Here is a 55967-nt window from a genome sequence, read left to right on the forward strand (position 1 = left end):
TCGGCGTGATCGTCGTGAACCAGGCGATGATCGCGCGCGAGCGGCGTCGGGTGGCCGACATGAAGGCGGCGTTCGCGGCGGCCTGACCCTCCTCTTTCCTATCCATCGACAACAAGACCGGCGCGCCGCACGATGCGGCGCGCCACCGAAACCGCACATTGACAGGCACACGACAAGGAGAATCCGCAATGAAGAAGAAACTGATCTGCCTGCTGGTGGCCGGCGCGTTGCCGGGCATCGCGCTGGCCGGCTCGACATCCGCCGAGATCAAGGCGCTGCAGGCACAGGTTGCGGCGCTGCAGAAGCAGATGAAGGCGATGCAGGCGCAGCTCGCCGCGAAGCCGGGCGGCGCCGCGCTCGCGCAGGCCGGCACGAGTGCCGCGGCGAAGCCGGCCGTCACGGCCGCCGATCCGTCCTCGCCGGACTACGGCAAGGCGCAGGCCACGCTGACCAACGACGAAGTCAGCGACATGAAGCAGCAAATCGCGAACCAGCAGCTGAAGGTCGACTCGCTGACGGACGCGGCCAACACCGGGCCGCTCGCGGGCCTGTCGGTGACGGGCTATATCGACCCGACCTACATCTACAACCGCGCGGCCGGCACGTCGTCGTTCCTGTTCGCGAACCACGAGAACGCGTACAACTATTTCAACAGCACGTTCGGCGACCTCTACCTCGACATCAAGAAGACCTTCGGCGTCGGCCCGATGGCGCCGTCGGCCGAGATCACGCTGATGCCGAACCGCGGCAACGGCATCACGCTGCTGCAGAACTCGCGCGGCTCGATCACCGACAACCTGCTGAACACCGCGGTCGTCAACGTGCCGATCACCGCCGAGACGACGCTCGTCGCCGGCCTGATTCCGAGCTTCGGCGGCTACGAGGTGCAGCAGTCGAACCAGATGCTCACGCTCACGCACAACCTGCTGTACGACTTCTCGGATCCGGGCAGCTACGTCGGTGCGGGCGCGAACTACACGAAGGGCAACTGGGCGTGGAAGTTCTTCGTCGGCAACGAGCAGTACCGCACGTACGGCTCGGTCACGCAGACGGGCACAAACGCGCTCGGCGATCCGATCACGACCAGCAACAAGGTGCCGACCTTCACCGCGCGCGCCGACTACACGTGGTCCAGCGCGCTCGACCTCGGCGCGTCGTTCAACATCGGCCGGCAGACGCTGTCGAGCGCGATCGACGACCAGGGCAACGTGCACTACGGCCCGGGCGGCGCGGCGCCGAACGCATACGGCACGTTCTTTTTCGCGGAAGCCGACGCCACCTATACGCTCGCCGACATTCAGTACAACGCAGAGCTCGACTACGGCCAGCAGCAGCATGCGGCATACAACGGCGGGCTTGCGCAGTGGTACGGCCTGTCGCTGCTCGCGCATCGCAAGTTCAACGCACCGGTGGTCGGCCGCATGGGCGTGACGCTGCGCTACGATGCGCTGGTCAACAGCAAGAACGGCGGCGGCGGTGGCGGCATCGCACTGAACGGCAACGGGATGGATCCGTACAACGGCTTCGGCGTCGACGCGGACTGTCTCGCGACGTCGAAAGCGAACGGCGGCCTGGGCTTCGACTGCAAGGGTGCGATCCGTCAGGACGTCGCGCTCGACCTGCTGTTCTATCCGACCCAGCAGATCACGGTGAAGGTCGAATACCGGCACGATTGGGCGAACAACAAGGTGTTCCTGCGCAACGACGGTTCGTACAGCAAGTCCAACGACCTGCTCGCGACGCAGTTCATCTATTCGTTCTGATGCTGGCCGCGCGGGACGCAGTGCCGCACGCACGGCGTCCCGCGCCGTTTCATCCGGCCGGTTGGCGGTGCATCGCGCACCGGCGCCGGCCGTCTTCGAGGGAGTCGTTTTGATGACGCAGTCTTTCACCCGCCGCGCAGATGCGCTCGTGCGCGACTCGTACTACGAAGCAACGGCCACGCGCCCGCCGGTCGACGACCCGGCAGCCGGCGCTCCGGCGCTCGACGATACGATCGACGTCGACGTGTGCGTGATCGGCGCGGGCTTCGCGGGCCTGTCGACGGCGCTCGAGTGCCGCTCGCGCGGGCTGTCCGTCGCCGTGATCGACGCGCACCGTCCCGGCTGGGGCGCATCGGGCCGCAACGGCGGCCAGGCGATCACGGGATTCGCGAAGGACGAGGTGATCGAACGGCAGCTCGGCGCGAACGGCGCGCGCGCCGCGTGGGCGCTGTCGCTCGACGGCGTCGCGCTGATCGCCGAGCGCATCGCGCGCTACGGCATCGACTGCGACTTCACGCGCGGCTACCTGACGGTGGCGACCAAGCCGCGCCGCATCGACGATCTACGCACCTGGATGGACGCGGCGACGTCGCGCTGGGGCCATCCGTCGCTGTCGTGGCTCGACACCGCCGAGATCCGCGCGCGCATCGCGTCGACGCGCTATCTGGCGGGTGTCTACGATCCGCTGTCGGGTCACCTGCATCCGCTCAGGTATTGCCTCGGCCTCGCCGACGCCGCGCGCCGCGAAGGCATCGCGCTCTACGCTCACACGCCCGCGCTCGACATCGTGCGCGGCACGCGCCCCGTCGTGCGCACGCCGTCCGGCGAAGTGCGCTGCCGCTTCGTCGTATCGTGCTGCAACGCGGGTCCGGGCGGCGTGCTGCCTGCCACGACCGCCGCGCGCATCGCGCCGATCGCGTCGTACATCATCGCGACCGAACCGCTCGGCCGCGCACGCGCCGACGCGCTGATCGCACAGCGCGAAGCGGTGTGCGACAACAACTTCTTTCTCGACTACTTCCGGCTGTCGGCCGATCACCGGATGCTGTTCGGCGGCCGCGCAAATTCCGCCGGCGCGTCGCCCGACACGCTCGCCGAAACGATCCGGCAGCGCATGGTCGGCGTGTTTCCACAACTCGCCGACGTACGTGTCGACCACGCATGGGGCGGCTTCGTCGACGTCACGCGCAATCGCGCGCCGGACTTCGGCGCGCTCGACGCCAACTTCTTCTACGTCCAGGGCTTCAGCGGACACGGCGTCGCGCTGACCGGCATCGCCGGCCGCGCGGTCGCCGCCGCGATCGCGGGCGACACCCACGCATTCGACCTGTTCGCCCGGCTGCGCCACCGGCGCTTTCCAGGCGGCGACGCGTGGCGACAGCCCGCGCTTGAACTCGGGATGCTGTATCACCGCGTGCGCGAGCTGTTCTAGGGTCTGTCTACATATGGAACGCACATGCGATTTCGGGCATTCCCGTGACATGAATTTTTTTAATTCGGGGTTGCCACGAGAATGGCCGCTCGCGAGGCGCACGACGCCGCGAATACTGACGTATTCGCAAGGAGTGCAACGCGGCGAGCGACCGTTCCCTTGGCAACGCATGCGCGTTCAATATGTAGACAGACCCTAGCCCTCTTTCTCCGCTCTCCTCACCATGCAGACATTCGCCAACCAGCCGCACGTCGCGTCGTACTACGCGGCGACCGTCAACGATACGACCCGCCATGCACCGCTCGCCGGCGCGACCGATGCCGACGTGTGCGTGATCGGCGCGGGCCTCACGGGCCTGTCGGCCGCGCTCAACCTCGCCGAGCGCGGCCATTCGGTTACCGTGCTCGAAGCGTCGCGGGTCGGATGGGCCGCGAGCGGGCGCAACGGCGGCCAGCTGATAGGCGGCTTCGCATGCGATATCGACACTTTCGGTCACTTCATGCCGGAAGGCGACGTGAAGCGGATCTGGGACATGGGGCTCGAAACGCTGTCGCTGGTGAAGTCGCGCATCGCGCGGCACGACATCGACTGCGCGCTCGTGCCCGGCTACCTGACCGCCGCGAACACCGAGCGCGACGCCGATTCGCTCAAGCGCTGGCGAGACGAGGCCGCGAAGCGCTTCGGCTACGACCGGTTCCATTTCGTCGAAGCCGACGCGCTCGGCGACTACGTGCAGTCGGCGCGCTATCGCGGCGGCCTGTACGACCCCGACAGCGGCCACCTGCATCCGCTGAACTACACCCTCGGCCTCGCCCGCGCGGCGGCCGACGCCGGCGTGCGCATCCACGAGGAAAGCTGCGTGACGCGCGTGCGCGACGTCGCGGGCGGCCACGTCGTCGAGACCGATCGAGGACACGTGCGCGCACGCTTCGTCGTGCTCGCGTGCAACACCTACGTCGGCACCCTCGCACCCGCGTTGTCGAAGAAGATCATGCCGGTCGGCACCTACGTGATCGCGACCGAGCCGCTCGGCGAAGCGCGCGCCGCCGCGCTGATGCCGGCGCGCGCGGCGGTCTGCGACAGCCGCTTCGTGCTCGATTATTTCAGGCCTGCGCCCGACACGCGGCTCGTGTGGGGCGGCAAGGTCAGCTATTCGACGCTGCCGCCGCGCAATCTCGCCGAAGCGATGCGGCAGGACATGCTGAAGACCTTCCCGCAGCTCGCGGACGTGAAGGTCGATTACGCATGGGGCGGCTTCGTCGACATCACGATGAACCGCGCGCCGCACTTCGGGCGCGTCGCACCGACGATGTATTTCGCGCAGGGATTCTCGGGGCACGGCGTCAACACGACCGCACTCGCGGGCAAGCTGATCGCAGAGGCGATCGACGGGCAGGCAAGCCGCTTCGACCTGTTCGGCAGGATCCGGCATCGCGATTTTCCGGGCGGCGCGGCGCTGCGCACGCCGGCGCTGGTGCTCGCGATGAGCTGGTACCGGCTGCTCGACGCGTTCGGCGTGCATTGAGCGTGACGAGTCGATTCAAAAATAAGAAATGGCCGCGCGAATGCGCGACCATTCGGCCAGATCTCACGATTTCAGCGTCACACCGGCGCGACAGGCCATGACGGCCCCCTGCACGGCGCGCACGACATACGTCAGTCCGTTCCGTACTTCGGCGAATGCGGACCGTACAGCAACCCGTTGGGCGGCCCAGCCGACAGCAACCGGCTACTGGTGAATGCGGCGACATTGTGGCTCTGATCCATCAGCGTGTTCGCGATCTGCTTGACCGCTGCCGTCACGAGCATGCCGATCAGGCCACCGCCGCTGTTGCCGCCTTCGTCGCTGCTCGCGCTCGCCTGGCCCTGCCACAGCATGTCGCCGCTACGCAGATCGACAAGCTTCGCCGATACGGACACGACCGTTGCGCTTGCAAGAATTCGGTACACGGTGCCGTACTGCGACACCTTCGAGTACAACGCGGCATCCGCACCGAAAATCTCGCGCAGCTTGGCAGGCGACGTCTGCTGGATCTCGGCCGCGTTGGTCAGGCCGTTCTGCTTGAACGTCTCGTCCATCACGGCAACCGGCACCACGTAGTAGCCGGATTCGGCCAGCGGAAGCGTCATCTGCGACAACACCCCGTAGGTCGCAGTGACGTCGGACGTCTCGTTGACCGGCGGCAGCACCAGGATCGAGCGCGGCTGAGCCTTCTTGAACGCCGTGTAGTCGGGTCGTTTCACCGGCTGCGCGCACGCGCTCAGCAGCGCGACGATCGACAGCACGGACATCAGCTTGAATGAGAGTGTATTGAACATGGCAGGCGCGTCACGGTTTGGCGGTGGTCTGGGCGGGGTCCTTCTGACCAGCGATCGCCTGCGCAGCCGGCTTCTGATCCGCGGTCTTCGGTGCGCTGGTCTTTTTCTTCAGCAGGAAATCCATGTAAGTTGCGGATTCCGGAAACAGCTGCTTCTCGGCTTGCAGTTCCTGTTCGGCCTGCTGCTCGTTTCCGACGCTCGCGTACAGCATCCCCAGATGCGCATGGAAGCCCGGCGGCGGCGTATGGCCCTTCGCACGGATTTCCTGCAGCGCCTTTTCGAGTGCGTCGATCTGTTCCTGCGGCGAGCTCTGCCCCTTGAAGTATGCGTACACCTGCGGCTGATAGCCGGTCCACTGGTAAAGCGGTGGCGTGGAGCTCGCGCAGCCGGCGAGCAGCAAAGCGGCGGCCGTCGCCGGCAGCCAGTTACCCCGTTTCATGGTCTATTCTCTTTTAATGTCGTGGTAAATCGTTCCAGCGCGGCGCCGGCCCGGCGCGCGCTGTAGCATGTCTCTCGACGGTTACTGCGGTGCCTTCAGCGTACCGGCATCGACCTGGTCGACGAGATGGTTCACGGCCTCCTGGATCGCGAGGTCCAGCACCTTGCCGTTGAGCGTCGAGTCGTAGCCAGCAGTGCCGCCGAATCCGATCACCTCGCGATTCGACAGGCTGAACTCGCCCGCACCCTGGCTCGAAGCGACAACCTCCGACGTCGTCGTATCGACGATGTTCAGGCTGACCTTCGCGTACGCAACCTGCGTCTTGCCGCGACCAAGAATGCCGAACAGTTGGTGATCGCCGACGTCCTTGCGACCGAACTCGGTCACGTCGCCTGTCACGACGTAGTTCGCGCCCTTCACGGCCTGCGCCTTCTTCATGAAGCCGGCTTCCTGCTTGATCTCGTCGAGGTTTTCGCGATCGAGCACGTTGAAGCGGCGGCTTTGCTGCAGACGCGTGACGAGAATCGTCTTCGCCTGCCCGCCGAGACGGTCGATGCCATCCGAGAAGATGCCGCGCATGTAGCTCGAACGATTGTCGAACTTGCCAACCGCAATCGCGACGGGCTTGCCCGCGTATGGCTTCTGCGCACTGCTCACGGCCGGCACGTCGAGCGTGCGCGACGACTCGGTCGCGCAACCGGACAGCGCTGCGACGAGCGCTGCCGCCACGAGCACGGTGCGTCGTGTCTGAATGTTCACTACTGGTCTCCTTGCGTGAAAAATGCCCGAAACGGGCGTGCCGGCTCACCGACGAACCGGCGGTCGATGCAGCGATCGAAACGGCTGGGCGCGAATGCGCGCATGTGCGCGCTCATCGCCGGGATGGCGATAGCGGTATTCGGAGGGAAAGTGCGCGCAACAGACGTGTTGCGGCAAGACGCTTAGGCGCGGCACGGCAAGCGACAGCCCCGCGTGCGTCGGTTACCCCATTATTGTGATTACTGCGCTGTTGATCGCGCATGATCGGCCCCGTATATGATTTTGGCCGATCATACCAAGCCTGATTATCGACACGGGATTTCTTGAGAAGAATTGACGATTTTTGCGAATATCCGCACATCGGTGATACGCCACGCGCAAACCGATCATATGCAAGAAAACGCGCCGGCCATACGCGCCGGCGCGCCGTGCCGCGCTAGTCCGCCACCTTCTGCCGCATCGTCACGAACTCCTCGGCCGCGGTCGGGTGAATGCCGATCGTGTCGTCGAACTGCGCCTTCGTCGCGCCTGCACGAATCGCGATCGCGATGCCCTGGATGATCTCGCCCGCATCGCGGCCGACCATGTGCGCACCGATCACGCGCTGGCTGTCGCGCGCGACGACGAGCTTCATCAGCGTACGCTCGTCGCGGCCCGACAGCGTGTGGCGCAGCGCCTTGAACGAGGTGCGGTAGATGTCGAGCTCGCCGTGCACGCGACGCGCATCGGCCTCGGTCAGACCGACCGTCGCGACCTCGGGCTGGCTGAACACGGCCGACGGTACATCGTCGTGATCGGCCGCGACCCGCGAGCCGCCAAACAGCGTCCGCGCGAGCAGCGCGCCGTCGCGCGTCGCCACCGGCGTGAGTTGCGGCCGCGACGTCACGTCGCCGATCGCATGGATCGACGCGACCGACGTCGCCGAATACGCATCGACCGCGATCGCGCCGCGCGCATCGAGCAGCACGCCCGCGCGTCCGAGCCCGAGCCCGTCGACGTTCGGCACCCGGCCGGTCGCATAGAGCACCGCGTCGTACGGCCCGTGCCGCGCATCGCCGACGTGCACGGAAAGTGTGCCGTCGTCCGCGCGTGCGATCGATTCGACCACCGCGCGCGCATGGATCGCGACGCCCTGCTTCGTCATCTCGTCGGTCAGAAATTGACGCACGTCGTCGTCGAAGCCGCGCAGGATCTTTTCACCGCGATAGAAGAGATCGACATGGCTGCCGAAGCCGTTGAAGATGCCCGCGAACTCGACCGCGATATAGCCGCCGCCGACCACCGCGATGCGTGCGGGCAGCTTCGCCAGCGACAGCGCCTCGCGCGACGTGATCACGTGCTCGATGCCGGGCCGCGGCGGCAGCGACGGGCGCGAGCCGGTCGCGATCGCGATATGGCGCGCGCGGATCGTGCGATCGCCGACGGCGACCGTATGCCCGTCGACGAGCGTCGCGCGCCCCGCGTGCATGTCGACCCCGGATTGCCGCAGCAGGTTGATGTAGATGTCGCTGAGCCGGTTGATCTCGCGATCCTTCGCGGCGATCAGCGCGGGCCAGTCGAGCGTGCCGGCGCCGAAGGTCCAGCCGAAGCCCTTCGCGTCCTCGAGCTCGTGCGGATAATGCGATGCGTAGACGAGCAGCTTCTTCGGAATGCAGCCGCGCAGCACACAGGTGCCCCCGATCTGCTCCTCTTCCGCTATGCCGACGCGCGCGCCGTATGACGCCGACATCCGGGCAAGCCTCACGCCGCCGGAGCCGGCCCCGATGACGAACAGGTCGTAGTCGAAATCCATCGCAAGCCCTCATCGCAGTTCGGATGAGGGCACGATAGCAAGATTCCGGAATTCGTGCGGAACGTGGCGCGGCACGGCGCGCGTTCCATAAAAAACGGCGAGAGACGTCGCCTCTCGCCGGTCAAACCAGCTGCCGGGTGTGCCATGCGTCACCGATCGACCACATGCCCGGCCTGCCGGCCGCGCAGCACCGGTCCGCCCGGGCGCGCGAGAGGCGCACCCGCGGCGGATCCCGCCGCCATGCTCATGCCTGCGACGTATCGCTGCCGTCCGTCGCCTGCGTATCGTCCGCGGCCTGTTCAGGCTGCTCTTCCTTCTTTTCGACCAGGCCTTCGAGTGCTTCGGCACCCTTGAAGCCGGCAACCGCTGCCGCCGCCTTGGTCAGCAGGCCCGCATCCGGATCCAGCTTTTCCGCGCCTTCGACGGCCGCCACTGCGCCTGCGATTTCACCCACGGTGTTCAGGATACCCATCGTCATCCCCTTTCAAGAAAATCGTGAGCGCATCGTCCCACGAAAAAAACCGGCAGACCGTGTTTGTCATCACCGGATACACAAGTTACGCACCAGGCCGGCCGCACGCGACGCGCGCTCCGGAACGACGCCCGTGCGTGCGTTGCGGCACGCGGCGGACCATGTACGCAGCGTAGCGGAAACACTTCGCGCGCACTGTCAAAGTATGTTCCGGAATGCCGACGGATGCCTTACGGGCCGGCCTTTTCCGATGGAGCGATCGCTGAATGGTCGTCCACGCGCATGAAGCTCGCGTGACGAAAAAAAGAGGCTCCCGCAGGAGCCTCTTCGAGGTGCGCCGGGGCGACGCCCGCGCAGGAATTCCGACGTTCGTCAGAAGATATTGCGCAGGCCGATCGCGATGCCGGTCTGGTTGCTGCGACCCGGCAGTTCGACGTTCGCCGCGCCGTTCGTCTTGTTGAAGTCGACGGTGCCGTAGACTTCCGTGCGCTTGCTCAGCGCGTATTCGGCGATGCCGACGATCGCGTAGCGGTTGCCGCTCGCGAGCGTGCCGTTCGCGGTCATCGCGTTGCGCATGTGGTCGTAGTAGAACGCGCCCGTCAGCGTCAGCGGCGTGCTGACCTGCCAGCTCACGCCCGCGAACGGACCGTCGTCGATCCGGCCCGTGCCCTTCGCGACCGGAATCGACTGCTGCGCGAGCAGGCTGTCGACGAAACCGGTGTCGTCCTTCGAGCGCAGGTAGCCCGCATAGACCTTCGCCTTGCTGAACGCGTACACGACGTTCGCGTGGTAGATCGTCTGCTTGCGCGCGGAGTTGTCGCTGTTCTGCTGCGCGCCGGCCGCGATGCTGAGCGGCCCCGTCACGTACGACACCGACACGCCCCACGCATTGCCCTTGCCGAGCGAGCCCGGGATCTGGCCCGAGAAGCCGCCCGCGCCGGTCGATTCGTAGTTCGTGCCAGTCGAGTACATCGCCTTCGCGGTCAGGCCCGCGAACTTGCCGGTGTACTTGATCTGGTTGTCCGCATACAGACCGCCGCCCAGCGCGACCGGCAGCCATGCGTTTTCGAGGTAGTTGCCGACCGTCAGCGGATCGTAGGTGTCCGACAGCAGGTCGAACAGCGGCGTCTTCTGGCGGCCGAGCGTCACCGTGCCGTACGGGCTCTGCAGGCCGACGTACGCCGCGCGGTTGAACAGGCGGCCGCTATCGGCGAATGCGCCGTTCTGCAGATTCACGCCGCTCTCGAGGTTGAACAGGGCCTTCAGGCCGCCGCCGAGGTCTTCCGTGCCGTAGATGCCGAAGCGGCTGTTGGTGATCGCGCCGTTGGTCATCGACAGCAGGCCGTCGTTCTTGGCGTTTGCGTTGGTCAGGTAACGGATGCTGGCGTCGGCGACGCCCCACAGCGTGACCGAGCTTTGTGCGGCTGCGTACTGGCTGGCGAAGGCCAGGGCCGCGCCCCCTGCGATGGCTGCGAGTCGAGTGGTCTGCTTCATGAGCTTTCCTTTTTGTAGGTGTCTCCATTCATGGCCGGCCGCGTGCGCAGCCGGGTGGCGATCGCGGACGCTCATGGCGCGCGCGATGTGGGCTGAATCATAAGACGAGTGCCCGCGCTGAAAGAAATTGAAATGTCCGGTAATGCGCGATTGTCGCCCTGGAACAACGGTTCCCGCGCCGCACACGCGTCTCGCGCGGATGAAGCGGCGCGCGGCGGCGGCGAAATGAGGGTCTGCGCTGTAAGGATCGGCCCGGAGCCGGTGATGAAAACGGCGGGGTTGTATCCGGGCATGGAGCGATCGGGAGATGACCGGCGCCGCGGCTGATTGCACGATATCGGGCACGGCGCGTCGCGGGGGCGAAGCGGCTGGACGAAGCGGCAAGACGGCGGAGCGCGTCACCGGCGAATCCATCGCGCGGCTCACCGGCGGCCGGCCGCGCATGGCGGCCCGGCCGCACGTCGTCAGGCTGCTTGCTGCGTCCCGCCGCCGGCGTTGCCGTCACCGCCTTTAGCGCCGCTGCCGTCTCCGCTGCTACTGCCGCCACCGTCATCGCCCGCGCGCCGCCGCGCCCGCCGCACGATTTCCGCGAACGCGCCGACGAGCAGCAACACGGCGCCCCACAACGCGACTTCCGGCACGAGCCGCGTTACGAGGCCGCCGAGCACCGCACCGGCCAGGAAGCAGAAGCTGATCGTCGCGAGCAGCGCCGAGTCGTGCAGCGCGCCCGCGTCGTAGCGCGGGATCAGTCCGACGAACAGTTTCTGCGCGGCGCGCCGGAGGTTGCCGGTCGTCATCACCGACGTGTACGACAGTTCTTCGAGATGGGTGAACGACAGCGTCTGCAACGTCGCGACGAACGAGATGCCCGGAATCAGCCACGCGCTCGATGCGCCGACGAGCCCGCTCGCGGCAAGGCCGAGAAACGCGATCTCGACGAGCAGGCTCGCGAACGCCGTGTGCCGCATCCAGCCGCGCTGCGCGGCAAGACCAAGCAGGTGCGCGACGAACACCGCGACCACGAAGCCGCCGAGCGGCGGCACATGATGGAGTGCGGCCGCCCATTCGCCGGCCGACAGGTTGATGCCGAGCAGTGCGACGTTGCCGGTCATCGTGTTCGCGAACACGTGCCCGTGGCCGACGTACGTGTACGCATCGAGATAGCCGCCGGACAGCGTCAGCAGCGCGGCGACAGTGAGGTTGCGGCTCGCGCCGTCGAGATCCATCGATCCTCCCGTGTGGCGCGCCGCCCGGCCGCGCGCGGCCGGCGGCGCGTGATTCACCGATTCCGTCATCGATCCCGGCCGGCGCCGGGCGTTGCCCGCCCCGCGCGGCCACTGCGCAGTCCCGCGCGCCGCGCCAATATAATGCCTGGCGTCGGGCGCGCATCGGCCGCACGCGTGCCGGCTGCGCCGGCATCCGGCCGGCGCAGCCGGAAGACCGGCCGAGTATACCGGCCGGCCGCAAGCAGCCTCTGCCGCGCCCTCTCAACCCGCCGTCGAATGACATGACACCCGCGAAGTTTTTCCTGCGCTTCACCGTGATCCCGTTCGTCGCGATCGTGCTGGTAGCCGTCTGGGCGTTCAACCGCGAATCGGGCGAGATCGATGCGCGCCAGTATGCGGCGCTGGTGGCGGCCTATCCGTCGTTCACGCCGAAGCTCAAGCACGAAGTGGCGCACGCATTGCGCGGCAGCGACAGGCTGGGCAAGGCCGACTACGACGCGATCATGCGCGATGCGCTCGAAGCCGGTTACATCGTGGACTGGCCGACGCCGACGAACGACATCAGCGCCGAGCGCGGCCGGCTGCTCGGCCTCGTGAACAGCGACCAGCCGGCGGCGCCGTAGTGGCCGTCGTGCCCGGCACCGGCCGCCCCGGCGCTCACTGTCCGATGCCGGTGAGCCCGACCAGCGCGCCGGCCGCGAGCAGCCACAGCGGATGGATGCGCGTGCGCCACGCGAGCATCGCACACGCAGCCGTGATGCCCCACTGGATCGCCGTGCGGTTCGACGCTTCCGAAATCAGCACCGCGCTGGCCGCGACGAGCCCGGCCGTCACCGGCATCATCCCCTGCTGCACGTAGCGGCGCCACGGCCGGTCGCGAAAGCGCTCCCACGCATGCAGCGCAAGCACGGTGACGAGCGACGACGGCCCGAACTTCGCGATCGACGCGACGAGCAGCCCGGCCCAGCCGGCCACGTGCCAGCCGACCAGCGACACGATCATCATGTTCGGCCCCGGCGCCGCCTGCGCGAGCGCGAACAGCGCGGTGAATTCGTGCGCGCTCATCCAGTGATGCACGTCGACCACCTGCCGCTGCATCTCCGGCAGGATCGTGTTGCCGCCGCCGAACGCAAGCAGCGACAGCTGGCTGAAAATCGTCGCGATGGCGATCAGCGTGTCGTTCACGAGCGGCCTCCGTCGCGTGCGGCGGCGCGCTGCGGCGCCGGCGTGTCGCGGCGTCGCGACGCGAGCCAGATGCTTGCAGGCGTCAGCACCAGCATCGCGGCCAGCAGCGGAATGCGCAGCACCGCGATCGCGACGAACGACAGCGCCGCGATGCCGGCCGCCGCGCGCGCGTGGCGCAGCGGCTTCAGGACCTTCACGGCCATCGCGACGAGCAGGCCCGCGGCCGCGGCGGCGAGCCCGCCGAACAGGTGCTGCACGCGCGGATCGCCCTGCGTCTTCGCGTACAGCACGCCGAGCGCGACGACGACGAGCGTCGGCCCCGCGATCAGCCCGAGAATGCCGGCGAACGCGCCCGCGACGCCGCGAAAGCGCATGCCGACGGCGACCGACAGGTTGATCACGTTGCCGCCCGGCAGGAACTGGCACAAGCCGAGCAGATCGGTGAATTCGTCGGCGGAAAGCCACTTGCGCTGCTCGACGAGCGTGCGCCGCGCGAACGGCAGCGCGCCGCCGAACGACATCAGGCCGAGCGACAGGAAACCGGAAAACAGCTCGGCGAGGCCGACCTGGCGAGGCGATGCGGCAGGCGGAGGAGAAACGGATTGCATGGGGATCCTCATCAAACGGTGCCCCGAGGTTACCGCCGTTCAGGATCCCGGCAAAACGATTTTATCGGCGCACCCTTGTGATCTAGAATCACAAGCATGGCACGCGATCTCCCACCCTTTTCCGCGCTTCGGGCCTTTGAAGCAGCGGCACGACACGAGAGCTTCAGCGCTGCCGGCGACGAGCTGCATGTGACTCATGGTGCCATCAGCCGGCAAATCGCCGGGTTCGAGGCATGGCTCGGCAAGCCGGTGTTCCATCGCTACGGCAAGCGCGTGAAGCTCACCGACGAGGGCCGCCGCTATCTCGACACCGTGCGCGCCGCGTTCGACAGCATCGCGCTCGCCACCGAGCAGCTGCGCAATACGGGCGCGGCGCGCGTGCTGCGCATCAATGCGCTGCCGACCTTCGCGATGAAATGGCTGCTGCCGCGCCTGTCGCGGTTCCAGCGCGACGTGCCGAACGTCGAGCTGAAGCTGTCCACGTCGAATGCGCCGCTCGACGCGCTCGACGGCTTCGACGTCGCGATCCGCCGCGGCCCCGGCCACTGGCCGAACTGCACGAGCGGTCACTTTCTCGACGAAAGCGTGATCCCGGTCTGCAGCCCCGCGCTGCTCAGGCGCGCGCCGATTACCCGCGCGGACGATCTCGCGCGGCACGTGCTGCTGCATTCGGATACGCGCCCGGAAGGCTGGCGCGACTGGTTCGCGGCGGCTGGCGCGACGATGAAGGGGCGCAAGCGGCAGTCGTTCGACCACTTCTATCTGGCGCTGCAGGCGGCCGTCGACGGGCTGGGCGTCGCGCTCGGCCCGCTGCCGCTGATCGACGACGAGCTCGCGAGCGGGCGGCTGGTGATGCCGCTCGACGGGCCGCGCATCGCGACGCGCAGCTACTGGTGGATCGCGCCGCGCGCGCCGGCCGACGATCCGCTCGTCGCGCAGTTCTGCGCGTGGCTGCAGGCGCAGTCGAATACCTGCGCATAAGCGCCGCGTACGACCGCGGGCGGCGTTGCACCGCCCGCTTTCGTTCAGACCACGGGGCCCGGTTCCTGCTCCTTGCGCAGGATCGCGTACAGGATGATCGCGCCGAACGTCGCGGTGCCGATCCCGCCGAGCCCGAAGCCGCCGATCTTCAGCGAGAAGTCGCCCGCGCCGAGCACGAGCGTGACGGCCGCGACGATGAGGTTGCGGTTGTCGGAGAAGTCGACCTTGTTGACGACCCAGATCCGCGCCCCCGTCACCGCGATCAGCCCGAACACGACGATCGACACGCCCCCGAGCACCGGGCCCGGAATCGTCTGGATCACCGCGCCGAACTTCGGCGAGAAGCCGAGCCCGATCGCGATCAGCGCGGCGATCGCGAACACCAGTGTCGAATAGATCCGCGTGACGGCCATCACGCCGATGTTCTCCGCGTAGGTCGTCACGCCCGTGCCGCCGACGCTGCCCGACACGATCGTCGCGAGCCCGTCGCCGATGAACGCGCGGCCGACGTAGCGGTCGAGGTTGGTCCCCGTCATCGCGCTGACCGCCTTGATGTGGCCGAGGTTCTCCGCGACCAGGATCACCGCGATCGGCGCAAGCATCAGCATCGCGTGCGGATCGAAGACCGGCGTGCGGAAGCTCGGCACGCCGAACCACGCGGCATGCGCGACGATCGCGAAATCGATCGGCTTGCCGAGGCCCATCCCGTTGGTCGCGACCGCATAGATCACGTACGCGATCACGAGCCCGACGAGGATCAGCAGGCGCTGCATCATCCCGCGCGCGAACACCGCGACGCCGCCCACGCACAGCACCGTGACGAGCGCCATCACCGACTCGAAGGTCGATGCCGACACGCCCTTGACCGCGATCGGCGCGAGGTTCAGCCCGATCACCGCGACCACCGCGCCGGTAACGACGGGCGGCATCAGCGTCTCGATCCAGCGCGTGCCGATCGCCTGCACCAGCGCGCCGAGCGCGACGTACACGACGCCGCACGCGATGATCCCGCCGAGCGCGACCGGGATGTTCGGATTCGGGCCGCTGCCGCCGTAGCCGGTCACCGCGATCACCAGGCCGATGAACGCGAAGCTCGAGCCGAGGTAGCTCGGCACGCGGCCGCCGACCAGCACGAAGAACAGCAGCGTGCCGATGCCCGACATGAAGATGCACAGGTTCGGGTCGAAGCCCATCAGCAACGGCGCGAGTACGGTCGAGCCGAACATCGCGACGACGTGCTGCACGCCCATCGCGACCATCTGCGGCCACGCCAGGCGCTCGTCAGTGCCGACCACGCGCGATGCCGCGCCGGTCGATTGCACCCGCCAGCGCGGGAAGTAGGAATCGGACATGGGGAAAAGGGCTCCTGTCGATCGCCGGCTGCGGACGGTGCGCCGGTCTGGAATCTGGCGCGAGTTTACGGAGCGGAAATGGGGCTGGCAAGCGCGAACCCGTCGACGCAACGGTCGTACCTGCCGGAGCATGCGTGGCGGGCGGGGCCGCGGGCTTGCGCCGGTGACCAGCGGCTGCCGATGGCTGCCGGCCGATGCGCCGCGCAACGTAAGCGTGCACTCACATCGAGCCGGTCGCCGCGGGCATCAAGAATTGATGTACTGGAACAGCGACAGGTTCTGCAGTTGCGCGTAGGCCTTTTGCGCGCCCGACAGCGCGTTCTGCATCTGCAGGAACTGGCTGATCGTCGACACCATGTTGGTGCTCGTCAGATCCGACAGGTCGTTGGTGACCTGCAGCGAATTGTTCTGGTTCACCGCCTGCATCGCCTGGATTTCCTGCTCGCGGCCGCCGACCGACGCCTGCACGGTGAGAATGTTCGTCATCGTGTTGTTCAGCTTCGTCGTGCCGGTCGTCATCGTGTTCGAGAGCGCGGCCGCCGCGGACGTATCGCTGCCGACCGGCGTCTTCAGCGCGGCGATCATCGTGTCGAGCGTGGCGAACACGTCGGTGCCGGCCTGCGGCGCGGGCGTGACGGTGAACGTGTCGCCCACTGCCGGCGTACCCGACACCGGCACCGTCAGGCCGTTGCCGAGCGCGATCGCGCCGCCTTCCGAATACGGTTGCGGCTGGGTCTCGCTCGACGGCCCGATCGTGTTGTCGGTCACCGTATAGGTCGGCGCATCCGCCGTGCCGCCGAACGTGATCGTGAACGCGTGACCGTTGGTCGCCGCCGCCGGGTTCGTGATCGACACCGCGCCGATCGTGCCGGTGCCGGTATTGCCCGTGCCCGTCGCGCCCGTGCCGGCGGCCGGCACCGGCTGGCTGCCGAGCATCGGCACCGACATGAACACGCTGGCACCGCTGTCGCTCTGCGAAATCGAGCGCGTGTCGGCGATCTGCACCTCGCGCGTGCCGCTGTCGCCGCTGTACACCGCGCCGCCGCCCGGCGCGTTCGAGAACGGCGCCGACGTCGACTGCGTGCCCGCGAACAGATAGTTGCCCGCGCCGTCCGCGGTATTCGCGAGCGTCATCAGCTGGTCGCGATAGCCTTGCAGCTGCGTCGCAAGCGCCGATCGGTCGCTGTCGGACAGCGAGCCGTCGCCGGCCTGCATGACGACCGTATGCATGCTGTTCAGCAGGTTGTTCACGCTCGTCAGCGTCTGGTCTTCCTTCTGGAGCGACGACAGCGCGACGTTCTGGTTCGTGGCGTACTGCGACAGCGTCGCCGAGCTCATCGACAGCTGCACCGCCTGCGCGGCGCCGAGCGGGTTGTCGGCCGGCGTGGACAGGCTCACGCCGCTCGAAATCTGCTGGTACAGCTGCGCGAGCTGCGCCTGCTGGTCGCTCATCTGCGCGACGTTGAGCTGGTAAAACTGGGAAGTGGAAATCCGCATCGCTTCGATCCCCGGAATCAGTTGAACAGGCCGAGCACGGTCTGGAACAGCGTCGCGGCCGTCTGGATGACCTTCGCGTTGGCCTGGTAGAGCTGCTGGTACTGCATCAGGTTCGCCGCTTCCTCGTTCTGGTTCACGCCCGACACCGACTGCTGCGCGGTCGTGATCTGGCCGACGAGCGAAGTCTGCGCGGCACTCGACGACTTCAGCTGGCTCGCCGAGTTGCCGATGCCGTTCACGTAGCCGGCGTATGCGCCGGTCAGCGTGGTCGAGCCGTTGCCGAACGATTTCGTGCTGACGATCTGCGACAGCGCAAGCGCGTTGGAACCGTCGTTCGTGCCGCCCGCGTAAGGCCCGATCTTGAACGAATCGCCGTCCGCCGGCGTGCCCGCCAGCGACACGGTCACGCCGTTCATCGCGCCCTGCGCGGTGCCCGACATCGTCAGCGTCGCGCCCACGGACGGGTCGTACGGCACCTGCGTCGTCCCGTCGGCAATCGCCACCGTCTGGGGCGGCGTGCTCCCGATCGTCACCGTGGTGCCGGCCGGGAAGCCCGACAGCGACTTGCTCGCCGCGTCGTAGGTCAGCGTGGTCGACGGCACCTGGTAGCCGGCGCTCACCCCGCCCTGCGTGATAGTGGCGCTGCCCGAGTTCGTCGTGGCGGCCGACGCCACCACCGGCGACGCGGCCGCGATCGCCGAGCCGCTCGACGTCGCGAGGGCGAAGCCGTCCAGCGCGCCGCGCGTCGGCAGCACGGTGAACTGGTCGCCGGCATTCATCTGCGTGCCGTTCGCGAACGAGAAGTCCAGGCCGCCGATCGATGCCGGCATCGACGTCGACTGGCCGACCACCGTGCCGCTCGCGCGATCGGTCAGCGTGTAGTTCGTGCCGTCGTACGACAGCGTGTAGTCGCTCGTGGTCGGTTGCGACGCATTGGCGAACGACACGCTCAGCGACGCATTGCCCGTATTGCCCTGGTTCGCGTAGACGGCCGGGTCCGGGATCGTGAACAGCTTGCCGCCCGGCATGCCCGACAGGTCGACGCCGAGCGCGTTCTGCCCGTTGACCTGCGCGGCGAAGCTGGTGGCGATCGCGCCGAGCTGCGCCTGCGCCGGGTCGAGCGTCTGGTTGCGGAACGCGAGCAGGCCGCCGAGCGTGCCGCCCGACAACGACGAATCGGGCAGCGTCTGGTTCGGGCCCTGCGGATTCGCGCCGGCGATGCCCTGCGACACGACGGTCAGCTCGCTCGGATCGGACGACGACGTCACGGTCGCGAGCTGATAGCTCTTGTCGGCGACGACGAGCGGCTGGCCGCCCGCGAGGAACACGCTGTAGCCGCTGTCGTTGCGCACCACCTGCACGCCGGCGAGGCTCGACAGGTTCGACAGCGCGAGATCGCGCTGGTCCATCAACTGGTTCGGCGGCTGCCCCTGGCTGTTCGCGGCCGTGATCTGCTGGTTCAGCTGCGCGATCTGCGCGGTGTACGTGTTGATCTGCGACACCGTGCTGGTGAGCTGCGTATTCACGCTCTGGCGCAGCGCGTCGTACTGCTGGCCGGCCGCCGTGATCTGGTCGGCCAGCGTCTGCGCGTTGCTCATCGCGGTCTGCCGCACCGACGGGTCGGACGCATTGTTCGCGACGCCCTGCAGCCCGGTGAAGTAGTTGGTGATCGCGGTCGAGATCCCCGCCGTCGGGCTGCCGACGTAGTTGTTCAGCTGCGCGACGAGCGAGTACCAGGTCGACAGCGCGCCGCTTTGCGACTGTGCGCTGTTCAGCTGGTCGTTCAGGTACTGGCTGTACTGCCGCTGCACGGTGACGGTGTTCACGCCCTGCGGCAGGTAGCCGCTCGACGTGTACTGGCCGCTCGCCTCGGCATACACCGGGCGCTCGACCGAATAGCCCGGCGTCGCGGCATTGCTGATGTTCTGGCCGGTCGTCGTGAGGCCCCAGAGTGCGGCATTCAGGCCGCTGACGCCGAGGTTCAAGAGAGAGTTGGACATGCGCGATCCTGATGGGCCGGCCGGGCTGCGGCCGCCGGGTTGCGTGACTCCCGGTATAACGGCCGCCGAGCGGAAAAATTGAGGAAAAAATGCACGCGCGACGCGCAGGCGCGCGTCGCGTTCGGGAAGACGGGCGGCCCCTGGAAGCGCCCGGCGTGAAAGCGGCCCGCGCGGGGGGCCGGCAGTGCGCGCGTCAGGCCCGCGCGAGCGAGCGGCGCTTCATTTCGAGCTGCGTGATCAGGCGCTGCAGCGTGTTCTCCGCGCTGCCCGGCAACGACATGAAGCGAAAGCCGAGCTGGTAGCGCCGCGAGCCGTTCGGCATCTGGGTCGAACGCTGCGACACGAGGCACAGGTCGAGCGACAGCCTGCCGTGACCGGTCAATTCGAGCTCGACCTCCGGCAGCAGCGTGCCGACCTCAAGCGCCTCGACGCGCTCGTCGGCCGTGCGCAGGCCGACGCCGCCGAGCGACAGGTTGTGCACCTCGAACACGAAGCCCTCGCCGTCCGGCAGCTTGCCGCGGCACAGGAACGGATCGATCACCGGCGCATCGACACGAAAATACTCGCGGCGCTGGATGCACACGAGCAAGTCGGGGAAATCGGCGACGAACGCGGGCAGCCCCTCGTAGCGCGTCTCGCGCGGCGTGCCCGTGGTGAATTCGACACGCACGCCGTCCGGCGCCGCCGAGAACGTGCAGTGCGACGCGGCGAGAATGCCGGCGTTCTGCTCGGACAGCGCGCCCCAGTCGAACGTGAACGTGCGCGCGCCGACATCGACTTCGAGCAGGCGCGTGACAAGCTGGCCGCCCGGATACTGGACGGTCAGGAAATCGCCGCGGTTCACGAGGTTGCGCAGCTGCACGCCGATCTCCAGCGGATTGCGGCGGGCGTAATCGGGCCCGGAGTGGCCTGCATCCTGACTCGGAGCAGACGACGTTTCGATATTCATGGCTAGCCGGTTTTCTTGTCTTGGGCGCCCGGGGCAACCGGTACGCAGTAAAGTCGGGCCAGAACATGGGCCCGGTTGCTGGTCTCACACACTTAGCGGCAGTGCTCAACGAAAGTTTAGATCGAATTGCCGCTTTTTTTCGCGCAAACGTTGAAACCGCGCGCGGCGGGGAGCCGGGCGCGGTCCGAAGAACGACGAGCGGGAGGCAGGCCGGTTCCGGCACGCCGCGCCCGCTCAGCCGATCTGCTGCATGATCGAGATCAGCTTCTTCGCATAATTCGGGTCGGTCGCATAACCGGCCTTCTGCAGCCCGTGAGCAAAGCCCTCGACGCTGCGGCTCGCGCTCAGCACGCCCGCGTAGCGCGGATTGTTCTTCAGCAGGTTCGCGTAGTCGGTCATCGCATGCTCGTACGAATCATACGCGCGGAACTTCGCGACGACGCGGCGCGGCGTGCCGTTCACGTATTCGGTCGTCAGCGCCGACACCGTGCGGCCCGTCCAGCCCTTGTTCGCCTTGATGCCGAACACGTTGTAGCTGGTCGAGCCGTCGCTCGCGCGGATCTCGCGCTTGCCCCAGCCCGATTCGAGCGCGGCCTGGCCGACGATGAAGCGCGCCGGGATTCCGGTGGTCGCGCTCGCCGCCTGCGCCGGCCCGGCGAGCCGGTCGACGAATGCGTCGGCGTTCTGCACACCGCTCGCGCCCTTCAGCGGCGGCGTCAGCGCGCTGCCGGCCGAGTAGCCGCGCGAGCCGGCGAGCGCGCCGTTGTTCGCCGCGTTCGCGTAGGCCCGGGCCATCGCGCTCATCGCGGCGAGGCTGCCTTCGTTACCCGACGAGCCCAGCCCGGCCGCGCCGGCGTCGGCCGCCGAGTCGCTGCCCGCCCCCTGCCCCGCGTTGCGCAGCAGTTGCTTCATCAGCGCGTCGGCGACGCCGATCCCGCGCTTCGACATCTGCTGCGCGAGTTGCTGGTCGAGCATCGACGTGTACATCTTCGACGTGTGCGAATCGAGCAGCCCGCCGTCGGGCGTCGCATCACGCATGCTCTTGAGCATCATCTGCGTAAACATCGCGTCGAACTGCCCGGCGACCGCCTTCGCGCCGGCCTGCGGCGACTGCTTCGCCTGCGCGCGCAGCGCGTCGAAGCCCTGCACGTCGAGCGCGAAACGCTGCGTGAGGTCGTTCGCGTTCGGAAGGTTCGCTGCCATTTAGATGATCTCCAGGTCCGCGCGCAGCGCACCGGCCGCCTTCATCGCCTGCAGGATCGACATCAGGTCCGCCGGCGTCGCGCCGAGCGTGTTCAGCGCCTTCACGACGTCGGCGAGGTTCGCGCCGGCCGTCACCATCTTCAGCGCACCGTTGTCCTGCTTCAGCTGGATCTGCGACTGCTGCGCGACCACGGTCTGCCCGCTCGAGAACGGCCCCGGCTGCGACACCACCGGCTGCGTGTTGACGACCACCGACAGGTTGCCGTGCGCGACCGCGCAGCTTTGCAGCGTGACCATCTGGTTCATCACGATCGAGCCGGTGCGCGCGTTCAGGATCACCTTCGCGGCGGCCCGGTCCGGGCTCACGTCGATATTCTGCAGGCGCGCCATGAACGCGACCTGCTGCGCGGAGTCGACCGGCGCCGCGAGCTGGATCGTACGGCCGTCGAGCGCGGTCGCGGTTCCGGGGCCGAAGTTCGCGTTGACCGCGGACACGATCCGCTCCGCGGTGCCGTAATCCATGTCGTTCAGCTGCAGTTGCAACGCGCCGTGCATCTGCGCGATCGCATTCGGCACCGAACGCTCGACGATCGCGCCGCCGACGATCCGGCCGGCCGCGAGCTGATTCACCTGCACGCGGCTGCCGTTCGCGCTCGCGCCCGCGCCGCCCACCGCCATGTTGCCCTGCGCGAGCGCATACACCTGCCCGTCCGCGCCCTTCAGCGGCGTGAGCAGCAGCGTGCCGCCGCGCAGGCTCTTCGCGTTGCCGAGCGACGACACGGTCACGTCGAGCGCCTCGCCCGGCCGCGCGAACGGCGGCAGCGTGGCCGTCACCATCACGGCCGCGACGTTCTTCAACTGCATGTTGTTCAGCGACGACGCACCGCCGTTCGCCGAACCGTTGTTGATCGAGATGCCGAGGTTCGCGAGCATGTTCGCGAGCGTCTGCGTGGTAAACGGCGTCTGCATCGTCTGGTCGCCCGTGCCGTCGAGACCGACGACGAGGCCATAGCCGATCAGCGGGTTGTCGCGCACGCCCTGGATCTGCACGAGGTCCTTCAGGCGCTCGGCGTGCGCCGGCGCGGCGCCGAACGCGCACGCGGCGAGCGCGAACGCGGCGGCGATCCGCACGATGCCATGCGCGCGGCGCGGCAGGCTGGCGGACAGGCGACGAAATACGGTGTGCTGCATCGTCATCACCACGGTGCGATGTTGAGGAAAAAGCGCTGCAGCCAGCCCATCGTCTCGGCTTCGTTGATGTAGCCCTTCGCCGAATATTCGATCCGCGCGTCGGCGACCTGCGTCGAGTACACGGAGTTCGCGCCCGAGATCGTGTTCGGATTCACGACGCCCGAGAAACGCACGAATTCGTTCCCCTGGTTGATCAGCATCTGCTTCTCGCCGCTCACGACGAGGTTGCCGTTCGGCAGCACGTTGGTGACGGTCACCGTGATCGTGCCGTTGAACGTGTTCGCCGCGCTCGCGCCGCCCGTCGCCGCGAACTTGTTGTCGCCGCTCGCCGACAGGTTCGCCTTCGAGAACAGCCCGCCGAGGAAGCCGGCGGTCGGCACGTTGAAGTCGGTATTGCCCTGCCGGTTGGTGTTCGCGCCCGACGACTTGGTCGCGTTGATGTTCTCGGCGATCACGATCGTCAGGATGTCGCCGATGTTGCGCGGGCGCTGATCCTCGAACAGCGGCCGGCCCGCGTATCCCGGGTTGTAGATCGAGCCGGGCGCCTGCATCGACATCGGCATCGGCGGCTGGGCGGTCATCGGCTGCTGGATGATCGGATCGTGCGGAATCTGCGCGCAGCCGGCGAGCGCGGCCACCGCGACCGCGCACGCGGCGCGGACGGTAGCTGACGGGAGGAGACGAACCTGCTTCATGGCAACGACGGGACTTTCCGGTTAACTCTTCATCTGCGTGACGGTCTGCAGCATCTGGTCGGACGTCGTCACGGCCTTGCTGTTGATCTCGTATGCACGCTGGGTCTGGATCATGTTGACGAGCTCCTGCACGACGTTCACGTTCGACGCCTCGACATAGCCCTGGTTGAGCGAGCCCGCGCCGTTCAGCCCCGGCTGCGACACGTTCGGCGCACCCGACGACGTCGTTTCGGCGAACAGGTTCTCGCCCTTCGCCTCGAGGCCGGCCGGGTTGATGAAGGTGGCGATCTGCAGCGAGCCAATCTGCACCGCGTTGGTCGAACCCGCCTGCGTGATCGACACGACGCCGTCCTTGCCGATCGTCAGCGACGTCGCGTTCTGCGGCACCGTGATCGCCGGCAGGACCTGGTAGCCGCTCGACGTGACGAGCTGGCCCTGCGCGTTGGTCTGGAACGAGCCGTCGCGCGTGTAGGCGTTCGTGCCGTCCGGCATCAGCACCTGGAAGAAGCCCGCGCCGTTGATCGCGACGTCCTTCGAGTTGCCGGTCTGCGTGAGGCTGCCCTGCGTGTACAGGCGCTCGGTCGCGACCTGCTGCACGCCGGTGCCGAGCTGCAAGCCCGACGGCAGTTCGGTCTGCTGCGTCGAGTTCGCGCCCGGCTGGCGGATCGTCTGGTACAGCAGATCCTCGAACACCGCGCGCGACGCCTTGAAGCCGTTCGTGCTGGTGTTCGCGAGGTTGTTCGAGATCACGTCCATCTGCGCCTGCTGCGCATTCATGCCGGTGGCTGCAATGTAGAGCGAACGGTTCATGTTGAATCCTCTCCTGGTAGCGCGGACCGTGCCGCTCAGCTGAAGTTGAGCAGCTGGTTCGCCGACTGCTCGTTCTGGTCGGCCGTCTGGATCAGCTTGGACTGCAGCTGGAACGCCCGCGCGTTGTCGATCATCGCGACCATCGCGGTCACCGGGTTCACGTTGCTGCCTTCGAGCGAATTCGGCGTGACGACCACGTTCGGGTCGGCGTCGGCCGGATTGCCGTCGGCGGTGCGGAACAACCCGTCGTTGCCGCGCGCGAGCGTGGCCGGATCGGGATTGACGAGCTTCATCTGGTCGACGATCGCGACCGCCGTCGGCGGGTCGCCCGGCATCAGCGCGGACACCGTACCGTCCTTGCCGATCGTCACTTCGGCGTTCGGCGGCACCGAGATCGGGCCGCCGTTGCCGACCACCGGCAGGTTGCTCGCGTTCACGAGCTGGCCGTTTTCATCGACGTGCAGGTTGCCCGCGCGCGTGTACGCCTCGCCGCCGTCGGCCGTCTGCACCGACAGCCAGCCGGGGCCCTGCACCGCGACGTCGAGCGGATTGCCGGTGCGCGTGATCGGGCCCGGCGCGAAATCCGCGCCGGGCGTCGACGCCAGCACGTAGGTGCGGGTCGTCGCCGGATCGACCGTGCCGCCGTCGCCGAAATTCATCGGCACCGCGCGGTAGGTCGCGAGCTGCGCGCGAAAACCCGTCGTCGATGCGTTCGCGAGGTTGTTCGCGACGATCGCCTGCTGGTCGAGCGACTGCGACGCGCCCGTCATCGCCGTGTAGATCAGTCGGTCCATGGCTGCCGGTTATCCGCGCGTTACAGGTTGATGAGCGTCTGGTCGACGGTCTGCTGCGTCTTGATCGTCTGCGCGTTCGCCTGGTAGTTGCGCTGCGCGGTGATCAGGTTGACCAGTTCCGACGTCAGGTCGACGTTCGAGTTCTCGAGCGCGCTGCCCTGCAGCGAACCGTGGTTCGTGGTGCCCGGCGCGGAGATCTGCGGCACGCCCGACTCGGCGCTTTCCGCATACTGGTTGCCGCCGAGGTTGATCAGCCCGTTCGGGTTGTTGAAGTTCGCGAGCGCGATCTGGCCGAGCACCGCCGTCTGGCCGTTCGAGTAGTTGCCGGTCAGCTTGCCGTCGGTGCCGATCGAGTAGGTCGTCAGCGTGCCGCTCGCGTAGCCGTCCTGCGCGAGGTTGTTCACGCCGTCCTTGCCGCCGTACTGCGTGGTGCCGGTCAGGTCGAGCGTCATGGTCTGCGGCGTCGCCGAGCCGTCCGTGTTCGGCACGGTGAACTGGAACTGGCCGATCGACGCGGTCGGCGTGGCCGGCGTGCCCGTCGTCGTGCCCTGGATCGCGCCCGACGAGTCGAACGTGACCGTGCCGAGATCCGTCGGGGTGCTGCCCTGCACGCCCGCGTAGGCTTCCCACGTGCCGGCGTCCGACTTCACGAAGTACATGCTGACGGCCTGCGAGCCGCCGAGCGAGTCGTACACCTGGATCGACGTCGAGTAGTTGTACGTCGTGTTGTCCGACGGATCGATCGGCGATTTCGCCGGCGTCGTGTCCTGCGAGTTCAGGTTGAACTGGGCGGAGATCCGGGTCGTCGCGGTCGGCGCGATGTTGGTCGTCGGCGCCTGCAGCGCCACCGTCTGCGACGTGTTGATCACGCCGTTCTTGTCGGCGGCATAGCCCATCAGGTTCATGCCCTGCGCATTGACGATGTAGCCGTTCTTGTCGCGCTGGAACGTGCCGTCGCGCGTGTACGTCATCACGCCGTTGTTCGACATCTGGAAGAAGCCGTTGCCGTTGATCGCGACGTCGAGCGACGAGCTCGTCGTATTGATCGCGCCCTGGCTGAACTGCTGCTGCACCGACGCGAGCGACGTGCCGATCCCGATCTGCGTGTTGAGCGACGTCGCGATCGAGTTCGCGTACACGTCGGCGAACTGTGCGGTGCTCGACTTGAAGCCGACCGTGTTCGCGTTCGCGATGTTGTTGCCGATCACGTCGAGCGCGTTCGATGCGCCGGCGAGGCCGCTCAGCCCCTGTTGATAACCCATTTCGGTCTCCGTTTCGAGAAATCTGGATCAGTTGGTTGTGGCGCCGCCGGACGACGACGCGGACGACGTGGTGTTCGGGTAGATCGACGCGACCTGGGTAAGCCCCACGGTCGTGCCGTTCGACAGCATGAGCCCGGCGGTCCCGTCCGCCTGCTTGATCACGCTTTGCACCTGCGCGGCCGCGAGCGTCGTCGCGCTCTGCTGCGTGCCGGTGCTGTCGGTGTACGTCGCGCTGACCGTGTACGCGCCATCGGGCAGCGTGTTGCCCGCCGCGTCGGTCGGTGTCCAGTTGAACGGCACCGTGCCGGCCGACTGCGCGCCCGCGTTGATCGTGTTGACGACTACGCCCGAGCTGTTCTTCACGGTGAGGGTCAGGTTCGACACGTCGTTCGCGAGCGACACGCCGAACGGCGACGCCGCGCCGCCCTTCACCGCGACGCTGTTGCCGGGCGCGAGCACGTTCGTGCCGATCAGCAGTGCGGCCTGCGTCTGCTGGCCGGCCGCGAGTTGCGTCGACAGCGACGTGAGCGACGTGTTCAGCTGCGCGATGCCGCTCACCGTGTTGATCTGCGCGAGCTGCGACGTCATCTGCGAACTGTCGACGGGGCTCGTCGGATCCTGGTTCTGCAACTGCGTGACGAGCAGCGTCAGGAACGTCGACTGCAGGTCGCTCGCCGACGTGCCGGTGCTCGACACGTTGTTGGTGTTCATCGTGTCGGTCGGCAACGTCGACACGTTGGTGCCGTTGCCGCCGATCGTCGTGCTGGAGGATGTCATCCTGGGTGGCCTTCTGTCGGAACTGTCGGGTCTGTAAGGTCGCGCGCGGCTCAGGAGCCGATCGTCAGCGTCTTGAGCATCAGCGTCTTCGCGGTGTTCAGGGTCTCGACGTTCGCCTGGTACGAGCGCGACGCCGAAATCATGTTCACCATTTCCTGCACCGGGTCGACGTTCGGCATCTGCACGTAGCCGTTCGCGTCGGCGGCCGGGTTCGCCGGGTCGTAGGTCGACTTCATCGGCGACGGATCGTCCACCACCTTCGACACGCGCACGCCTCCCACGCCCTGGCCGGACGCGGTGCGCACGCCGCCGAGCGGGTCGGTTTCGAACACGACCTGCTTGGCCTTGTACGGCTTGCCGTCGGGGCCGGTCGCGCTGTCGGCGTTCGCGAGGTTCGACGCGGTGACGTTCAGGCGCTGCGACTGCGCGGACAGCGCCGAACCGGCGACGCCGAAGATGTTCATCAACGAGGGCATGGAGGCTCCTTGTTCGGGTGCGCGAGCGGCGCGCGCTTACGAGTTCGTCGAGATCGCGGCGATCATCGCCTTGATCTGCTGGGTCATCACGGTCATCCCGGTTTCGTAGTGCAGCGCGTTGTCCGCGAACTGCACGCGCTCGACGTCGAGATCGACCGTGTTGCCGTCGAGCGACGGCTGCAGCGGCATCCGGTACTGCGCGCGGCCGTAGTCGTCGGCCGGGCCGCCGGTCGGAATCAGTTTCGCGGCGCCGGCCATGTGACCAGGCGCCGTGGACACCATCGTCATCCCGCTCGTCACGCCGGCCGGCTGCGCCATCGGCAGCTGCGCGGCGTTGTCCGGTACGACGCCGCCGTCGGCCTGCTTCAGCGAGCGCGCGAGCGTCGACGCGAAATTGACGTCGCGGGCCTGGTAGCCGGGCGTGTCGGCGTTCGCGATGTTCGACGACAGCAGTTCCTGCCGGTAGGCGCGCACGTCGAGCGCCTGCCGGCCGAACGCGAATTCGGCATCGAGTTTGTCCAGCATGTGTGCGTCTCTCCGTATGAAGCGCTGCACGCCCGTCGGGCCGGATGGCGACCCAAGGGGCTTTTTTCCATGACAGCGATGGTAGGCCGCGCGCGCAACCGGCAATCGGGCGAATAACGCGGCAAAGGCCCCCTCTATTCATCGTTTGCGCGGCGACCCCGCTCCCTAGAATGCGAATCGGATCAACGGATCGAGGACACGGCGATGACAGGCAGCGCACTTCGCGGGAACAACCGGCGCGGCACACGCGTGCCGCGTGCGTTCGCGCTCGCCGCGGCGCTTTGGCTCGCCGTGCCGGCCGCGCGCGCGGACGACGGGACGATCGTGATTCCCGGACGCGGCGAGACGGCCGAAACCGCGCTCGCGCATGCGAACGCGGCGAGCGGCGGGCAGTTCGGCGGAAATGTCGGGAATGCCGACGCCGGGGCAGGCATCGCGCCCGAAACGACAGGAAATGCCTACCGGCCGGCACCCGGCACGGCCGGTGCGGCCGGGGCCGGCTACGCGGTGCAACCGGGTAGCGCGACGGTCGCAACGAACCCGCCGCCAGCCTCGACCTACGCGGCGGCCCGCGCGAACGCCGGTTATGGCAACGCGCCGCGCGCCATCGATCCGGCCGGCGTCGCGACGGTCGTTGCCGGCACGGCCGAGCCCGCATCGAACGCGGCGCGGCTCGCGCGACAGCCGGCGGTCGCCGCACGCGCCGCCACGGCGCCGCGCGCGCCGGCGACTTCCGCCAATGCCGCCAACGCGGCGGTGCCCGCTACAGCGGCAGCGGCCCATCCCGCACCGCTGCCGGGCCAGCAAGACCCCGAAGCGATCCGGCGCACGGCCCTCACGTTCCTGCAGCAGCAGATCGCCGGCCTGCCGGGCAAGACCACCGCGACCGTCGCGGCGGCGTTTCCGCGCGGGCTCGCGGCGTGCACGACGCTCGAACCGTTCCTGCCGACCGGCGCGCGCCTGTGGGGCCGCACGACGGTGGGCGTGCGCTGCGCGGGCGAGCGGCCGTGGACCGTCTATCTGCAGGCGAAGGTCACGGTGCAGGCCACTTATTACGTGGCCGCGCGGCAGATCACGCCCGGCGAGCCGCTCACCGCGGCCGATCTCGTCGCACGCGACGGCGACCTGACGGTGCTGCCGCTCGCGGTGATCACCGATCCCGCGCAGGCGGTCGGCGCAACCGCGCTCGCCCGCATCTCGGCCGGGCTGCCGCTGCGCCAGGACATGCTGAAGAGCGCGGCGTCGGTATCGGCCGGCCAGACGGTGCGGGTGGTGGCAGCCGGACCCGGCTTCACGATCTCGGCCGAAGGCAGCGTGCTCGCGAATGCGGCGCCGGGCCAGTCGGTGCGGGTCAGGATGGCGGCGGGCCAGATCGTCACGGCGATCGTCAAGGACGCCGGCACCGTGGAAATTCCGCTATAGGGACGGATGACCCCGCAAGATTGCAAAGAATTGTTTATTCGAAGAATTTCGGGCTCGCGATGCTAAAGTTCGGGCCGGCCCGGCCGTTATCTGGGTCAAACCGTACAGGAAACCCATCGTGAAGATCGACTCCACTCCGAACCCGAGCCCACTTGCGCCGACCGGCAACGGCGCGACCCGCGCGCAATCCGGCGCGGCTTCGTCGACGTCCGCGCAGGCGGCCGACGCAGGGTCGACCGGCGGCGACACGACCGTGAACCTGTCGGGTCTGTCCGGCCAGCTGCGCTCGCTGTCGGCATCGGGCAACGCCGACATCGACACGGCACTCGTCCAGTCGATCAAGGACGCGCTGAACAACGGCACGCTGACGGTCGACGTGAACAAGATTGCCGACGGTGTATTGAATACCGCCCGCGACCTGCTGCAACAGCAGCGACCGCAGGGCAACTGAGCCGGATTGGGGCCTGTCACGCCCCGGCCGGTCCCCCGGTTTGCCGGTGCGCCGACACGCGCGCCGGCGCGACGAGCATGACGCGATGAGAGAAGAGCTGCTGGCCACGATCAACGACGAACACGCGACGGTCGAGGCGTTCGCGTCGCTGCTCGCCTACGAGGAAAAGGCGCTGACGACTCCCGAGCCGCTCGACATGCTGCCCGGCATCGTCGAGAAGAAAACCGCGCTGCTCGACCGGCTCGCGCTGCTCGAACGCACGCGCGACACGCAGTTGTCCGCGCTCGGCTTTCCGGCCGGCAAGAAAGGGATGGACCAGGCCGCCGAGCGCGATGCCCGCCTCGCCGGCCGCTGGCAGTTGCTGCTGCAGGCCGCCGAACGCGCGCGCCAGGCCAATGCGAACAACGGGATGCTGATCCGGATCCGGATGGACTACAACGAGCGCGCGCTTGCGGTGCTGCGCTCGGCGCCCGCGCCGAGCGGCGTCTACGGGCCCGACGGGCGCGTGTCGGCGCTGATGCGCTGACGTGCCGATGCGCAAACGGGCCGCGCGGTGATCCAGTCGCCGCGCGCCGTCTCCCGCCTGACTCCCCCCCTCACAGCAGCGGACATGCAGTGACCTGCGTGCCGCGTTCCACGCAAAGTCGTTCGTAGTCGCGCAGATAAGCGCGCTCGTCGTCGTCCAGCAGTTCGAGATCGATCAGGTCCCAGTCGTAGCCGACCGTCACGATGTTCTCGAACGCGACGGTATCCGACGCGTCGTCCGCGTGCACGATCACGATGTTCTCGATCCGCACGCCGCCCTTGCCCGGCACGTAGATGCCCGGTTCGACCGAAATCACCGCATTCGGCACCAGCCCGTACTTCGCGCCCGGAGCGAACCGCACGCCGCCTTCGTGCACGTGAATCCCGACGCCGTGCCCGGTGCCATGACCGAAATCGTAGCCGTGGTCGCGGCATACCTGCCGCACGGTCGCATCGACGTCGCCGCCCGTCGCCGTTTTCGGGAAGCGCGTGACGAGCCCCTCGATGCAGGCCTTCAGCGCGACGGTGTAGATCTCGCGCTGCCACGGCTGCGCCACCGTCTCCGCCCGCGTTCGGCGCAGCACGACGCGCGTGCAGTCCGTCGCGAAGCCGGCGTCGTAGTACGCGCCGCTATCCAGCAGCACCAGTTCGCCTTCGGTCAGCCCGACGTCGGCGCTCGCCGCCGTGTAGTGCGCGAACGCGCTGTTCGCGCCGTTCGCGGCGATCGACGGGAACGTCAGCGCGAGCGCCGAGCGTGCGCCGTACGCGTCGTTGATCCTGCGCGCGAGATCGTATTCGGTCGGGTTTCGTCCCGGCTCGCCGGCCTTCGCCCAGCGCATCGTCTCGGCGATTGCCGCCGAACTGCGCGCGAACGCATCGCGGAAGCGGTCGAGCACCGCCGGCGTCTTGCTGGCGCGCATCGCCTCGACCGGATTGAAATCGGCGTGGCGCGCCTGCGGCCACACGCGGCTCACCGACTCGACGAGCGCGCAGTTGACCGATTCGAAGCCGTAGCACACGTGATCGACCGCGCATGGCGCGAGGAAGCGCTCGAGTTCGGCGAAGTCGCGCCGGATCACGTGCAGCGCCGGATACGACGCCAGCTCGACCGGGCACCGGTCGCAGCCTTCGGGCAGGAACAGCGCAATCTGCTCGCCGATCGCGAACAGGAAGCCCAGGTGCGACGACGCATTCGGAATGTGATAGCCGCGGCTGTTCAGCAGATACGCGAGGTCGTCCGATGCGCAGGTGAAGAACGCGGTCTTGCCGTGCGCCGAGCCGGTGTGCGCGGCGAGCCGCGCGTTCAGCGTGGCGAGGTTCTGCGCGACGCTCGCGCCGGTCGTGGCTTCCGGCAGCTCGAAGATCGGCCGCTCGACCACCCAGCCGGGCAGCGCGATCGCGCGGTCGATCTCGCGCTCGACGAGGCTCGCCCATTCCAGCCGCGCGGCCCGGGTCTGCTCGACCAGCCGGTCGCGCTGCCCGGCGCTGATCCGCAGCGCGTCGTAGCCGATTCGTTCGAGCCGGCCCGCACCCGCGACCAGCCAGTCGGCCAGCGCCTGCCAGATCGTCACGTTCATGCCGAGCTTCTCGATGTGCACGCGTGCCGGATCGCACTGCTGCTCGGCCTGCAGGTGATAGCGGCCGTCGACGAACAGCACGAAGCGCGGCACGTCGAGCGAGCGCGCGGCCGCGTCGCTCAGGAACAGCCCGCAGCCGGCCGAGCCATCGAAACCCGACAGCGCATAGCGCGGATTGTTGCGGCGCGGCAGGTATTCGGTGATGTATTCGTCCTGCGACGTGACGACCACGGCGTCGAGCCGCAGCGCATCGAGCACGCGCGACAGGCCCGCCTGCGCGTCGGCGACGGAGGCATCGTACGGGGGAAGGCCGGAGAAGTTGTATTTCAGTCGATCGATCATCGGATGCTCGCGTGATTCGTTGTTATCGGCCGCCCGCGGCGCAATGCGATACGCGGACGACATGCAGCGTGGCATGCATCCGGCGCACCGTCGGGCCGCCCGCCGCGTCGGTCGCGCGGCCAGGCCCGGAATTTTTGTCTCACTAAAATTCCTGATGCAGCGCGACAGAATCTAGAGCACGCCGAAATTGAGGTCAAGCTAAAATTTTGGTGGCGCCAAAATTGCCGGCGCGGCATGCCGCGCGGTAGATGCCGACGGTACAATGCGCCGGCATCGTCGGCCGGACGGCCATGTTTCGTGCGATTCGCGTCAAAACAACGGCCCGGCGACTGCACCGCCCCTCCGCCCGCCTTCCGACTCGTTGTCACGAAAGAGATTCATGGATTCAGACATCATGCGTATCGGCCAGCGCATTCGGCGCCTGCGCCGGGAAGCGAAGAAGACGCTGCTGGAAGTCGCGACCGAAGCCAATCTGTCGGTCGGATTCCTGTCCCAGGTCGAGCGCCATCTCACGGGCATCTCCCTGTCGTCGCTCGTCAACGTCGCGAAGGCGCTGAACGTGCCGCTCGGCGCGCTGATCGACCAGCCGCGCCAGGCACAGCCCGACTCGCACGAGGGCAGCCGCGAACCATACGCGGTCGACGCGATGTCGCAATGGTACGAGCGGCTGTCCACCACCTTCGACGGCAGCCAGATTAATGCGTTGAAGGTCCGGATGATGGAGGGCTACCGGTCGGAATGGGTCTCGCACGGCGGCGACGAGTTCGTGTACGTGCTGACCGGCCGGCTCTGCTACACGATCGGCAAGCAGGATTACCCGCTCGCGCCCGGCGATTCGCTGCACTTCGACGCGCGCAAGCGCCATCGCGTCACGAACGTCGGCGACGGGCCCGCCGAGCTGATCGCGGTCGGCACGCTGCCGCTCTTCGACGACCGCTGCGCCGAACTCGTATCGGCGACGCCGGGTATCAGGCCGGCCGGGCACGATGCCGGCGCGGCGCCCGGCGAGCCGCGCGTGAGCCGGCGCGAACCGGCCGCCGGACGCGAGCGCGACGCGCAGGCCGCGGCGCCCGCCGGCAAACCGGCCCGAGCCGCGGAACAACTGCCTGCCGCGAAACCGCGCACGCACGCCGGCAAACGCCCGGCTGCCGCCACACCGGCCCGCCGCGCCGCAGCCCGCGCGAAGAAATAACGCGGTGCAGCCGGGCGGCCGCCCCGGCCCGCCCACTCTATTCGGCGATCGCGAGCGCCTGTTTGACGGCCTCGACGCGTGCACGATGCACGGCGTCCTTGATCTGCAGCGCGTCGCTGCCGACCCCGCGCGCGATCGCGCCCGCGTCGACGCTGCGCGCAGCCACCAGCGCCACGCGCAGCCGCTCCGCCTGCGGATACGGCTGGGTCTCGAGCCCGAGCCGGCCGCGCGCATCCGATTCGCATGCCTGCAGCATCTCGGCGAAGCGCGCCGGCTTGCGCAGCGCGTCGCTGCGCTCGAAGAACCGCACCAGCGCGGCCGCGCCCATCTCCATCACGCGATGCAGGTTGCCGTGCTCGCGCGCGACCACCAGCGCGAGATCGCGGCATTCGTTCGGCACGCGCAGCCGCTCGCACAACGGCTTGAGCAGGTCGACGCTGCGGCCTTCGTGGCCGACGTGGCGCGGCAGTATGTCTGCGGGGGTCGTCGCCTTGCCCAGATCGTGCGTGAGCGCCGCGAAGCGCACCGGCAGCGAATAGCCCTGCTTCGCCGCATAGTCGACGACCATCATCACATGCACGCCCGTGTCGACTTCCGGGTGGTAGTCGGCGCGCTGCGGCACGCCCCACAACGCGTCGACTTCAGGCACGATGCGCGCGAGCGCGCCGCACTCGCGCAGCACCGCGAACATCCGCGACGGTCTCGCTTCCATCAGCCCGCGCGCGATCTCCTGCCACACGCGCTCGGGCACCAGCGCATCGACCTCGCCCGCATCGACCATCCGCCGCATCAGCGCGAGTGTTTCGTCCGCGATCGTGAAATCCGCGAAGCGCGCGGCGAAGCGCGCGATCCGCAGGATTCGCACCGGATCCTCGACGAACGCGTCGCTCACGTGCCGGAACACGCGCGCGCGCAAGTCGGCCTGCCCGTCGAACGGGTCGATCACGGGGCCGACCAGCGCGCCCTCCGGGCTCACCTCGCGCGCCATCGCATTGATCGTCAGGTCGCGCCGCGCCAGATCCTCTTCAAGCGTTACGTCCGGCGCGTAGTAGAACTGGAAGCCGTGATAGCCGGCCGCCGTCTTGCGCTCGGTGCGCGCCAGCGCGTATTCCTCCTGCGTGTCCGGATGCAGGAACACGGGGAAATCCTTGCCGACCGGCCGGAAGCCCTGCACGGCCATCTGCTCTGGCGTGGCGCCCACCACCACGTAGTCGCGGTCCTGAACCGGCTCGCCGAGCAATTCGTCGCGGATCGCTCCGCCTACTGCGTAGATGTTCATGGCTGGGGTTCGTATTCGGCAATCACGTTGGTTTCGCGGCGCGCGGCATCGATCCACCGCTGCACCGCCGGCAGCGCCGTCACGCGCGCCGCGTAGCCTGCCGCCTCCGGCGACAGCGCCGGCGCATACGTGTTGAAGCGCATCACGACGGGCGCATACATCGCGTCGGCGATCCCGAATTCACCGAACAGGAACGGCCCGCCCGAGGCCTCGATGCACGCGCTCCACAGCGCGTCGATGCGCGCGACGTCGGCAAGCGCGTCGGGCGTCGCGCCGCGCCCGGGCATCGACGCACGCACGTTCATCCCCATCTGCGTGCGCACCGCGGCGAAGCCCGAATGCATCTCGGCCGAAACGCAGCGTGCATGCGCGCGCTGCAGCGGATCGGCCGGCCACATCGGCAAGTGCGGATAGCGCTCGGCGAGCGTCTCGGCGATCGCGAGCGAATCCCAGATCGCGGCGCCGTGGTCGTCGATCAGGCACGGCACCTTGCCGGACGGCGAATACTCGCGGATGCGCGCGGCGGTGTCGTCGCGGCGCAGCTCGATCGCGATCTCGTCGAACGGGATGCCGAAGTGCGCGAGCAGCAGCCACGGCCGCATCGACCATGACGAGTAGTTCTTGTCTCCAATGACGAGTTTCATGGCGGGGTTCCGAAAAGCGCAAAAGTGAAGAACGAAGCGGCCGCGTGCGGCGCCCTAGCGGCGCGAGCGGAACCAGTCGAAGCGCGAACGCTGCGCGGCGTTGCCGAGGTACGCGGGTGCGATGCTTTCGAGACTCGCGGGCGACAGCCCGAGTTCCGGCGCGAGCGGCCCGGACAGCACGTTGGGCACCGACATCGACGCGAGATTGTCGCGCGTGATCACCGGCTCGCCGGGCAGGCATTCGAACACGCGCGCCTGCAGCCGCGCGAGCGCGTCGGGCAGCCGCACGATGCGTGCCTGCCGGCCGACCAGCGTGCCGCAATAGCGCACCAGTTGCTCGAGCGTGTAGACGGTCGGGCCGCCGAGTTCGTAGGTCTTGCCATGCGCGGCCGCGAGATCGAGCGTGTTGACGAACGCGCGCACGACGTCGCCGACGAATACGGGCTGGAAGCGCGCATCGGGCATCGCGAGCGGCAGCACGGGCACCGTGCGCTGCAGCTTCGCGAACGTGTTGAGGAACGCGTCGCCGGGGCCGAACACGACCGACGGCCGGAAGATCGTCACCGCGAGCGAATCGGTCGCCGCGACCGCATGCAGCGCGGCCTCGCCGTCGCCCTTCGAGCGCTGGTACATGCTCGCGCCGTGCGAATCCGCGCCGAGCGCGCTCATGTGCAGCACGCGCCGCACGCCGACCTCGATGCATGCGGCGGCCAGCGCGGCCGGCAGCGCGACGTGCGCACGCTCGAAGCCCGGCCCGTACGGCGTGCCTCGGCCGCCGTGCAGCACGCCGACCAGGTTGATCGCCGCGTGCGCGCCGGCCACGAAACGGGCCAGCGTGCGCGTATCGAGTGCGTCGAGCTCGACGATTTCCACCGGCAGCATCTGCAGGTGGCGCGCGTGCTCGCGTCGCCGCGTGCCGATGCGCACCCGCTTGCCGGCGTCGATCAGCGCATTGACGAGCCGGCTGCCGATGAAGCCGGTGCCGCCCAGCAGCGCGACGGTCTGGCCATCCATGTCGTGGACCTCAAAAGAGCACTGCCGCGTCTCGCGCGGCAGTGTGAAGATTGCGGATCAGGGCGAGATCATGCCTAGACGTTTCTTCAACGACTGCGGTTTGCCCTCGAAGAGCGCCGCGTAATACACGGTGTTCGACAGCACGTTCTTCACGTAGTCGCGCGTCTCGTTGAACGGGATCGTCTCCGCGAAGATCGCGCCTTCGACCGGCTGCGTCAACACCTGGCGCCACTGGCGCGGCCGGCCCGGGCCCGCGTTGTAGCCCGCGGTGGCGAGCACCGGCGAGCTGTCGAAGTTGTTGTAGATGTCCGACAGATACCAGGTGCCGAGCTGGATGTTGGTATCGATGTCGTGCATCTGCGCGCGCGTGATCGGGCCAAGCCCGAGCTTCTTCGCGACCATCTGGGCCGTCGCCGGCATCAGCTGCATCAGGCCGCCCGCACCGACCGACGAGCGCGCGGTCGTGATGAAGCGCGACTCCTGACGGATCAGCCCGTACGCCCATTCGACGTCGAGGCCCGTCGAGCGCGCGTAGCGCTCGACGATGTCGCGGTACGGCGACGGGTAGCGCAGCGTGAAGTCGTGCTCGGCCTTCGTTCGGTCGGCGGTGTTGACCGTGCGGTCGAGCAGGTCGATGCGCTTGCCGTATTCGGCGGCCGCGAGCAGCTGGCGATCGGTCATCCCGCGCAGCGGCCAGTTCCATTCGCGGTTGCCTTCGAGACGCAGGTTCAGCGCATAGAAGCGCTGCGCGAGCGCGAAGCCCGGGATCCTGCTCATCGCGTCGACCTCGGCATCGCTCACCTTGGTGCGCGGCGGGATCGTCGTGCGCTGGCCCAGCTCTTCGCCGGCGAGCTGCCCGTAGAAGTTGAACTGGCCGGCGACCTGCTCGAATTCCTGGTTCGCCTGCAGCGTGTCGCCGCTCTGCTTGAGCGCGCGCGCATGCCAGTAGATCCACGCCGGATCGTCGCGCAGCGACGGCGGCATCTGCTCGATCGACCAGCGCACCATCGGCCAGTTGCCGGCGAGCAGCGCGGCACGCGTGCGCCATTCGTAGCCCGGGTTCGACAGCGGCGCGTTCGCGGATTTCGCATACCAGACCGACGCGAGCGGCGAGCGCTTGAGCGCGCCCTGATAGCCGATCGCCCCCCATCCGATCGCCTGCTCCTGCTTCGTCAGCGACGCGGCAACCGACGTCAGCATCCCCGCCGCCGCGTCCGGATCGTTGCGCGCCATGCGGCCGAGCGCGATCAGTGCGAGCTGGTGCGAGACCGCGTCCGGGCCGACGCCGCGCGCGAGGTACAGCGGCGGTGCGCTCGTCGCCTGGTCGAAGCCGACCGGGCGCGGGCCGAGCGCGTCGACGATCTTGCCGCCGAGCGACGTGTAGTTCTGCTCGAACGCGAGGCGCGCCTGCTGCCACACGTCGTCGCTCGTGAACTGCTGGTTGACGGTAAGCGCGGTAATCAGGTCGACACAGGCGTCGCCGTAGTATTTCGGCTCGACGAGCAGCGCACGCGCCGCATCGGCGACGTTCTCGCCGCGCGCCGCGCGCGACTCGAGCGCGTAGCACTTGACCTGCGTGTCGTCGTCGAGCACGAAGCGCTTGTACTGGTCGTCGAAGCCGCGCCAGTCGTGGCGGGCGCCGAGCACGAGCAGGTAGTCGTTGCGCAGACGGTCGGCGATCGCCTGGCCGTCGTAGCGCTGCAGGAACGACTGCACGGGCGCGTCGGGCGCATCGATGCGCGCGCGGCCCGACGAATCGAACAGCTGCGGCTTGATCTGGAAATACTCGACGTAGGACGGGACCGGATAGTTCGGGATCATCGACGCGAGCTGCGCGGCCTTCGCGGCATCGTTGCGGCGCGCGGCTTCGCGAAGCTGCACGAAGATCTGGTCGTCCCCGGCGAGCGTGTCGTCGCTCGGTGCGGCGCACGCCGCCGTGCCCGCCACGAGCGCGGCGGCCGAAAGCGTCAGCGCGACCGCGCGATATACTCGGAAAAGGCTGTTGGACATCGTTTTGAATGGAGCACGAAGTGAGCGAAAGCATAGCATGCAACCCTGTGCCGAACCCGAAGGTTGCGCTGCGCAAAACGCTGTCCGGCGCGCGTCGCGACGCCGCGTCGCAGCCCGCCGCGAACGCCGCGCTCGACGCGCGGCTGCGCCAGTTGCTCGAGCGGCTCGCGCCGCGCACCGTCGGCTTCTACTGGCCACTGCCGGGCGAGTTCGACGCCCGCGATGCGGTGCTCGCATGGTCCGCGGCAAGCGCGGGCCGCCGCGCGGCGCTGCCGGTGATCGGCGAGCGCCATACGCCGCTCGCGTTCCACGCGTGGGATGCGGCGACGCCGATGCGCGAAGGCCATCACCGGATTCCGGAACCGGCGTCGGGGATCGTCGTCGTACCCGATCTATTGTTGATTCCGTGTGTGGGATTCGACCTGCAGCGCTACCGGCTCGGCTATGGCGGCGGCTACTACGACCGCACGCTCGCCGTGTGGCCGGGCGCCACGCGGCCGGTAACGGTCGGCATTGCGTACGAAGCATGCCGCGTCGATGCGCTGCCGGCCGAAGCGCACGATCTTGCGATGTGCTGGATCGTGACCGACGGCGCGCTCTACCCGGCCGCCGGATGACGCGGCGCGCGGCGCCGCGGCCGTTGCCGCACGCGCGTCAGCCGGGCGCCACGCGCCGTTCCGTTCGCAATCGTTTACAGCGATGCCGCCGCACGCGCGGCCGTGTCGTAGAGCCCCGACGCATGGCGCAGCAGTTGCGCCGCGTCGCCGATCTGCTGGTTGGTGAGGCCGCTGTCCTTCAGCGTCTCGATCAGGCAGTGCTCGCGCACCTCCCGATACTTCAGGCACAGATCGCGGCCCGCGTCGGTCGCGAAGAAGAACACCTCCTTGCCGTTCTTCTCGCTCTTCACATAGCCGCGCGCGATCAGTTTTTTCAGCGCATAGGTCGCGACGTGCGTATCCTCGATATTGAGCACGAAACAGATGTCGGCCAGCTTCTTCTTGCGTTCGCGATGGCTGACGTGATGCAGCAGCGACACTTCGACCGCCGTCATGTCCTTCGCACCGGCGGCCGACATGCAGCGCACCATCCATCGGTTGAACGCGTTGCCGGCCATGATGAGTCCGTATTCGAGTTCCGACAGCTCCGCGCTCGAATCGGAAACGAGGTGTTCGGATGACACGATCTTGGTCGGAGGACGCTTCATGGAAAGGCGGCGCAAGCAGGATGTCAGGGTGTGCCGAGTGTACGCCAGAAGCATCGGCATGCGAGCTAGGCAAAAACGCTTATTGGTAAATTATCGATATTTTATTGACAATGTGCGCTAACATTGCCGTTCGAACCGTGCCAGTCCGATGACGCTACCCCGCATTTATCCGCTCGGCGATGCCGCCCTCGTCTGCGAGGTGCCGCCGCCCGCCACGCTCGATTGCCAGCGCCGCGTCTGGGCCGTCGCCGAGGTCGCTCGCGCGTGGCCCGGCGTGATCGACGTCGTGCCCGGCATGAACAACCTGACGATCGTGTTCGACGCGCTCGCCGCGACGGCCGACTCGCTCACACCGGCGCTGCGCGACGCGTGGGAGACGGCCGACGTCGAGCACGCGGACGGCCAGACGGTCGAGATCCCGGTCGAATACGGCGGCGCCGCCGGCCCCGACCTGCCGGCCGTGGCCGCGCACACGGGGCTGCCGGTCGACGAGGTCGTCGCGCGTCACGCGGCCGGCGAATACGTCGTGTTCTTCGTCGGCTTCCAGCCGGGCTTCGCCTATCTCGGCGGCCTCGATGCGTCGCTGCACACGCCGCGCCGCGCGGCGCCGCGGCTCGAAGTGCCGGCCGGCTCGGTCGGCATCGGCGGCGCGCAAACCGGCATCTACCCGGCCACCTCGCCCGGCGGCTGGCAACTGATCGGCCGCACGTCGCACGTGCTGTTCGATCCGGCGCGGCAGCAGCCCGCGCTGCTGCTGCCCGGCGATCGCGTGCGCTTCACCATTGCGGGAGTCGACGCGACATGAGCCAGAACACCGCACCGGGCACCGTCGAGGTGCTGCGGGCCGGCCCGCTGTCGACCGTGCAGGACCTCGGCCGCCGCGGCACGCGCCATCTCGGCGTCGCGCAGGGCGGCGCGCTCGACGGTCTCGCACTCGAAGTCGGCAACCGGCTAGTCGGCAACCGCGCCGACGCGGCTGCCGTCGAAATCACGATCGGCCCGGCCACGTTCCGCTTCACGCGCGCGACGCGCATTGCGATCACCGGCACCGAATTCGGCGCGACGCTCGACGGCAAGCCCGTGTATTCGTGGTGGAGCCTGCCGGTCGAAGCCGGGCAGACGCTCGTGCTGCCGGCCGCGAAGCGCGGCATGCGCGGCTATCTGTGCATCGCGGGCGGCATCGACGTGCTGCCGATGCTCGGCTCGCGCAGCACCGATCTCGCGTCGCGTTTCGGCGGGCTCGGCGGCCGCGCGCTGCGCGACGGCGACCGGCTCCCGGTCGGCGTGCCGCCGGCCGGCGCCGGCTGCCTCGCGGCCGACGCGCCCGAATTCGGCGTGAAGGCGCCCGCGTGGTGCGCGTTCGTGCGCGTCGACGAACCGCCGCGCCGCCACCGCCCCGCGCATGCGCCGTGGGCGATGCCCGTGCGCGTGCTGCCGGGCCCCGACTACGCGTCGTTCGCCGCCGATTCGCAGCAGGCGTTCTGGGACGAGGAATGGCTCGTCACCGCGAACAGCAACCGGATGGGCTATCGCCTCGCCGGCACCGAGCTCGTGCGCGAGCGGCCGGCCGAGTTGCTGTCGCACGCGGTGCTGCCCGGCACGATCCAGGTGCCGCCGAACGGCCAGCCGATCGTGCTGATGCACGACGCGCAGACCACCGGCGGCTATCCGAAGATCGGCACGGTGATCCGCGCGGATCTATGGAAACTCGCACAGGCGCGGCTCAACCTGCCGATCCGCTTCGTGCGGACGACACCCGACGTCGCGCGCGCCGCACTGACCGCAGAACGTGCCTATCTGCGTCAGATCGACGTCGCGATCGAGATGCGCGAGGAAACGCGCCGCCGCACGCAATCGCGCGCGGCGTGACAATGGCGGTAGCTGGACGGAGGACGTGCCACGCACTCAGTGGACGAGGAACTTCATGGAAATCGATCTGAATGCCGATCTCGGCGAAGGATGCGGATCGGACGAGGCGCTGCTCGACCTCGTCACGTCGGCCAACATCGCGTGCGGCTGGCATGCCGGCGGCGCCAATGCGATGCGCGACTGCGTGCGCTGGGCCGTGCAGAAAGGCGTGTCGATCGGCGCGCACCCGAGCTTTCACGATCCGGAGAATTTCGGCCGCAAGGAAATGCAGCTGCCGGCCGGCGATATTTACGCGGGCGTGCTGTATCAGCTCGGGGCGCTGTCGGCGATCGCGCAGGCCGAAGGCGGCCGCATCGCTCACGTGAAGCCGCACGGCGCGCTGTACAACCAGGCCGCGCGCGATCCGATGATCGCCGACGCGGTGGTGTCAGCGATCCACGACTTCGATCCGTCGCTCGCCGTGTTCGGACTCGCGAACAGCGTGTTCGTCGCAGCCGCACGGCACGCGGGCCTGGCCGCGGTGGAGGAAGTGTTCGCCGATCGCGGCTACCGCGCGGACGGCTCGCTCGTGCCGCGCAGCCAGCCCGGCGCGCTGATCGACGACGAAGACGCGGTGCTCGCGCGCACGCTCGACATGGTGCGCAACCGGCAGGTGCGCGCGGTGAGCGGCGAGTGGGTGCCGCTCAACGCGCAGACTGTCTGCCTGCACGGCGACGGCCCGCATGCGCTCGCGTTCGCGCAGCGGATCCGCGCGGCGCTCGAAGCGGCCGGCGTCGAGCTGGTGGCGCCCGGCGCACTTCAGGCCGACGAAGGCGCATGACGCAACGCGTCGCCGCAAAATCGCCGCATCAAAGAAAAAAGCGCCCTCGTGGCGCTTTTCTGTTGGCTTGATCGCCGCGGCTTCGCCGTCTGTCGATTCAGCCCCCCGAAACCGTCTTTCGACGGCGACCGGAACACTATTCCGGATTAAAAAACGTCCGCCGCCGCCCGATTCACTTCACCCCGGTTGGACGACGGAACGTCGCTTATTCGCAAGTCAGCCTGCATGCATTCTTGTTGTCCGACGATGGTGGCCCCGCCGTACATGCAGACACTCCGCGGCCGGCACGTACATCACGTGCCGGCAACGCGCTAACCCCGCGCTTTATTTCTGCTACCCCGTAGAACTTTTTCTATTCTTTTCATTTTTTCAACTTGTGGGGTGAAGAATAGATATTGGCAGAACCGGATGTCAATCGTTTTAAACGCTATTTTCTGACGATTCAAGGGTTTTCCTTATCGGCCCGCACGGCCGCGCAGGCGCCTCGCACCGCGTGCGCACGGTCAATCAAACAGGGGAGGATCGGCGCCGGCAGACGGGCGCGATCAGTTCGCGTCGACCTGGTATCCCTGCTGGCGCAACAATTCGAGCACGCCGCGCGGGCCGCCCAAATGCAGCGCGCCGATCGCAACGAACAGCGGCCGGTTCGGCGCGGCGATTGCCGTCATCCGTGCAACGAAGCGCCGGTTGCGCTCGTACAGGATCTTGTTGTCGATCGACGCCGACAGCACCTTCGAACGGGCCAGCCGTTCGCTCTTCGCGACCGCCCACGCGGAGATCGCGTCGGCGTCGCCAATTTGCCACAGTCGGTGCAGCGACTTGATGTCGTCGGCATTCTGCGCCGGGGTCTGCACCATGTCCTGCGCGAGCATTTCGCGCTGCTCGGCCAGCGTCAGCCCGGTGAACGCGCGCATCTGCTCGGCCAGCGTCTCGAGTCCGATCACGCGGCCGCCCTTCTTCTTCAGATAGACGTTCTGCAGTTGCGCCTCGGTGCCGAACTCGGTCTGCAGGCCGGCCGACAACGAGTCGTAGGTCTCGACAACGAGCGCCGCGAGCCACGGCCGCATCCGGCGGATCTCGGCGAGCGCGGCCGGATTGCCGCGCAGGCGCGCCGCGAGCCGCTGCCAGAGCGGCTCGGGCAGCAGGCGCTGCAGGCACGGATAGCGGCACACGCCGTACTTCGATACGTCGTCCTGCGACTCGAGCAGATCGTCCGGCGACAGTTCGAGCGCGAGCGTCGGCGACGCGGCGAGCGCCGCGAGGATGCGCGGCCGGAACGGCTGCTGACTCGGATAGTCGACCGGGTCGCCGGTGTGCAGCGTGCCGAGCACGTACAGCGTGACCTTGCCCTTGGTCGCGACGTAGAACGGCATGCGCGCCGGCTGCACGCGTACGGTGCCGCGCGCGACCGTCCCGTTCGACACGGACGGCCCATGGAAGCCCGGCAGGTTCATGCCGGGCGGCGGAACCTGCGACGGCCGGATCGGCGAACTTGCCGGCGCACGCCCTTCGGCATGCGCGGCGTCGACGGGAACCAGCACGCTGGCGGCCACGCACGCGCCGGCCAGCGCCGCGCCCGTGACCGTGCGCACGCTCCAGCGCCGTGCGTTGCGGCACGCGCGCATCACTCGCGCGCTGCCAGCCCCCGAACGGCGCACGCCAGACGCGCGCGCCGCCAGAACATCAGGCATTCGCCTCCCCCACCTCCTCGGCGCGATGGCAGGCCACGCGGCGTCCGTCGACGTCGCGCAGTTGCGGTTCCTCGGCGCGACAACGCTCGACCGCGTACGGGCAGCGCTGGTGAAACGCGCAGCCCGACGGCGGATTGAGCGGCGACGGCAGTTCGCCCTGCAGCTTGATCTGCACGCGGCGGTCTTCCTCGAAGATCGCCGGCGTCGCCGACATCAGCGCACGCGTGTACGGATGGCGCGGCCGTGCATAGATCGTCGCCTTGTCGCCAAGCTCGGCGACGCTGCCGAAGTACATCACCATCACGTCGTCCGCAACGTGCTCGACCACCGACAGATTGTGCGAGATGAACACGTAGCTCGTCTTGAACTGCTCCTGCAGATCCATGAACAGGTTCAGGATCTGCGCCTGGATCGACACGTCGAGCGCGGACACCGGCTCGTCGGCGACGACGATCCGCGGATCGAGGATCATCGCGCGCGCGATCGCGACACGCTGGCGCTGGCCGCCCGAAAACATGTGAGGATAGCGCTTCGCGTGCTCGGGCCGCAGGCCGACCGTGCGCATGATCTGCGCGACGCGCTGCGCGCGTTCCGCAGCCGTCAGGCTCGTGTTGATCTCGAGCGGCTCCGCGAGCGTCTGCTCGACGGTCTTGCGCGGGTTCAGCGACGCGAACGGGTTCTGGAACACCATCTGCACGCGGCGGCGCAGATCGGCGACCGTCTCGCGGTTCGCGCCGGCGACGTTCTTGCCATCGATCATGAGACTGCCCGCGGTGGGCGTCTCGATCATCGTGAGCTGGCGCGCGAGCGTGGATTTCCCGCAGCCCGACTCGCCGACGACGGCGAGCGTCTTGCCGCGCTTCAGCGAAAACGACACGCCGTTCAGCGCCTTCACCGTGCCCTGCCCGAACATCCCGCGCTTCACCGTGTAGTGCTTTGCGAGCTGGTCGGCCACCAGCACGGCTTCCTCGTCGTGCGGCGTGGCACGCGCTTGATTGACTGCATTCATCGTGCACCGCCCGTCAGGTCGAGGTTGGAAACATTGAGCGGCTTGATGCAGCGCGCACGCATCGCGTCGTTGCCCGGCGCGAGCGCATCGAGCGCCGGACGCGCCTTGCGGCAATCGTCGACGACGTACTTGCAGCGCGGCGCGAACAGGCACCCGGACGGGCGATCATCGCGGCCCGGCACCATGCCGGGCAATGCGGCAAGGCGACGTGCCCCCTTGTTGTGCTCGGGAATCGCGGCGAGCAGCGCTTCGGTATACGGATGATGCGGCGCACGGAAGATGTCCGGCACGCGATTGGTCTCGATGATCTCGCCCGCGTACATCACCGCGACGCGCTGCGCGACTTCCGACACCACGGCCAGGTCGTGCGAGATCAGCACGAGCGCCATCCCGCGCTCCTTCTGCAGCTTCACGAGCAGATCCATGATCTGCGCCTGGATCGTCACGTCGAGCGCGGTGGTCGGCTCGTCGGCGATCAGCAGCTTCGGGTTGCACGCGACCGCCATCGCGATCATCACGCGCTGGTTCATCCCGCCCGACATCTGGTGCGGGAACGACGTAATGCGGTTCTTCGCGTCGGGAATCCCGACCTGGTCGAGCAGTTCGAGCGCGCGCCGGTGCAGCGCGTCGCCGCGCAGGCCTTCGTGCAGCTTCAGCACCTCCTTGATCTGGTAGCCGACCGTGTAGCTCGGGTTCAGGCTCGTCAGCGCGTCCTGGAACACCATCGCGATGTCCTTGCCGACGATCTTGCGCCGCGCCTTCGGCGACGCCTTCAGCAGGTCCACGCCGTTGAACGACACCTCGTCGGCCGTCACCTTGCCCGGCGCGTCGATCAGGCCCATCAGCGCCATCATCGTCACGCTCTTGCCCGAGCCCGATTCGCCGACGACGCCCACCACCTCGCCCGGCGCGATCGACAGATTGATCCGGTCGACCGCGGGCAGGCCGTTGAAGTTCACCGCGAGATTGCGGATAGTCAGTAGATCTTGGCTCATGGTCAGGCCATCCGCTTCAGTTTGGGATCGAGCGCGTCGCGTAGCCCGTCGCCGAGCAGGTTGATCGCGAGCACCGAAATCAGGATCGACAGGCCGGGCATCGTGACGATCCACCACGCGTTGTCGATGTAGTCGCGCGCGGAAGCGAGCATCGCGCCCCACTCGGCGGTCGGCGGCTGCACGCCGAGGCCGAGGAAGCCGAGCGCGGCCGCGTCGAGGATCGCCGACGAGAAGCCGAGCGTCGCCTGCACGATCAGCGGCGCCGTGCAGTTGGGCAACACCTGCGAGAACATCAGGCGCAGCGTGCCGGCACCGGCCACGCGCGATGCCGTCACGTACTCCTTCTGCAGTTCGCCGAGCGCCGACGCGCGCGTAAGACGCACGTAGGCGGGCAGCGCGACGATCGCGATCGCGAACATCGTGTTGGTGAGGCCCGGGCCGATGATCGCGACGACCGCGACCGCGAGCAGCAGCGACGGCAGCGCGAGCAGCACGTCCATGATGCGCATCACCGGCGTGTCGGCCCACTTCTGGAAGAACGCGGCGACCAGCCCGAGCACGATGCCGGGGATCAGCGCGAGCACGACCGACACGAAGCCGATCCAGAACGACATCCGCGCGCCGAACATCAGCCGCGAAAGGATGTCGCGGCCCGCTTCGTCGGTGCCGAGGATGAACTTCCAGTTGCCGCCGTCGAGCCATGCGGGCGGGATCTTCACGTAGTCGCGGTATTGCTCGACCGGGCTGTGCGGCGCGATCAGCGGCGCGAGGAGCGCGACCAGGATCAGCACGAGCACGACGATACCGGCGCCGACGGCGCCACGGTTGCGCGAGAAGTTGGCCCAGAACTCGCGCAGCGCGAGCGCACGGCCGCCGGCCGGCGCGGACTCGGTCGGCAGGGTATTTTGCAGATTGCTCATGGAATTACCTCGTGTGGCGGATGCGCGGATTCAGCACGCCGTACAGCAGGTCGACGATCAGGTTCACGACGATCACGAGCGTCGCGATCAGCAGGATGCCGCCCTGGACGACCGGATAGTCGCGGCGGCCGATCGCATCGATCAGCCACTTGCCGACACCGGGCCACGAAAAGAGGGTTTCGGTCAGCACCGCGCCGGCAAGCAGCGTGCCGATCTGCAGGCCGATCACGGTGACGACCGGGATCAGCGCGTTGCGCAGCGCATGCACGACGACCACGCGCGCGGGCGACAGCCCTTTCGCGCGGGCGGTGCGGATGTAGTCCTCGCGCAGCACTTCGAGCATCGACGAGCGCGTCATCCGCGCGATGACCGCGAGCGGAATCGTGCCGAGCACGATCGCGGGCAGGATCAGATGGCTGACCGCCGACCTGAACGAGCCTTCGTCCGGCGCGAGCAGCGCGTCGATCAGCATGAAGCCCGTCGGATGCGGGAAGTCGTATTCGACCGCGATGCGCCCGGACACGGGCGTCCAGCCGAGGTACGACGAAAACACCATGATGAGGATCAGCCCCCACCAGAAGATCGGCATCGAATAGCCGGTGAGCGCGGTGCCCATCACGCCGTGATCGACGATCGAGCCGCGTCGCAGCGCGGCGATCACGCCGGCCGGCAGGCCGACGGCGAGTGCGAACACGAGCGCGCACAGCGACAGCTCGACGGTCGCCGGGAAGCGTGCGAAGAATTCGCCCGCGACGCTCGTGTTGGTGATGATCGACGTGCCGAGGTCGCCGTGCAGCGCACGGCCGATGTAGTGGAGATACTGCATGGGCAGCGGCTGGTCGAGCCCGAGGCGTTTCATCGCCTCCGCATGCATCGCGGGATCGACGCCGCGCTCGCCCATCATCACTTCGATGGGGTCGCCCGGTATCAGGTGAATCAGCGCAAACGCCAGGATGGTGATGCCGATGAAAGTCGGGATCACCATGCCCACGCGGCGCAACACGAATCTGAACATGATGCGTCTCGTATTTTCTTGTGGGAAATGTGCGACCGGCGACGGGAAGCTTTTGGCCTCCCGCCGCCGGATGAGTTGGCCGGTCTTCGTAGACAGCTTACACGGGCCGTATTACTTCACGCCGACACCGTCGAAGCGCGCATAGCCGAGCGGCTCGATGCGCATGTCGACCACGTTCTTGCGTACCGGCTGGTAGACCGTCGAGTTCGCGATCGGCGAGAACGGCAGCTGCTGCGCGAAGATCTGCTGGGCCTGCGTGTAGATCTTCGTGCGCGCGTCCTGGCCCGTCGTCGTGCGACCCTTCTGGATCAGGTCGTCGAACGGCTTGTAGCACCAGTGCGAGAAGTTGTTGCCCTTGATCGCTTCGCAGCCGAGCAGCGTGCCGAGCCAGTTGTCGGGGTCGCCGTTGTCGCCCGTCCAGCCGATCAGCATCGTGTCCTGCTCGCCCGAGTGCGCACGCTTGATGTACTCGCCCCACTCGTACGTGACGATCTTCGCCTTCACGCCGATCTTCGCCCAGTCGGCCTGGATCATCTCGGCCATCAGGCGGGCGTTCGGGTTGTACGCGCGCTGCACCGGCATCGCCCACAACGTGATGTCGAAACCGTTCGGATAGCCTGCCTTCGCGAGCAGCGCCTTCGCCTTCGCGGTGTCGTATGCGGGCATCTTCAGGTTCTTGTCGTACGACCATTGGGTCGGCGGCATCGGCGCGGTCGCGGCCTGGCCTGCACCCTGGTACACGGACTCGAGGATCGCCTTCTTGTTGATCGCCATGTCGAGCGCCTCACGCACCTCGAGCTTGTCGACCGGCTTGTGCTCGACGTTATACGCGAGGTAGCCGAGGTTGAAGCCGGGCTGCGACGGCATGTCGACGCCCGAGTCGGCCTTCAGCGTCGCGATGTCGGCCGGACGCGGATAGCTCATCACCTGGCATTCGTCGCGCTTGATCTTCTGCACGCGCACGCCCGGATCCGGCGTGATCGAGAAGATCAGCTTCGAGATCTTCACCGCGCCCTTCTTCCAGTAATCAGGATTGCCGTCGAAACGGATCGTCGCGTCCTTCGTATAGCTGCGGAAGATGAACGGGCCCGTGCCGATCGGCTTCTGGTTGATGTCGGCGGCCTTGCCTGCCTTCATCAGTTGATCCGCGTATTCGGCCGACAGGATCGACGCGAACTCCATTGCCATGTTCTGGATGAACGGCGCGTTCGGCTGGGCCAGCGTGAATTTCACGGTGTACGGATCGACCTTCTCGACCTTCGTGATCAGCTTGTCGAGGCCCATGTCGGTGAAGTACGGGAACGATACCGGGTAGGCCTTGCGGAACGGCTGGTTCGGGTCGAGCATGCGCTCGAACGTGAACACGACGTCGTCCGCGTTGAACTCGCGCGTCGGCTTGAAGTAATCGGTCGTGTGGAACTTCACGCCGTGACGCAGATGGAACGTGTAGACCTTGCCGTCCGGCGACACGTCCCACTTCTCGGCGAGGCCCGGCTCGACCTTGGTGCCGCCACGTTCGAATTCGACGAGACGGTTATAGACGGTAAACGTCGACGCCGTGAAATCGACGCCGGTCGTGAATTGCGCGGAATCAAAACCCGCCGGGCTGCCTTCTGAGCAGTAGACGAGCGTTTTGTTCGGGATCTGTGCGAATGCAGAGCCCGCGACGCCGAGCGATGCCGCTGCCACGCCTGCCATGGCGGTAACACGCAGGGTGTGCAACAGACGGTTGTATTCCATGTTTCCTCCAGGTCTCCAGATCGGAACCGGTCCCGCGGGGGGCCGGGTACGCGGATATTACTTGAGCTAGCGATGCTGCAACAAGCTGGAGAAAAAACTCTTCTCGCCGCGCCAACACGGGTTTTTGCGGATGTTTTGCACACGCGAAAGGTGCCTCTGCGCGCGCCAACGACCGTTTCGTTCATCCCGCGCATGTTTCCTTCGACAACTAAACATTTCATACATGCATGCGAATGCGCGTCACGCATTTTTCCGACCGCGCCGCCCATCGTTGCCGCTTTCGTAACGATCGCGGAACGGCAATCGACCGTCACGCCGGCGCGTCGAGATCCGCACTGCGCGCGGGTACGAACGCGACCGCGACGATCGACAGCGCGAGCCCCGCCATCACGTAATAGGTCGGCGCGAGCGGCGTGCCCGTGGCCTTGATCAGCCACGTGACGATGAACTGGCCGAAGCCGCCGAACAGCATCACCGCGACGTTGTATGCGATCGACAGCCCGGTCGAGCGCACGTTCGCCGGAAACAGCTCGGCGATCATCGCGCCGAACGGCCCGTAATAGCCCGCGAGCGTGACCGACAGCACGGCCTGCACCGCGACCAGCCGGCCGATGCTCGGCGCCGCGTCGAGCCATGCGAAGAGCGGATACATCAGCGCGAGCGTCAGCACGAGCGACCACAGCGACAGCCCCTTGCGGCCGATGCGATCCGACCATGCACCCGCGATCGGCGACAGCACCATCAGCAGCAGGTTGCCGACGATCACCGCGTAGAACGATTGCGCGTACGGCAGCTTCAGCTGCTTCACCGCAAAGGTCGGCAGATAGCTGATCAGCACGTAGATCGTCACGGTCAGCGCGATCACCGAGCCGAGCCCGCACAGCACTTCGCGCGGATGGCGCGTGAACACTTCGCCGAGCGTCGCGCGGCGCGCGCTTTGTTGCGCATGCAGGAACGCTTCGGAATCGGCGAGATGACGGCGGATGTAGAAGCCGATCGGGCCGATCACGAGCCCGAGGACGAACGGCACGCGCCAGCCCCAGCTGCGCAGCGCGTCGGGCGACAGCCCGCGCGTGACGGCCGCGCCGACGAGCGCGCCGATCAGCAGCGCGGCAGCCTGGCTCGCCATCTGCCAGCTGCCGTAGAAACCGCGTTTCGAGAACGGGGCGGCCTCGATCAGCAGCGCCGTCGCGCTGCCGAATTCGCCGCCGGCGGAGAAACCCTGCAGCAGGCGGCCGAGCACGATCATGATCGGACCGCCGATGCCGATCGCCGCATAGGGCGGCGCAACGGCGAGCAGGAAGATGCCGGCCGTCATCAGCAGGATCACGAGCGACAGGGCGGCCTTGCGGCCTGCGCGGTCCGCGTACAGGCCGAACACGATGCCGCCGATCGGGCGCATGAAGAACGCGACGCCGAACGTCGCGGTGGTCAGCAGCAGCGATGAATATTCACTGGACGTCGGGAAGAACAGCTCGGCGATCACGACCGTCATGAAGCCGAACACCGTGAAGTCGTACCACTCGAGCGCATTGCCGATCACGGCTGCCGCCACCGCGCGCCGGTTCAGCGCACGCTCGGGCCGGATCGTTTTCGATGAATTCGCAATCGTCGCCATGCGTGCCTCGTCCTCGTGAATTCGTCGTCTGGAGCGGTCCGGGCACGCGGGGTGACGCGGCGCGCTGGTTTGCAGCGAGTGTAGAAAGCGACGGAACCGTTTTCAAGCAATAAAAACGCCCGCCGTCTTTCGACGGCAGGCGTTTTGCGGTTTTCGCCACATTGCGGCATCGCACGATGCCGCCGGACGTCAGCCCATCTTCGAGAATGCGCTGCACCAGCCCTTCGCCGACACCTGCTTGCCGGGGAAAGCGCCGCACGGGCCCGAAGCCGAGCCCTTCTTGCCCTGGTACAGCATGCAGGCCGCGCAATCCTGGCCCGCTGCGTACTTCGGATACTTCGCCTTGTCGACCTTCGTGGCATCGGATTTGTAGCCGAGCGCCACGGCGGTCGGATCCGTTTCCGACAACATCGGCGCGTCGGCCAGCGCTTCGCGCGACAACGCCAGCGCGGACACGGCACCAATACTCGTAATCAGGAAACTCCGACGGGTTGTTTTCATGGGGGACTCGCTCCAACGTTATTGGTTTGAAAGCTGCTCTGACGTCAGCCGTTCAACAGAATACCGCTCAAGCGTATGAGTGTGCGCGCCGAAATGCCGGAAATAAGGGATTTCGCACGGGATTTCGCACGCCCGGCCCGCACGGCTGCGGGCCGCGTGCGTCATGCGTGCGACGTCATGTCGCCCACCCGTTGCGCGAGCGCGAGCGATGCGGTCAGCCCCGGCGACTCGATGCCGAACAGGTTGACGAGCCCCCGCACGCCATGCTGCGCGGCGCCCTGCACGATGAAGTCGGCCGGCGGCTCGCCAGGCCCCGCGAGCTTCGGCCGGATCCCCGCATAGGCCGGCTGCAGCGCGTCGTCGGGCAATTCCGGCCAGTATGCGCGAATCGACGCATAGAACGCCTGCGCGCGCGCCGGATCGACTTCGTAGCGCGGCGCGTCGACCCATTCGACGTCCGGGCCGAAGCGCGCCTGCCCGGCCAGGTCGAGCGTCAGGTGCACACCGAGCCCCGCACGGTCGGGCATCGGATAGACGAGATGCGAAAACGGCGCGCGCCCGGACAGGCTGAAGTAGTTGCCGCGCGCGAGATAGAGCGGCGGCACCCAGCGCGGATCGAGCCCGCGCGTGCGGCGTGCGAGCGCCTGCGCGCCGAGGCCCGCGCTGTTGATCACGCATGCCGCCTCGATTTCGGTCGGCGCGTCGCCGCCGGTGCGTACGACGAAACGGCCGCCGCGCAGCACGTCGATCGACTCGACCGGGGATTTCAGCGCGTACATCGCGCCGTGGCGCTCCGCGTCGCCGAGCAGCGCGAGCATCAGCTGATGGCTGTCGACGATACCGGTGGCGGGCGAGAACAGCGCCTCCACGCATTCGAGCGCGGGCTCGAGCGCCTGCGCATCCGTACGCGTGAGCGGCAGCAGGTCGAACACGCCGTTTTCCGCCGCGCGCGCGGCGATCGCCTTCAGTTGCTTCACCTGCGCCGCGCTCGTCGCGACGAGCAACTTGCCCACGCGCCGATGCGGCACGTGGTGCGTGTCGCAGAATTGGTACAGCAGATCGCGCCCGTGCACGCACGACGTCGCCTTCAGCGAACCGCGCGGGTAGTAGAGCCCCGCATGGATGACCTCGCTGTTGCGCGAACTCGTGCCCGTGCCGATCGCGTCGGCCGCCTCGAGCACGATCGTCTCGCGCCCGCGTGCGGCCAGTTCCCGAGCAATCGCGAGACCGACGACACCCGCGCCGATCACCACACAATCCGTCTGCTCCATGGCGTTTCGCGTCGCTAGCGCGTCGAGGGGAGAGAAAGGAATTGTACGTCCCGGTTAGCCCGCTTGCAGAATGCATGTGCATCGGCACCTGCGTGCGCGCCTGGATGCCCCGCGCGTCGCCCACGCCCCCGATACGCCCGCCGCCGGCTCAGAATCCGATCGGCCGACGCTTCGCCGCGCCCTCGTCCGCGCGGATGTCGGACGGCGCGATCACGTCGCGGCCGTCGAGCCGCGCGGCGCCGAACGCATGCAGCAGCGCGCGACGCATGGTGCGCGGCGGCGTCGCGGCCAGCACGTCGAGCGCGTCGTCGTCGAGCGTAGCGGGGAAGCGCCGCCCCCACGCGTGCGACGAGCGGATCTCGTCGTAGATCGTCTGCGCAATCCGGCGCGCGCCGGCCGCGTCGGGCGGCGCGATCTCGTACACGTTCATCCGGTTCAGCAGCGGTTCCGGAATCGCGTGCGCGTCGTTCGCGGTCGCGATCCAGATCACGTTACCCGCATCGATCGGCACTTCGGCGAATTCGTCGACGAACGCACGTGCGGTATCGTGCTCGAGCAGCGCGTACAGCGCACCGAGCGGATCGTATTGCGCGTCGCTGCCGGCCTTGTCGATTTCGTCGACCGCGATCACCGGGTTCGCGTAGCTGCCGTTGACGAGCGCCTCGAAAACCTTGCCGGGCTTCGCGTTCTTCCATTGCGACGATGCGCCCGACAGGATCCAGCCGGCCGTGAGCGAACTCATCGGCACGTAGTGGTACGCGGTGCCGAGCAGTTGCGCCAGCGCCTTCGCGAAATGCGTCTTGCCGATGCCGGGCGGGCCGAGCAGCAGTATCGGCATGAGTTCGAGCCGGTCCTCCGTCTCGAGACACAGCGCGACCTGCTTGCGCACGTCGCCGAGCGGCTCGACGAAATTGGGCAGCGCGTCTTCCATCTCGTCGAACGACGGCATCCGGTTCGGCTTCACGCAAAAGCGCAGATTGCCGGTCTTGAGCATCCGCTCGTAGGTCGCGCGCAGTGCGTCGCTCGCGCTTTCGTTCAGATCGTTCAGCGCCGTCTCGACCTGTTCAAGGTCGTACACCGTGCTGAAGGACGCCACCGCCAGTTCCTGTTTCACCATCGCCGTCGTCATACCAACCTCGCTACCGCTGCCGTCACACAACCATCAGACCCTTACGATTTCAGTGTAGCGATCCCGCATCCGCGTGCAAGCAAGCAGCCGACCGAGTCTGCTGCTAACACCGCGCGCGCGCTGCAGCGTCGTGCGGCGCGGCGTATCATCGAAAGTTCACCGGCCTTCGCGCCGGCTTCGCCGACGGCGCCCGCGCGGCGCCGCACGCCTCGTTCCGAAGGTATGCCGATGTCCGTCCCCGCCGCTTCCCCGCGCGTCGACACCGACGCCACTCATACGGTCGATGCCGTCGACGCCGCGCTCAAATCGCGCCGCGCGATTCGCGCGTTCCTGCCGACTCCCGTGCCGCGCGACACGCTCGAGGCGATCCTCGAAGCCGCGAGCCGCGCGCCGTCGGGCACCAACATCCAGCCGTGGCGCGTCTATGTAGCGACCGGCGCGACCCGCGACGCGCTCGCGGCCGCGCTCACGACGGCCTACGAGGATCCGGCCCGCGACGAGAAATACGTCGCCGAATACGACTACTACCCGCGTGAATGGGTGTCGCCGTATATCGACCGGCGCCGCAAGGTCGGCTGGGACCTGTACGGGCTGTTGAACATAGGCCGCGACGAAAAGGCGCGCATGCACGCGCAGCACGCACGCAACTTCCGCTTCTTCGATGCACCGGTCGCGCTGTTCTTCACGCTCGATCGCGTGATGACGCACGGTGCATGGCTCGACTGCGGTATGTTCCTGCAGGGCGTGATGACGGCCGCACGCGCCCGCGGCCTCGACACCTGCCCGCAGGCCGCGTTCGTGCCGTTTCACCGGATCGTCGCCGAACATCTCGGCGTGCCGGCCAACGAACAGTTCGTCTGCGGGATGTCGCTCGGCCATGCGGATCCGGACGCGATCGAAAACCGCCTCGTCACCGAACGCGCGCCCGTTGCGGAGTTCGCCCGCTTTCTGGCTTGAAAACACGTGACGCGCACCGACCTTTCGATCAGGACCGGATCGTGCGACGAACCTGTCGCGACGCGCCCTGTCACACCACCATCGAAATCGATCGGGCGTAAGATGTGCGTCCATTCCCCGCTATCCCCGCGTTTCCGGAGAAGTTTCATGCTGAAACACGGCCTGGCCGTCCTGCTCGCGAGCGTCGCGCTCGCGGCCCATGCGCAAAGCCCCGCACCGGCCGTCGTCGCATGGGAAATCCAGGTGGTGCGCGACGGTCAGACGATCGACACGTTCCAGCAGCACACCACCGTGGGTCAGACCCGCACCGACACCCATCGCTATCCGTCCGCCGTGCCCGTCGGCTGCGGCAATGCCGCGCGCGTCGTGCCGACCGAGCGCTCGCGCTCGGTGACCGTCGCGCCGCTGTCCGTCGACGACGCCGCGCATACCGTGTCGCTCGCGCTCGACGTGCAGGAGACGCTCGACGACGAAACCGCGACGCGCAGCGATCCGTGCCTGCCCGTGTCGCCGCGGCAGATCGTCGCGAGCCATCCGGGCCTCGCGGTCGGCAGCGATGCGTGGACCGACTGGACACTCGTCGAGCAACATCCGCACCTCGTCTACCGCGTGCGTGCGCACGTCGCGAAGGACTGAGCGCCATGTCCGCCGACGCCTTGTCCCTGCCGTTCGCCGAACCGCACAGCGCGCCCGACGAAATCACCGCGGTGAGCTGGAACCTGCACAAGGGCCGCTCGCCGCTCGGCTTCACCGCGTGGAACGCGATGCGCA

54 protein-coding genes (1 of these 54 running past the window's edge) are annotated in these 55967 nt (G+C 67.8%); 16 read left to right on the forward strand and 38 right to left on the reverse strand.

Going from position 1 to position 55967, the window contains the following annotated elements; translation table 11 throughout:
• Positions 1 to 188 precede the first annotated feature (188 nt).
• From DIE13_RS16015 to DIE13_RS16025, 3 genes are all read left to right on the forward strand, one after another.
• Positions 189 to 1763 (forward strand): DUF3138 family protein, encoded by a 1575-nt coding sequence (locus tag DIE13_RS16015; RefSeq protein WP_124828090.1) that lies wholly within the window; start codon positions 189 to 191, stop codon positions 1761 to 1763.
• A gap of 112 nt (positions 1764 to 1875) precedes the next feature.
• On the forward strand, positions 1876 to 3195 hold the full coding sequence (locus DIE13_RS16020) for an NAD(P)/FAD-dependent oxidoreductase (RefSeq protein ID WP_124828091.1): 1320 nt from the start codon (positions 1876 to 1878) through the stop codon (positions 3193 to 3195).
• A 223-nt stretch (positions 3196 to 3418) separates the two neighbouring features.
• Positions 3419 to 4720, forward strand: a complete 1302-nt coding sequence (locus DIE13_RS16025; protein WP_124828092.1) for an FAD-binding oxidoreductase — start codon at positions 3419 to 3421, stop codon at positions 4718 to 4720.
• Between the two features lie 131 nt (positions 4721 to 4851).
• Here DIE13_RS16025 and DIE13_RS16030 read toward each other — a convergent pair whose 3' ends face one another.
• The 7 genes from DIE13_RS16030 to DIE13_RS16060 all read right to left on the reverse strand — a co-directional run bounded on the left by DIE13_RS16030 (position 4852) and on the right by DIE13_RS16060 (position 11696).
• Positions 4852 to 5514, reverse strand: a complete 663-nt coding sequence (locus DIE13_RS16030; RefSeq protein WP_124828093.1) for a DUF799 domain-containing protein — start codon at positions 5512 to 5514, stop codon at positions 4852 to 4854.
• Between the two features lie 10 nt (positions 5515 to 5524).
• A complete protein-coding gene (locus DIE13_RS16035; protein WP_124828094.1) occupies positions 5525 to 5953 on the reverse strand; it encodes a DUF4810 domain-containing protein in 429 nt (142 codons plus the stop codon).
• 81 nt (positions 5954 to 6034) lie between these two features.
• Positions 6035 to 6706, reverse strand: coding sequence for a CsgG/HfaB family protein (locus tag DIE13_RS16040; RefSeq protein ID WP_185731205.1), 672 nt, complete (start codon positions 6704 to 6706; stop codon positions 6035 to 6037).
• 442 nt (positions 6707 to 7148) lie between these two features.
• A complete protein-coding gene (gene gor, locus DIE13_RS16045; protein WP_124828096.1) occupies positions 7149 to 8504 on the reverse strand; it encodes a glutathione-disulfide reductase in 1356 nt (451 codons plus the stop codon).
• 244 nt (positions 8505 to 8748) lie between these two features.
• Positions 8749 to 8976 carry a hypothetical protein gene (locus DIE13_RS16050; protein ID WP_124828097.1) on the reverse strand — a complete coding sequence of 76 codons (228 nt, stop codon included), beginning with the start codon at positions 8974 to 8976 and terminating at the stop codon, positions 8749 to 8751.
• Positions 8977 to 9348: 372 nt separating this feature from the next.
• Positions 9349 to 10470 carry a porin gene (locus tag DIE13_RS16055; protein ID WP_124828098.1) on the reverse strand — a complete coding sequence of 374 codons (1122 nt, stop codon included), beginning with the start codon at positions 10468 to 10470 and terminating at the stop codon, positions 9349 to 9351.
• 464 nt (positions 10471 to 10934) lie between these two features.
• Positions 10935 to 11696 (reverse strand): YoaK family protein, encoded by a 762-nt coding sequence (locus tag DIE13_RS16060; RefSeq protein WP_124828099.1) that lies wholly within the window; start codon positions 11694 to 11696, stop codon positions 10935 to 10937.
• 281 nt (positions 11697 to 11977) lie between these two features.
• Between DIE13_RS16060 and DIE13_RS16065 the strand changes: the two genes are divergently transcribed.
• Positions 11978 to 12319 carry a hypothetical protein gene (locus DIE13_RS16065; RefSeq protein ID WP_124828100.1) on the forward strand — a complete coding sequence of 114 codons (342 nt, stop codon included), beginning with the start codon at positions 11978 to 11980 and terminating at the stop codon, positions 12317 to 12319.
• Positions 12320 to 12353: 34 nt separating this feature from the next.
• Here DIE13_RS16065 and DIE13_RS16070 read toward each other — a convergent pair whose 3' ends face one another.
• Both DIE13_RS16070 and DIE13_RS16075 read right to left on the reverse strand, forming a co-directional pair.
• Positions 12354 to 12881 (reverse strand): chromate transporter, encoded by a 528-nt coding sequence (locus DIE13_RS16070; protein WP_124828101.1) that lies wholly within the window; start codon positions 12879 to 12881, stop codon positions 12354 to 12356.
• Positions 12878 to 13489, reverse strand: coding sequence for a chromate transporter (locus DIE13_RS16075; RefSeq protein ID WP_124828102.1), 612 nt, complete (start codon positions 13487 to 13489; stop codon positions 12878 to 12880). Before DIE13_RS16075 ends, DIE13_RS16070 begins: the two co-directional genes overlap by 4 nt.
• Before the next feature lie 96 nt (positions 13490 to 13585).
• Between DIE13_RS16075 and DIE13_RS16080 the strand changes: the two genes are divergently transcribed.
• On the forward strand, positions 13586 to 14470 hold the full coding sequence (locus DIE13_RS16080) for a transcriptional regulator GcvA (protein WP_124828103.1): 885 nt from the start codon (positions 13586 to 13588) through the stop codon (positions 14468 to 14470).
• Between the two features lie 44 nt (positions 14471 to 14514).
• On the opposite strand, the gene DIE13_RS16085 is transcribed toward DIE13_RS16080, so the two are convergent.
• The 13 genes from DIE13_RS16085 to flgB all read right to left on the reverse strand — a co-directional run bounded on the left by DIE13_RS16085 (position 14515) and on the right by flgB (position 28001).
• Positions 14515 to 15822, reverse strand: a complete 1308-nt coding sequence (locus tag DIE13_RS16085) for a solute carrier family 23 protein (protein WP_124828104.1) — start codon at positions 15820 to 15822, stop codon at positions 14515 to 14517.
• Positions 15823 to 16068: 246 nt separating this feature from the next.
• Entirely contained in the window at positions 16069 to 17319 is a 1251-nt protein-coding gene (gene flgL / locus DIE13_RS16090; protein WP_124828105.1) for a flagellar hook-associated protein FlgL, read from the reverse strand.
• A 17-nt stretch (positions 17320 to 17336) separates the two neighbouring features.
• The gene (gene flgK / locus DIE13_RS16095) at positions 17337 to 19319 is read right to left on the reverse strand and encodes a flagellar hook-associated protein FlgK (protein ID WP_124828106.1); all 1983 of its coding nucleotides are present in this window, start codon (positions 19317 to 19319) and stop codon (positions 17337 to 17339) included.
• A gap of 193 nt (positions 19320 to 19512) precedes the next feature.
• Positions 19513 to 20268, reverse strand: coding sequence for a flagellar brake protein (locus tag DIE13_RS16100; protein WP_124828107.1), 756 nt, complete (start codon positions 20266 to 20268; stop codon positions 19513 to 19515).
• A gap of 234 nt (positions 20269 to 20502) precedes the next feature.
• On the reverse strand, positions 20503 to 21471 hold the full coding sequence (flgJ, locus tag DIE13_RS16110) for a flagellar assembly peptidoglycan hydrolase FlgJ (RefSeq protein WP_124828108.1): 969 nt from the start codon (positions 21469 to 21471) through the stop codon (positions 20503 to 20505).
• Positions 21472 to 22662: a flagellar basal body P-ring protein FlgI gene (locus DIE13_RS16115; protein WP_124828109.1), complete on the reverse strand. Its 1191-nt coding sequence runs from the start codon at positions 22660 to 22662 to the stop codon at positions 21472 to 21474.
• A gap of 5 nt (positions 22663 to 22667) precedes the next feature.
• Entirely contained in the window at positions 22668 to 23357 is a 690-nt protein-coding gene (gene flgH / locus DIE13_RS16120; RefSeq protein WP_096508507.1) for a flagellar basal body L-ring protein FlgH, read from the reverse strand.
• A 21-nt stretch (positions 23358 to 23378) separates the two neighbouring features.
• Complete coding sequence (gene flgG, locus DIE13_RS16125) at positions 23379 to 24167, reverse strand: flagellar basal-body rod protein FlgG (protein ID WP_124828110.1); 789 nt, start codon at positions 24165 to 24167, stop codon at positions 23379 to 23381.
• Between the two features lie 35 nt (positions 24168 to 24202).
• Entirely contained in the window at positions 24203 to 24961 is a 759-nt protein-coding gene (gene flgF, locus DIE13_RS16130; protein ID WP_124828111.1) for a flagellar basal-body rod protein FlgF, read from the reverse strand.
• A gap of 20 nt (positions 24962 to 24981) precedes the next feature.
• Complete coding sequence (gene flgE / locus DIE13_RS16135) at positions 24982 to 26223, reverse strand: flagellar hook protein FlgE (RefSeq protein ID WP_124828112.1); 1242 nt, start codon at positions 26221 to 26223, stop codon at positions 24982 to 24984.
• 27 nt (positions 26224 to 26250) lie between these two features.
• The gene (locus tag DIE13_RS16140; RefSeq protein ID WP_124828113.1) at positions 26251 to 27000 is read right to left on the reverse strand and encodes a flagellar hook assembly protein FlgD; all 750 of its coding nucleotides are present in this window, start codon (positions 26998 to 27000) and stop codon (positions 26251 to 26253) included.
• A 50-nt stretch (positions 27001 to 27050) separates the two neighbouring features.
• Positions 27051 to 27476, reverse strand: a complete 426-nt coding sequence (flgC, locus tag DIE13_RS16145; RefSeq protein ID WP_096508502.1) for a flagellar basal body rod protein FlgC — start codon at positions 27474 to 27476, stop codon at positions 27051 to 27053.
• 36 nt (positions 27477 to 27512) lie between these two features.
• Positions 27513 to 28001: a flagellar basal body rod protein FlgB gene (gene flgB / locus DIE13_RS16150; protein ID WP_124828114.1), complete on the reverse strand. Its 489-nt coding sequence runs from the start codon at positions 27999 to 28001 to the stop codon at positions 27513 to 27515.
• A gap of 204 nt (positions 28002 to 28205) precedes the next feature.
• Here flgB and flgA point away from each other — a divergent pair, with 204 nt between their 5' ends.
• The 3 genes from flgA to DIE13_RS16165 all read left to right on the forward strand — a co-directional run bounded on the left by flgA (position 28206) and on the right by DIE13_RS16165 (position 30400).
• Complete coding sequence (gene flgA / locus DIE13_RS16155; RefSeq protein ID WP_124828115.1) at positions 28206 to 29423, forward strand: flagellar basal body P-ring formation chaperone FlgA; 1218 nt, start codon at positions 28206 to 28208, stop codon at positions 29421 to 29423.
• A gap of 118 nt (positions 29424 to 29541) precedes the next feature.
• Positions 29542 to 29874 carry a flagellar biosynthesis anti-sigma factor FlgM gene (gene flgM, locus DIE13_RS16160; protein WP_124828116.1) on the forward strand — a complete coding sequence of 111 codons (333 nt, stop codon included), beginning with the start codon at positions 29542 to 29544 and terminating at the stop codon, positions 29872 to 29874.
• An 85-nt stretch (positions 29875 to 29959) separates the two neighbouring features.
• Entirely contained in the window at positions 29960 to 30400 is a 441-nt protein-coding gene (locus DIE13_RS16165) for a flagella synthesis protein FlgN (protein ID WP_124828117.1), read from the forward strand.
• 70 nt (positions 30401 to 30470) lie between these two features.
• On the opposite strand, the gene DIE13_RS16170 is transcribed toward DIE13_RS16165, so the two are convergent.
• Entirely contained in the window at positions 30471 to 32318 is a 1848-nt protein-coding gene (locus DIE13_RS16170; RefSeq protein ID WP_124828118.1) for a M24 family metallopeptidase, read from the reverse strand.
• A 379-nt stretch (positions 32319 to 32697) separates the two neighbouring features.
• Here DIE13_RS16170 and DIE13_RS16180 point away from each other — a divergent pair, with 379 nt between their 5' ends.
• A complete protein-coding gene (locus tag DIE13_RS16180; RefSeq protein WP_124828254.1) occupies positions 32698 to 33510 on the forward strand; it encodes a helix-turn-helix domain-containing protein in 813 nt (270 codons plus the stop codon).
• 37 nt (positions 33511 to 33547) lie between these two features.
• On the opposite strand, the gene DIE13_RS16185 is transcribed toward DIE13_RS16180, so the two are convergent.
• The 4 genes from DIE13_RS16185 to DIE13_RS16200 are packed head-to-tail and all read right to left on the reverse strand — an operon-like array spanning position 33548 to position 38457.
• The gene (locus tag DIE13_RS16185) at positions 33548 to 34789 is read right to left on the reverse strand and encodes a multifunctional CCA addition/repair protein (RefSeq protein WP_124828119.1); all 1242 of its coding nucleotides are present in this window, start codon (positions 34787 to 34789) and stop codon (positions 33548 to 33550) included.
• Complete coding sequence (locus DIE13_RS16190) at positions 34786 to 35433, reverse strand: glutathione S-transferase family protein (protein WP_124828120.1); 648 nt, start codon at positions 35431 to 35433, stop codon at positions 34786 to 34788. Before DIE13_RS16190 ends, DIE13_RS16185 begins: the two co-directional genes overlap by 4 nt.
• A gap of 54 nt (positions 35434 to 35487) precedes the next feature.
• A complete protein-coding gene (locus DIE13_RS16195; RefSeq protein WP_124828121.1) occupies positions 35488 to 36447 on the reverse strand; it encodes a complex I NDUFA9 subunit family protein in 960 nt (319 codons plus the stop codon).
• 57 nt (positions 36448 to 36504) lie between these two features.
• Entirely contained in the window at positions 36505 to 38457 is a 1953-nt protein-coding gene (locus DIE13_RS16200) for a lytic transglycosylase domain-containing protein (protein WP_124828122.1), read from the reverse strand.
• 8 nt (positions 38458 to 38465) lie between these two features.
• Here DIE13_RS16200 and DIE13_RS16205 point away from each other — a divergent pair, with 8 nt between their 5' ends.
• Positions 38466 to 39074 carry a 5-formyltetrahydrofolate cyclo-ligase gene (locus tag DIE13_RS16205; protein ID WP_124828123.1) on the forward strand — a complete coding sequence of 203 codons (609 nt, stop codon included), beginning with the start codon at positions 38466 to 38468 and terminating at the stop codon, positions 39072 to 39074.
• 74 nt (positions 39075 to 39148) lie between these two features.
• Here the strand turns inward: DIE13_RS16205 and DIE13_RS16210 are convergent, their stop codons facing one another.
• Positions 39149 to 39661, reverse strand: a complete 513-nt coding sequence (locus tag DIE13_RS16210) for a winged helix DNA-binding protein (protein ID WP_096508492.1) — start codon at positions 39659 to 39661, stop codon at positions 39149 to 39151.
• Positions 39662 to 39809: 148 nt separating this feature from the next.
• On the opposite strand from DIE13_RS16210, the gene pxpB reads away from it, so the two are divergent.
• From pxpB to pxpA, 3 genes are read left to right on the forward strand one after another with little or no spacing between them, the layout of a single operon-like run.
• Entirely contained in the window at positions 39810 to 40466 is a 657-nt protein-coding gene (gene pxpB / locus DIE13_RS16215) for a 5-oxoprolinase subunit PxpB (RefSeq protein WP_124828124.1), read from the forward strand.
• A complete protein-coding gene (locus DIE13_RS16220; RefSeq protein WP_124828125.1) occupies positions 40463 to 41530 on the forward strand; it encodes a biotin-dependent carboxyltransferase family protein in 1068 nt (355 codons plus the stop codon). The genes pxpB and DIE13_RS16220 overlap by 4 nt, the downstream gene beginning before the upstream one ends.
• A 55-nt stretch (positions 41531 to 41585) precedes the next feature.
• Positions 41586 to 42350 carry a 5-oxoprolinase subunit PxpA gene (gene pxpA / locus DIE13_RS16225; protein ID WP_124828126.1) on the forward strand — a complete coding sequence of 255 codons (765 nt, stop codon included), beginning with the start codon at positions 41586 to 41588 and terminating at the stop codon, positions 42348 to 42350.
• A 545-nt stretch (positions 42351 to 42895) separates the two neighbouring features.
• Here pxpA and DIE13_RS16230 read toward each other — a convergent pair.
• From DIE13_RS16230 to DIE13_RS16275, 10 genes are all read right to left on the reverse strand, one after another.
• The gene (locus tag DIE13_RS16230; protein ID WP_124828127.1) at positions 42896 to 44041 is read right to left on the reverse strand and encodes a TraB/GumN family protein; all 1146 of its coding nucleotides are present in this window, start codon (positions 44039 to 44041) and stop codon (positions 42896 to 42898) included.
• Positions 44034 to 45050, reverse strand: a complete 1017-nt coding sequence (locus tag DIE13_RS16235; protein ID WP_124828128.1) for a peptide ABC transporter ATP-binding protein — start codon at positions 45048 to 45050, stop codon at positions 44034 to 44036. The genes DIE13_RS16230 and DIE13_RS16235 overlap by 8 nt, the downstream gene beginning before the upstream one ends.
• Positions 45047 to 46045, reverse strand: a complete 999-nt coding sequence (locus DIE13_RS16240; RefSeq protein ID WP_124828129.1) for an ABC transporter ATP-binding protein — start codon at positions 46043 to 46045, stop codon at positions 45047 to 45049. Before DIE13_RS16240 ends, DIE13_RS16235 begins: the two co-directional genes overlap by 4 nt.
• A 2-nt stretch (positions 46046 to 46047) precedes the next feature.
• Positions 46048 to 46965 carry an ABC transporter permease subunit gene (locus DIE13_RS16245; RefSeq protein WP_096508485.1) on the reverse strand — a complete coding sequence of 306 codons (918 nt, stop codon included), beginning with the start codon at positions 46963 to 46965 and terminating at the stop codon, positions 46048 to 46050.
• Positions 46966 to 46969: 4 nt separating this feature from the next.
• Positions 46970 to 47980, reverse strand: coding sequence for an ABC transporter permease subunit (locus DIE13_RS16250; protein WP_124828130.1), 1011 nt, complete (start codon positions 47978 to 47980; stop codon positions 46970 to 46972).
• 111 nt (positions 47981 to 48091) lie between these two features.
• Positions 48092 to 49720: an ABC transporter substrate-binding protein gene (locus DIE13_RS16255; RefSeq protein ID WP_124828131.1), complete on the reverse strand. Its 1629-nt coding sequence runs from the start codon at positions 49718 to 49720 to the stop codon at positions 48092 to 48094.
• 310 nt (positions 49721 to 50030) lie between these two features.
• Entirely contained in the window at positions 50031 to 51338 is a 1308-nt protein-coding gene (locus DIE13_RS16260) for an MFS transporter (RefSeq protein ID WP_124828132.1), read from the reverse strand.
• Between the two features lie 189 nt (positions 51339 to 51527).
• Positions 51528 to 51839 carry a high-potential iron-sulfur protein gene (locus tag DIE13_RS16265; RefSeq protein ID WP_124828133.1) on the reverse strand — a complete coding sequence of 104 codons (312 nt, stop codon included), beginning with the start codon at positions 51837 to 51839 and terminating at the stop codon, positions 51528 to 51530.
• Positions 51840 to 52000: 161 nt separating this feature from the next.
• Positions 52001 to 53110, reverse strand: a complete 1110-nt coding sequence (locus DIE13_RS16270; protein WP_124828134.1) for an NAD(P)/FAD-dependent oxidoreductase — start codon at positions 53108 to 53110, stop codon at positions 52001 to 52003.
• Positions 53111 to 53258: 148 nt separating this feature from the next.
• Positions 53259 to 54239, reverse strand: coding sequence for an AAA family ATPase (locus tag DIE13_RS16275; RefSeq protein ID WP_124828135.1), 981 nt, complete (start codon positions 54237 to 54239; stop codon positions 53259 to 53261).
• A 228-nt stretch (positions 54240 to 54467) separates the two neighbouring features.
• On the opposite strand from DIE13_RS16275, the gene DIE13_RS16280 reads away from it, so the two are divergent.
• From DIE13_RS16280 to DIE13_RS16290, 3 genes are all read left to right on the forward strand, one after another.
• Positions 54468 to 55196 carry a nitroreductase gene (locus tag DIE13_RS16280; protein ID WP_124828136.1) on the forward strand — a complete coding sequence of 243 codons (729 nt, stop codon included), beginning with the start codon at positions 54468 to 54470 and terminating at the stop codon, positions 55194 to 55196.
• Positions 55197 to 55343: 147 nt separating this feature from the next.
• Positions 55344 to 55832, forward strand: coding sequence for a hypothetical protein (locus DIE13_RS16285; RefSeq protein ID WP_124828137.1), 489 nt, complete (start codon positions 55344 to 55346; stop codon positions 55830 to 55832).
• Between the two features lie 5 nt (positions 55833 to 55837).
• A protein-coding gene (locus DIE13_RS16290) for an endonuclease/exonuclease/phosphatase family protein (protein ID WP_124828138.1) crosses the window boundary here: on the forward strand, positions 55838 to 55967 show its 5' end (the start). 686 nt of this gene lie beyond the right edge of the window; only the first 130 of its 816 coding nucleotides appear in the window; the start codon lies at positions 55838 to 55840; the stop codon falls past the right edge of the window.

It is taken from the genome of Burkholderia sp. Bp9016, assembly GCF_003857765.1.
In the GTDB taxonomy this organism is placed as follows: Bacteria; Pseudomonadota; Gammaproteobacteria; order Burkholderiales; family Burkholderiaceae; genus Burkholderia.

What these genes read in the sequence shown, in the direction of transcription:
- DIE13_RS16260 (WP_124828132.1), bottom strand. Translation starts at nt 51,338, where the DNA reads ATGGCGACGATTGCGAATTCATCGAAAACGATCCGGCCCGAGCGTGCG.
- DIE13_RS16270 (WP_124828134.1), bottom strand. Translation starts at nt 53,110, where the DNA reads ATGGAGCAGACGGATTGTGTGGTGATCGGCGCGGGTGTCGTCGGTCTC.
- DIE13_RS16180 (WP_124828254.1), top strand. Translation starts at nt 32,698, where the DNA reads ATGGATTCAGACATCATGCGTATCGGCCAGCGCATTCGGCGCCTGCGC.
- DIE13_RS16200 (WP_124828122.1), bottom strand. Translation starts at nt 38,457, where the DNA reads ATGTCCAACAGCCTTTTCCGAGTATATCGCGCGGTCGCGCTGACGCTT.
- DIE13_RS16015 (WP_124828090.1), top strand. Translation starts at nt 189, where the DNA reads ATGAAGAAGAAACTGATCTGCCTGCTGGTGGCCGGCGCGTTGCCGGGC.
- DIE13_RS16075 (WP_124828102.1), bottom strand. Translation starts at nt 13,489, where the DNA reads ATGCAATCCGTTTCTCCTCCGCCTGCCGCATCGCCTCGCCAGGTCGGC.
- DIE13_RS16080 (WP_124828103.1), top strand. Translation starts at nt 13,586, where the DNA reads ATGGCACGCGATCTCCCACCCTTTTCCGCGCTTCGGGCCTTTGAAGCA.
- DIE13_RS16285 (WP_124828137.1), top strand. Translation starts at nt 55,344, where the DNA reads ATGCTGAAACACGGCCTGGCCGTCCTGCTCGCGAGCGTCGCGCTCGCG.
- DIE13_RS16055 (WP_124828098.1), bottom strand. Translation starts at nt 10,470, where the DNA reads ATGAAGCAGACCACTCGACTCGCAGCCATCGCAGGGGGCGCGGCCCTG.
- flgB (WP_124828114.1), bottom strand. Translation starts at nt 28,001, where the DNA reads ATGCTGGACAAACTCGATGCCGAATTCGCGTTCGGCCGGCAGGCGCTC.
- DIE13_RS16185 (WP_124828119.1), bottom strand. Translation starts at nt 34,789, where the DNA reads ATGAACATCTACGCAGTAGGCGGAGCGATCCGCGACGAATTGCTCGGC.
- DIE13_RS16195 (WP_124828121.1), bottom strand. Translation starts at nt 36,447, where the DNA reads ATGGATGGCCAGACCGTCGCGCTGCTGGGCGGCACCGGCTTCATCGGC.
- DIE13_RS16235 (WP_124828128.1), bottom strand. Translation starts at nt 45,050, where the DNA reads ATGAATGCAGTCAATCAAGCGCGTGCCACGCCGCACGACGAGGAAGCC.
- DIE13_RS16280 (WP_124828136.1), top strand. Translation starts at nt 54,468, where the DNA reads ATGTCCGTCCCCGCCGCTTCCCCGCGCGTCGACACCGACGCCACTCAT.
- DIE13_RS16190 (WP_124828120.1), bottom strand. Translation starts at nt 35,433, where the DNA reads ATGAAACTCGTCATTGGAGACAAGAACTACTCGTCATGGTCGATGCGG.
- DIE13_RS16240 (WP_124828129.1), bottom strand. Translation starts at nt 46,045, where the DNA reads ATGAGCCAAGATCTACTGACTATCCGCAATCTCGCGGTGAACTTCAAC.
- pxpB (WP_124828124.1), top strand. Translation starts at nt 39,810, where the DNA reads ATGACGCTACCCCGCATTTATCCGCTCGGCGATGCCGCCCTCGTCTGC.
- DIE13_RS16265 (WP_124828133.1), bottom strand. Translation starts at nt 51,839, where the DNA reads ATGAAAACAACCCGTCGGAGTTTCCTGATTACGAGTATTGGTGCCGTG.
- DIE13_RS16115 (WP_124828109.1), bottom strand. Translation starts at nt 22,662, where the DNA reads ATGCAGCACACCGTATTTCGTCGCCTGTCCGCCAGCCTGCCGCGCCGC.
- DIE13_RS16220 (WP_124828125.1), top strand. Translation starts at nt 40,463, where the DNA reads ATGAGCCAGAACACCGCACCGGGCACCGTCGAGGTGCTGCGGGCCGGC.
- DIE13_RS16100 (WP_124828107.1), bottom strand. Translation starts at nt 20,268, where the DNA reads ATGAATATCGAAACGTCGTCTGCTCCGAGTCAGGATGCAGGCCACTCC.
- flgL (WP_124828105.1), bottom strand. Translation starts at nt 17,319, where the DNA reads ATGCGGATTTCCACTTCCCAGTTTTACCAGCTCAACGTCGCGCAGATG.
- flgE (WP_124828112.1), bottom strand. Translation starts at nt 26,223, where the DNA reads ATGGGTTATCAACAGGGGCTGAGCGGCCTCGCCGGCGCATCGAACGCG.
- flgJ (WP_124828108.1), bottom strand. Translation starts at nt 21,471, where the DNA reads ATGGCAGCGAACCTTCCGAACGCGAACGACCTCACGCAGCGTTTCGCG.
- DIE13_RS16255 (WP_124828131.1), bottom strand. Translation starts at nt 49,720, where the DNA reads ATGGAATACAACCGTCTGTTGCACACCCTGCGTGTTACCGCCATGGCA.
- flgC (WP_096508502.1), bottom strand. Translation starts at nt 27,476, where the DNA reads ATGCCCTCGTTGATGAACATCTTCGGCGTCGCCGGTTCGGCGCTGTCC.
- DIE13_RS16140 (WP_124828113.1), bottom strand. Translation starts at nt 27,000, where the DNA reads ATGACATCCTCCAGCACGACGATCGGCGGCAACGGCACCAACGTGTCG.
- DIE13_RS16205 (WP_124828123.1), top strand. Translation starts at nt 38,466, where the DNA reads ATGGAGCACGAAGTGAGCGAAAGCATAGCATGCAACCCTGTGCCGAAC.
- DIE13_RS16035 (WP_124828094.1), bottom strand. Translation starts at nt 5,953, where the DNA reads ATGAAACGGGGTAACTGGCTGCCGGCGACGGCCGCCGCTTTGCTGCTC.
- DIE13_RS16170 (WP_124828118.1), bottom strand. Translation starts at nt 32,318, where the DNA reads ATGATCGATCGACTGAAATACAACTTCTCCGGCCTTCCCCCGTACGAT.
- DIE13_RS16165 (WP_124828117.1), top strand. Translation starts at nt 29,960, where the DNA reads ATGAGAGAAGAGCTGCTGGCCACGATCAACGACGAACACGCGACGGTC.
- flgA (WP_124828115.1), top strand. Translation starts at nt 28,206, where the DNA reads ATGACAGGCAGCGCACTTCGCGGGAACAACCGGCGCGGCACACGCGTG.
- DIE13_RS16020 (WP_124828091.1), top strand. Translation starts at nt 1,876, where the DNA reads ATGACGCAGTCTTTCACCCGCCGCGCAGATGCGCTCGTGCGCGACTCG.
- DIE13_RS16275 (WP_124828135.1), bottom strand. Translation starts at nt 54,239, where the DNA reads ATGACGACGGCGATGGTGAAACAGGAACTGGCGGTGGCGTCCTTCAGC.
- gor (WP_124828096.1), bottom strand. Translation starts at nt 8,504, where the DNA reads ATGGATTTCGACTACGACCTGTTCGTCATCGGGGCCGGCTCCGGCGGC.
- DIE13_RS16025 (WP_124828092.1), top strand. Translation starts at nt 3,419, where the DNA reads ATGCAGACATTCGCCAACCAGCCGCACGTCGCGTCGTACTACGCGGCG.
- DIE13_RS16060 (WP_124828099.1), bottom strand. Translation starts at nt 11,696, where the DNA reads ATGGATCTCGACGGCGCGAGCCGCAACCTCACTGTCGCCGCGCTGCTG.
- flgH (WP_096508507.1), bottom strand. Translation starts at nt 23,357, where the DNA reads ATGAAGCAGGTTCGTCTCCTCCCGTCAGCTACCGTCCGCGCCGCGTGC.
- flgK (WP_124828106.1), bottom strand. Translation starts at nt 19,319, where the DNA reads ATGTCCAACTCTCTCTTGAACCTCGGCGTCAGCGGCCTGAATGCCGCA.
- pxpA (WP_124828126.1), top strand. Translation starts at nt 41,586, where the DNA reads ATGGAAATCGATCTGAATGCCGATCTCGGCGAAGGATGCGGATCGGAC.
- DIE13_RS16245 (WP_096508485.1), bottom strand. Translation starts at nt 46,965, where the DNA reads ATGAGCAATCTGCAAAATACCCTGCCGACCGAGTCCGCGCCGGCCGGC.
- DIE13_RS16065 (WP_124828100.1), top strand. Translation starts at nt 11,978, where the DNA reads ATGACACCCGCGAAGTTTTTCCTGCGCTTCACCGTGATCCCGTTCGTC.
- DIE13_RS16085 (WP_124828104.1), bottom strand. Translation starts at nt 15,822, where the DNA reads ATGTCCGATTCCTACTTCCCGCGCTGGCGGGTGCAATCGACCGGCGCG.
- DIE13_RS16250 (WP_124828130.1), bottom strand. Translation starts at nt 47,980, where the DNA reads ATGTTCAGATTCGTGTTGCGCCGCGTGGGCATGGTGATCCCGACTTTC.
- DIE13_RS16050 (WP_124828097.1), bottom strand. Translation starts at nt 8,976, where the DNA reads ATGGGTATCCTGAACACCGTGGGTGAAATCGCAGGCGCAGTGGCGGCC.
- DIE13_RS16230 (WP_124828127.1), bottom strand. Translation starts at nt 44,041, where the DNA reads ATGCCTGATGTTCTGGCGGCGCGCGCGTCTGGCGTGCGCCGTTCGGGG.
- DIE13_RS16030 (WP_124828093.1), bottom strand. Translation starts at nt 5,514, where the DNA reads ATGTTCAATACACTCTCATTCAAGCTGATGTCCGTGCTGTCGATCGTC.
- flgG (WP_124828110.1), bottom strand. Translation starts at nt 24,167, where the DNA reads ATGAACCGTTCGCTCTACATTGCAGCCACCGGCATGAATGCGCAGCAG.
- DIE13_RS16210 (WP_096508492.1), bottom strand. Translation starts at nt 39,661, where the DNA reads ATGAAGCGTCCTCCGACCAAGATCGTGTCATCCGAACACCTCGTTTCC.
- flgF (WP_124828111.1), bottom strand. Translation starts at nt 24,961, where the DNA reads ATGGACCGACTGATCTACACGGCGATGACGGGCGCGTCGCAGTCGCTC.